54 protein-coding genes and 1 pseudogene (2 of these 55 only partly in view) are annotated in these 57,531 nt (G+C 51.9%); 23 read left to right on the plus strand and 32 right to left on the minus strand.

The genetic code is table 11. The features are described 5' to 3' along the window. Together MUG06_RS17065 and MUG06_RS17070 are read right to left on the minus strand one after the other, a co-directional pair. Positions 1-101: the beginning of an amidohydrolase gene (locus MUG06_RS17065; RefSeq protein WP_243079359.1), read on the minus strand. The gene continues 1,033 nt to the left of window position 1, outside the view; 101 of the gene's 1,134 nt are visible here — the first part of the coding sequence; the start codon lies at positions 99-101; its stop codon lies beyond the left edge, outside the window. After that, the gene (locus tag MUG06_RS17070) at positions 98-646 is read right to left on the minus strand and encodes a GNAT family N-acetyltransferase (RefSeq protein WP_243079360.1); all 549 of its coding nucleotides are present in this window, start codon (positions 644-646) and stop codon (positions 98-100) included. Before MUG06_RS17070 ends, MUG06_RS17065 begins: the two co-directional genes overlap by 4 nt. Before the next feature lie 253 nt (positions 647-899). On the opposite strand from MUG06_RS17070, the gene MUG06_RS17075 reads away from it, so the two are divergent. From MUG06_RS17075 to MUG06_RS17085, 3 genes are all read left to right on the plus strand, one after another. Beyond that, positions 900-1,973, plus strand: a complete 1,074-nt coding sequence (locus MUG06_RS17075) for an iron-containing alcohol dehydrogenase family protein (protein ID WP_243079361.1) — start codon at positions 900-902, stop codon at positions 1,971-1,973. A gap of 53 nt (positions 1,974-2,026) precedes the next feature. After that, positions 2,027-3,328 carry an LLM class flavin-dependent oxidoreductase gene (locus tag MUG06_RS17080; protein WP_243079362.1) on the plus strand — a complete coding sequence of 434 codons (1,302 nt, stop codon included), beginning with the start codon at positions 2,027-2,029 and terminating at the stop codon, positions 3,326-3,328. Between the two features lie 109 nt (positions 3,329-3,437). Continuing rightward, a complete protein-coding gene (locus MUG06_RS17085) occupies positions 3,438-4,343 on the plus strand; it encodes a LysR family transcriptional regulator (protein ID WP_243079363.1) in 906 nt (301 codons plus the stop codon). Positions 4,344-4,380: 37 nt separating this feature from the next. Here the strand turns inward: MUG06_RS17085 and MUG06_RS17090 are convergent. After that, positions 4,381-4,782: pseudogene (locus MUG06_RS17090) on the minus strand (H-NS family nucleoid-associated regulatory protein). Positions 4,783-4,995: 213 nt separating this feature from the next. Next, positions 4,996-6,291 (minus strand): citrate:proton symporter, encoded by a 1,296-nt coding sequence (locus tag MUG06_RS17095; protein ID WP_215848449.1) that lies wholly within the window; start codon positions 6,289-6,291, stop codon positions 4,996-4,998. Positions 6,292-6,659: 368 nt separating this feature from the next. On the opposite strand from MUG06_RS17095, the gene MUG06_RS17100 reads away from it, so the two are divergent. Together MUG06_RS17100 and fhuE are read left to right on the plus strand one after the other, a co-directional pair. Beyond that, the gene (locus MUG06_RS17100; RefSeq protein ID WP_243079364.1) at positions 6,660-7,547 is read left to right on the plus strand and encodes a LysR substrate-binding domain-containing protein; all 888 of its coding nucleotides are present in this window, start codon (positions 6,660-6,662) and stop codon (positions 7,545-7,547) included. A 480-nt stretch (positions 7,548-8,027) separates the two neighbouring features. Next, positions 8,028-10,211, plus strand: a complete 2,184-nt coding sequence (fhuE, locus tag MUG06_RS17105) for a ferric-rhodotorulic acid/ferric-coprogen receptor FhuE (protein WP_243079438.1) — start codon at positions 8,028-8,030, stop codon at positions 10,209-10,211. Positions 10,212-10,312: 101 nt separating this feature from the next. Here fhuE and MUG06_RS17110 read toward each other — a convergent pair whose 3' ends face one another. Then, entirely contained in the window at positions 10,313-11,404 is a 1,092-nt protein-coding gene (locus tag MUG06_RS17110) for an LLM class flavin-dependent oxidoreductase (protein WP_243079365.1), read from the minus strand. Further along, complete coding sequence (locus tag MUG06_RS17115) at positions 11,401-12,564, minus strand: acyl-CoA dehydrogenase family protein (protein ID WP_243079366.1); 1,164 nt, start codon at positions 12,562-12,564, stop codon at positions 11,401-11,403. The genes MUG06_RS17110 and MUG06_RS17115 overlap by 4 nt, the downstream gene beginning before the upstream one ends. A 202-nt stretch (positions 12,565-12,766) precedes the next feature. Between MUG06_RS17115 and MUG06_RS17120 the strand changes: the two genes are divergently transcribed. Further along, complete coding sequence (locus MUG06_RS17120; protein ID WP_243079367.1) at positions 12,767-13,816, plus strand: ABC transporter substrate-binding protein; 1,050 nt, start codon at positions 12,767-12,769, stop codon at positions 13,814-13,816. 40 nt (positions 13,817-13,856) lie between these two features. On the opposite strand, the gene MUG06_RS17125 is transcribed toward MUG06_RS17120, so the two are convergent. Both MUG06_RS17125 and MUG06_RS17130 read right to left on the minus strand, forming a co-directional pair. Further along, positions 13,857-14,909 (minus strand): cysteine synthase family protein, encoded by a 1,053-nt coding sequence (locus tag MUG06_RS17125; protein WP_243079368.1) that lies wholly within the window; start codon positions 14,907-14,909, stop codon positions 13,857-13,859. Positions 14,910-14,938: 29 nt separating this feature from the next. Continuing rightward, positions 14,939-15,946, minus strand: coding sequence for an ABC transporter permease subunit (locus tag MUG06_RS17130; protein ID WP_243079369.1), 1,008 nt, complete (start codon positions 15,944-15,946; stop codon positions 14,939-14,941). Positions 15,947-16,234: 288 nt separating this feature from the next. Here MUG06_RS17130 and MUG06_RS17135 point away from each other — a divergent pair, with 288 nt between their 5' ends. Beyond that, the gene (locus tag MUG06_RS17135) at positions 16,235-17,041 is read left to right on the plus strand and encodes an ABC transporter ATP-binding protein (RefSeq protein ID WP_243079370.1); all 807 of its coding nucleotides are present in this window, start codon (positions 16,235-16,237) and stop codon (positions 17,039-17,041) included. A gap of 30 nt (positions 17,042-17,071) precedes the next feature. Here MUG06_RS17135 and MUG06_RS17140 read toward each other — a convergent pair whose 3' ends face one another. The 8 genes from MUG06_RS17140 to MUG06_RS17175 are packed head-to-tail and all read right to left on the minus strand — an operon-like array spanning position 17,072 to position 26,277. Then, on the minus strand, positions 17,072-17,920 hold the full coding sequence (locus MUG06_RS17140) for a VOC family protein (protein ID WP_215848442.1): 849 nt from the start codon (positions 17,918-17,920) through the stop codon (positions 17,072-17,074). A gap of 20 nt (positions 17,921-17,940) precedes the next feature. Next, a complete protein-coding gene (locus tag MUG06_RS17145) occupies positions 17,941-19,119 on the minus strand; it encodes an amidohydrolase (protein ID WP_243079371.1) in 1,179 nt (392 codons plus the stop codon). Between the two features lie 2 nt (positions 19,120-19,121). After that, positions 19,122-20,225: an alkylhydroperoxidase domain protein gene (locus MUG06_RS17150; RefSeq protein ID WP_243079372.1), complete on the minus strand. Its 1,104-nt coding sequence runs from the start codon at positions 20,223-20,225 to the stop codon at positions 19,122-19,124. 21 nt (positions 20,226-20,246) lie between these two features. Beyond that, positions 20,247-21,236: a putative FMN-dependent luciferase-like monooxygenase gene (locus MUG06_RS17155; RefSeq protein ID WP_243079373.1), complete on the minus strand. Its 990-nt coding sequence runs from the start codon at positions 21,234-21,236 to the stop codon at positions 20,247-20,249. After that, entirely contained in the window at positions 21,233-22,840 is a 1,608-nt protein-coding gene (locus MUG06_RS17160) for an ABC transporter ATP-binding protein (RefSeq protein WP_243079374.1), read from the minus strand. Before MUG06_RS17160 ends, MUG06_RS17155 begins: the two co-directional genes overlap by 4 nt. After that, positions 22,837-23,691, minus strand: a complete 855-nt coding sequence (locus tag MUG06_RS17165) for an ABC transporter permease (protein WP_243079375.1) — start codon at positions 23,689-23,691, stop codon at positions 22,837-22,839. Before MUG06_RS17165 ends, MUG06_RS17160 begins: the two co-directional genes overlap by 4 nt. Continuing rightward, a complete protein-coding gene (locus MUG06_RS17170) occupies positions 23,688-24,629 on the minus strand; it encodes an ABC transporter permease (RefSeq protein WP_243079439.1) in 942 nt (313 codons plus the stop codon). Before MUG06_RS17170 ends, MUG06_RS17165 begins: the two co-directional genes overlap by 4 nt. A 13-nt stretch (positions 24,630-24,642) precedes the next feature. Beyond that, positions 24,643-26,277: a TIGR04028 family ABC transporter substrate-binding protein gene (locus MUG06_RS17175; RefSeq protein ID WP_243079376.1), complete on the minus strand. Its 1,635-nt coding sequence runs from the start codon at positions 26,275-26,277 to the stop codon at positions 24,643-24,645. Positions 26,278-26,695: 418 nt separating this feature from the next. Between MUG06_RS17175 and MUG06_RS17180 the strand changes: the two genes are divergently transcribed. The 11 genes from MUG06_RS17180 (at position 26,696) to MUG06_RS17230 (ending at position 36,410) form a co-directional block, all read left to right on the plus strand. After that, complete coding sequence (locus MUG06_RS17180; RefSeq protein WP_243079377.1) at positions 26,696-27,700, plus strand: MsnO8 family LLM class oxidoreductase; 1,005 nt, start codon at positions 26,696-26,698, stop codon at positions 27,698-27,700. Positions 27,701-27,726: 26 nt separating this feature from the next. Continuing rightward, entirely contained in the window at positions 27,727-28,881 is a 1,155-nt protein-coding gene (locus MUG06_RS17185; protein ID WP_215848435.1) for an amidohydrolase, read from the plus strand. Positions 28,882-28,961: 80 nt separating this feature from the next. Continuing rightward, entirely contained in the window at positions 28,962-30,275 is a 1,314-nt protein-coding gene (locus tag MUG06_RS17190; protein WP_243079378.1) for an LLM class flavin-dependent oxidoreductase, read from the plus strand. A gap of 11 nt (positions 30,276-30,286) precedes the next feature. Then, positions 30,287-31,228, plus strand: a complete 942-nt coding sequence (locus MUG06_RS17195; protein WP_215848433.1) for an ABC transporter substrate-binding protein — start codon at positions 30,287-30,289, stop codon at positions 31,226-31,228. A 9-nt stretch (positions 31,229-31,237) separates the two neighbouring features. Beyond that, a complete protein-coding gene (locus MUG06_RS17200) occupies positions 31,238-31,750 on the plus strand; it encodes a GNAT family N-acetyltransferase (protein WP_243079379.1) in 513 nt (170 codons plus the stop codon). A gap of 9 nt (positions 31,751-31,759) precedes the next feature. After that, entirely contained in the window at positions 31,760-32,686 is a 927-nt protein-coding gene (locus MUG06_RS17205; protein ID WP_243079380.1) for an amino acid ABC transporter permease, read from the plus strand. After that, positions 32,670-33,464 carry an amino acid ABC transporter ATP-binding protein gene (locus tag MUG06_RS17210; RefSeq protein WP_243079381.1) on the plus strand — a complete coding sequence of 265 codons (795 nt, stop codon included), beginning with the start codon at positions 32,670-32,672 and terminating at the stop codon, positions 33,462-33,464. The genes MUG06_RS17205 and MUG06_RS17210 overlap by 17 nt, the downstream gene beginning before the upstream one ends. 18 nt (positions 33,465-33,482) lie before the next feature. Beyond that, the gene (locus MUG06_RS17215; protein WP_215848432.1) at positions 33,483-34,388 is read left to right on the plus strand and encodes an ABC transporter substrate-binding protein; all 906 of its coding nucleotides are present in this window, start codon (positions 33,483-33,485) and stop codon (positions 34,386-34,388) included. A gap of 125 nt (positions 34,389-34,513) precedes the next feature. Continuing rightward, a complete protein-coding gene (locus MUG06_RS17220) occupies positions 34,514-35,074 on the plus strand; it encodes a non-canonical purine NTP pyrophosphatase (RefSeq protein ID WP_215848431.1) in 561 nt (186 codons plus the stop codon). Beyond that, complete coding sequence (locus MUG06_RS17225) at positions 35,071-35,865, plus strand: SIR2 family protein (protein ID WP_215848430.1); 795 nt, start codon at positions 35,071-35,073, stop codon at positions 35,863-35,865. The genes MUG06_RS17220 and MUG06_RS17225 overlap by 4 nt, the downstream gene beginning before the upstream one ends. 203 nt (positions 35,866-36,068) lie before the next feature. Then, complete coding sequence (locus MUG06_RS17230) at positions 36,069-36,410, plus strand: YebG family protein (protein WP_243079382.1); 342 nt, start codon at positions 36,069-36,071, stop codon at positions 36,408-36,410. A 51-nt stretch (positions 36,411-36,461) separates the two neighbouring features. Here the strand turns inward: MUG06_RS17230 and MUG06_RS17235 are convergent, their stop codons facing one another. Both MUG06_RS17235 and MUG06_RS17240 read right to left on the minus strand, forming a co-directional pair. Beyond that, entirely contained in the window at positions 36,462-37,580 is a 1,119-nt protein-coding gene (locus MUG06_RS17235) for a Fic family protein (protein ID WP_243079383.1), read from the minus strand. 567 nt (positions 37,581-38,147) lie between these two features. Then, entirely contained in the window at positions 38,148-38,624 is a 477-nt protein-coding gene (locus MUG06_RS17240; RefSeq protein ID WP_215848428.1) for a heme-degrading domain-containing protein, read from the minus strand. Between the two features lie 172 nt (positions 38,625-38,796). Here MUG06_RS17240 and MUG06_RS17245 point away from each other — a divergent pair, with 172 nt between their 5' ends. Both MUG06_RS17245 and MUG06_RS17250 read left to right on the plus strand, forming a co-directional pair. After that, the gene (locus MUG06_RS17245; protein ID WP_243079384.1) at positions 38,797-39,270 is read left to right on the plus strand and encodes an OsmC family protein; all 474 of its coding nucleotides are present in this window, start codon (positions 38,797-38,799) and stop codon (positions 39,268-39,270) included. Between the two features lie 160 nt (positions 39,271-39,430). Next, positions 39,431-41,380: a methyl-accepting chemotaxis protein gene (locus tag MUG06_RS17250; protein ID WP_243079385.1), complete on the plus strand. Its 1,950-nt coding sequence runs from the start codon at positions 39,431-39,433 to the stop codon at positions 41,378-41,380. A 61-nt stretch (positions 41,381-41,441) separates the two neighbouring features. On the opposite strand, the gene ugpC is transcribed toward MUG06_RS17250, so the two are convergent. Genes ugpC through MUG06_RS17275 form a run of 5 tightly spaced genes read right to left on the minus strand, consistent with a single transcriptional unit; the run spans position 41,442 to position 46,459 of the window. After that, positions 41,442-42,533 (minus strand): sn-glycerol-3-phosphate ABC transporter ATP-binding protein UgpC, encoded by a 1,092-nt coding sequence (gene ugpC, locus MUG06_RS17255; protein ID WP_243079386.1) that lies wholly within the window; start codon positions 42,531-42,533, stop codon positions 41,442-41,444. 2 nt (positions 42,534-42,535) lie between these two features. Continuing rightward, complete coding sequence (locus tag MUG06_RS17260) at positions 42,536-43,468, minus strand: carbohydrate kinase family protein (protein WP_243079387.1); 933 nt, start codon at positions 43,466-43,468, stop codon at positions 42,536-42,538. Then, positions 43,465-44,304, minus strand: coding sequence for a carbohydrate ABC transporter permease (locus MUG06_RS17265; protein ID WP_215848424.1), 840 nt, complete (start codon positions 44,302-44,304; stop codon positions 43,465-43,467). The genes MUG06_RS17260 and MUG06_RS17265 overlap by 4 nt, the downstream gene beginning before the upstream one ends. Beyond that, the gene (locus tag MUG06_RS17270) at positions 44,294-45,202 is read right to left on the minus strand and encodes a sugar ABC transporter permease (protein ID WP_243079388.1); all 909 of its coding nucleotides are present in this window, start codon (positions 45,200-45,202) and stop codon (positions 44,294-44,296) included. The genes MUG06_RS17265 and MUG06_RS17270 overlap by 11 nt, the downstream gene beginning before the upstream one ends. 9 nt (positions 45,203-45,211) lie before the next feature. Beyond that, a complete protein-coding gene (locus MUG06_RS17275) occupies positions 45,212-46,459 on the minus strand; it encodes an extracellular solute-binding protein (RefSeq protein WP_243079389.1) in 1,248 nt (415 codons plus the stop codon). A 282-nt stretch (positions 46,460-46,741) separates the two neighbouring features. Between MUG06_RS17275 and MUG06_RS17280 the strand changes: the two genes are divergently transcribed. Beyond that, a complete protein-coding gene (locus MUG06_RS17280) occupies positions 46,742-47,911 on the plus strand; it encodes an ROK family transcriptional regulator (RefSeq protein WP_215848421.1) in 1,170 nt (389 codons plus the stop codon). Between the two features lie 35 nt (positions 47,912-47,946). On the opposite strand, the gene MUG06_RS17285 is transcribed toward MUG06_RS17280, so the two are convergent. The 3 genes from MUG06_RS17285 to MUG06_RS17295 all read right to left on the minus strand — a co-directional run bounded on the left by MUG06_RS17285 (position 47,947) and on the right by MUG06_RS17295 (position 51,025). Then, the gene (locus MUG06_RS17285) at positions 47,947-49,221 is read right to left on the minus strand and encodes a Glu/Leu/Phe/Val dehydrogenase (protein WP_215848420.1); all 1,275 of its coding nucleotides are present in this window, start codon (positions 49,219-49,221) and stop codon (positions 47,947-47,949) included. Between the two features lie 516 nt (positions 49,222-49,737). Then, positions 49,738-50,121, minus strand: a complete 384-nt coding sequence (locus MUG06_RS17290) for a DUF1090 domain-containing protein (RefSeq protein WP_243079390.1) — start codon at positions 50,119-50,121, stop codon at positions 49,738-49,740. Between the two features lie 115 nt (positions 50,122-50,236). Continuing rightward, on the minus strand, positions 50,237-51,025 hold the full coding sequence (locus MUG06_RS17295; protein WP_215848418.1) for a transcriptional regulator: 789 nt from the start codon (positions 51,023-51,025) through the stop codon (positions 50,237-50,239). A gap of 434 nt (positions 51,026-51,459) precedes the next feature. On the opposite strand from MUG06_RS17295, the gene MUG06_RS17300 reads away from it, so the two are divergent. Beyond that, positions 51,460-51,855 (plus strand): hypothetical protein, encoded by a 396-nt coding sequence (locus MUG06_RS17300; RefSeq protein ID WP_215848417.1) that lies wholly within the window; start codon positions 51,460-51,462, stop codon positions 51,853-51,855. A 19-nt stretch (positions 51,856-51,874) separates the two neighbouring features. Here MUG06_RS17300 and MUG06_RS17305 read toward each other — a convergent pair whose 3' ends face one another. Next, a complete protein-coding gene (locus tag MUG06_RS17305) occupies positions 51,875-52,771 on the minus strand; it encodes a LysR family transcriptional regulator (protein WP_243079391.1) in 897 nt (298 codons plus the stop codon). Positions 52,772-52,877: 106 nt separating this feature from the next. Here MUG06_RS17305 and MUG06_RS17310 point away from each other — a divergent pair, with 106 nt between their 5' ends. Beyond that, positions 52,878-53,972 carry an NADH:flavin oxidoreductase gene (locus MUG06_RS17310; protein ID WP_243079392.1) on the plus strand — a complete coding sequence of 365 codons (1,095 nt, stop codon included), beginning with the start codon at positions 52,878-52,880 and terminating at the stop codon, positions 53,970-53,972. A gap of 22 nt (positions 53,973-53,994) precedes the next feature. Here the strand turns inward: MUG06_RS17310 and MUG06_RS17315 are convergent, their stop codons facing one another. The 5 genes in view from MUG06_RS17315 to MUG06_RS17335 are tightly spaced (at most 38 nt apart) and all read right to left on the minus strand, a layout consistent with a single transcriptional unit that may run on beyond the window. After that, positions 53,995-54,468 carry a nuclear transport factor 2 family protein gene (locus MUG06_RS17315; RefSeq protein ID WP_243079393.1) on the minus strand — a complete coding sequence of 158 codons (474 nt, stop codon included), beginning with the start codon at positions 54,466-54,468 and terminating at the stop codon, positions 53,995-53,997. Between the two features lie 38 nt (positions 54,469-54,506). Beyond that, positions 54,507-55,466, minus strand: a complete 960-nt coding sequence (locus tag MUG06_RS17320; protein ID WP_243079394.1) for a sugar-binding transcriptional regulator — start codon at positions 55,464-55,466, stop codon at positions 54,507-54,509. Between the two features lie 7 nt (positions 55,467-55,473). Then, entirely contained in the window at positions 55,474-55,908 is a 435-nt protein-coding gene (locus MUG06_RS17325) for a 6,7-dimethyl-8-ribityllumazine synthase (protein WP_215848413.1), read from the minus strand. Between the two features lie 30 nt (positions 55,909-55,938). Beyond that, positions 55,939-56,877 carry a TIM barrel protein gene (locus MUG06_RS17330; RefSeq protein WP_243079395.1) on the minus strand — a complete coding sequence of 313 codons (939 nt, stop codon included), beginning with the start codon at positions 56,875-56,877 and terminating at the stop codon, positions 55,939-55,941. A 10-nt stretch (positions 56,878-56,887) separates the two neighbouring features. Further along, positions 56,888-57,531: the final stretch of a glycerol-3-phosphate dehydrogenase gene (locus MUG06_RS17335; protein WP_243079396.1), read on the minus strand. Its footprint extends 892 nt past the window's final position; only the last 644 of its 1,536 coding nucleotides appear in the window; its start codon lies beyond the right edge, outside the window — the gene reads right to left on this strand; the stop codon is at positions 56,888-56,890.

Genomic DNA, 57,531 nt, shown 5'->3' on the forward strand with positions numbered 1-57,531 from the left:
CGCAAGCGCGCAGTGGTTTCAAATTCCTCGTTGGAGAGCTCTGGGTAACGGTGCAATTCATGGCGAAATGCAATTAACGCCTGTTCATCGAGTGTGCTCATTTAGCGACGTCCTGTAATTGATGACTTTGACGCGAAAGCCATGTCTCGTGTAATGCGCTATTAAGCACTTTTTTCATATAAAGCGTGATGTGGCCTTTACCGAGATCGGTGGTGTGCATCGGCATAAAACCGCGCTTTAGGTACATCTCTTTTAACCAGGGATGGCGGGTGGCCGTGCCCAGAGAAACGGCAGGCGCGCGAAGTTGACCAATAAGGATATCCTGCTCGAGGTGCTGCAGAATTTGCTGACCAAATCCCTGCCCGGCGTAATCGGGATCTGCACCAAACCAGCCGATATGCGGTAAACCAAAAGGCCCCGGCAGCGGGCCCCACGGATAACGCACCGTCACGGATGAAACCATTACCTTGTCTTTATAAAGCGCGTAAACGCCATGACTTTGCAGATGGCGTAACGCTTTATCGCGATCGGCAGTGGCTGCATCGAAATGAATGCCTAACGCTTTGACTGCAGCATAAGCCGCGAGCATGAGAGATAAATATTCATCGACTTCATCTTCTTTAACCTGGCGAAAAGTAAGTGGCATAATCAATCCCGATTTAAATTTTAAACAGTTGTACTTTTTATTTGTTGGTCAGATTAACAGTAAACGTTTCGCGGGCTATATGTGAAAAGTGAATATAGTAATGCTTAAATGTGAAAAGCGATTTGTCGGTTTAAGATTGCGTAACTGCATATTTTACGTAATATGAAGCCATCGATGAAATTTAGCTAAGTGTCATTTATCCTATTGTTTATGTTAGTTATTTAAAAAATAAAAATTCACTCAGGACGTTTACGTGTTAGCGATCAAATCCCCGCAAGCTTATATCCAACAGTCCGGCATTCGAAAAAAAGTAGGGGAATATCTTGCTCCTTACGGAAAAAACATTCGTATCTTGACGTCTGAAACAGCCTGGCATGTGGTTAATTCAGAATTAACGCAGGCGTTAAACAATGCTGATATTAAATGGCAGCTGGAATATTTAAACGGTGAATGTACCGATGCGGCGATTAATCGCTTAAAGAATAATGTTATTGAGCAGGACGCCACGGTTATTTTTGCTGTGGGTGGCGGTCGTGTATTGGATTGTGCAAAGGCAGCCGGAGATGCGTTAGACAATGTGGTGGTCATCAACTTTGCGACTGTCGCGGCAACGTGTGCAGCCTGGTCACCGATCGCCATCATTTATAATGAGCAAGGCGGTCATTTACGCAGCCAGCCGTTACGCAAAATGCCAGTGCTGGTCTTGGTTGACAGCGAAGTCATCGCCCAAAGCGATGTGCGTTATTTAAAAGCGGGCATCGTTGATGCGCTGGCGAAGTGGTATGAATTCCGTCCTTATCAACGTCACAATCCAGAAAGCCTGGCGCTGGATCTCAAAGTCATGGCTGCCCAACGGGCGGTTGAGGCTTATCGCCAATGGGGCCAACAAGCGATTGAAGCCAATCAGCAAAAACAGGTTACGCCCGCGCTGGAAAAAGTCATTGACGCCAATATTGTGTTGGCAGGCCTGGCTAACAGCATGCGCGATGATTTACCGACGCCGGGATTCGCTCACGCCATACATAATCAATTAACCCATCTACCCGAACTGCATCACTGGTTGCACGGAGAAAAGGTGGGTTTTAGTTTGCTGGTGCAGTCGATTATGGAACACGCAGAAGGTCAGCCAGACGCTGATTTAGTGGCGTTATTAACATGTTTTGACACGCCGTTAAGGCTGCCGGCGTTCCATCAGAATCGTCAGCAAGTCATACGTCAACTTGCACAGGCGATTCGCTTTCCTGCTGCCAGCGCTGCGCGTTTACCCTTTACCGTGTCGCCGGAAGCGTTAGAACAAGCACTGCTCGCCACCGACACCCTTTCTTAATTGCACATTTTTTTATCGCGGCTACGCGGTCTTACATCATTCAAGGGAAAAGTATGAGTAACCAAAACAGTAATACGCGTTTGCGCCTCGGGCTTTTTGTCCAGCCGGTGGGCCATCACGTTAGTGGCTGGCGCTTGACCGAACAGTTAGGAGCGCCTACGGATATCGACTGGCTGATTACGCTGGCAAAGAAAGCGGAAGCGGGTCGGTTTGATCTGTTTTTTGTCGGTGATGCCCTTGCAACAAGCATGTATCGCTTACCCTCAACCATGGCGCGGCTTGAGCCGCTCACGCTGCTTTCGGCATTGGCGACGCACACTAAGCGTATTGGCCTGGCAGCCACCGCATCAACGACGTTCAGCGATCCGTTCACGTTGGCTCGCGCATTTTCGTCACTTGACCATATCAGCCGTGGACGTGCTGCATGGAACGTTGTGACCTCGTTTTCAGCCGACGTAGCACGTAATTTCAGTCGTGAAGATATGCCAGATCACGCCGAACGTTATGGACGCGCACGCGAATTTTTAGACGTCGCGAATAAACTTTGGCAAGGCTGGGAAGAGGGCGCGGTGCAACCTGATAAAGCCAGCGGCCGCTACTTTGTGGATGAGAAGATTAAGTCAGTGAACCATCAAGGTGAGCATTTCCAGATTCAAGGCCCCCTGAATATTACCCGATCACCACAAGGACGCCCGGTGATTATCGAAGCAGGTTCTTCAACGGATGGTCAAAAACTGGCGGCTGAAACGGCCGAAGTGGTGTTCACCGCCGCGGCAAGCCTGGAAGAGGCTCAGCAGTTTTATCAGTCACAGAAAGCGCAGGTTGAAGCGGCCGGTCGTGATCCTGCACATGTGGTGATTATGCCTGGCGTAATGCCGATTGTCGGGCGCACGCGTGAAGACGCCAAAGCGCTGTGGAAAGAGCTCAACACGCTGGTCGATATCGATAACGGTTTGAAGCAACTTTCGCTGCGTTTCGGGCTGGATTTGTCAACCTATCCGCTGGATGGGCCTGTGCCTGAAGTTCCGCTGGGTGAAGGTAATCAAAGCCGGGTGAAATTACTGACCGAGATGGCAAAGCGTGAGAACCTTACTCTTCGTGAACTGGCAGCCATCGCCGCGGGATCACGCGGTCATCGTGTGATTGTGGGTACGGCAGAAGATATTGCAGACGATTTTCAGCTATGGCTGGAGCAGGGCGGCGCGGATGGATTCAACATTATGCCTGCCATTATGCCGGAACAGCTCGACTTGTTTGTTGAGCTGGTAATACCTGAATTGCGCCGCCGGGGCTTATTCCCAGAAGATTACGCTTATCCTACTTTGCGTGAAAACCTCGGTTTACCGGTGGCGTAACGCCTTGGCCCGCGTTGTGAATGTGCAGCGCGGGTATTGATTCAAGGTTGTCAGTAACCGGTGCCGCGTGCTGAAATCAGCGTTTCTGTTCATAAGCGCGAATTTCATCATGACGACTGATATCAGAACGCTGGACTTGAATTTACTCAAGGCGCTGGACGCCTTGCTAGATGAACGCAGCGTGACGCGTGCAGCCGATCGTCTGGCGCTGACCCAACCTGCGGTGAGCGGCATGTTAACGCGGCTGCGTGACTGCTTTGACGATCCTTTATTTACGCGCACTCAGCGCGGTATCGTACCCACCGTTCGTGCGTTAGAACTGGCCGCGCCCATCAAGCAGATATTGTCTGAAGTTAACGTGCTGCTTCAACCAAAAGCCTTTGATCCATCCCGTGCTGAAATGACATTTACCCTTGCTGCGACCGATTATGCGTTACGCGCTGTGGTTGTTCCGTTTATGGCTGCGCTTCGACAGCAGGCACCAGGTATACGTGTATCTGTCGTGCCGGTGGTTTACGATCAAGTGAAGTTACAGATGGAGCGCGGTGAAGTGGATGTCGCCTTGCTGACCCCTGATTCCACGCCTGCTGAATTACATAGCCGGGCGCTATTTGATGAAGAGTACGTTTGCCTGATACGTGAAGATCATCCCGCAGCGACAGAAGAGCGTCTTTCGCTAGAAACCTTTTGTTCACTCGATCACGCCTTGGTCTCTTATCAGGGGGGGCATTTTCACGGTGTCACAGATGATGCGTTGGCAACGTTAGACTATAAACGACGCGTGACATTATCGGTGAGTAGTTTTTTGGTATTACCGGAAATATTGCGTGTCAGCGATCTTATCGCGGTGGTGCCGCGTCGGTTGGCGGTGAATACGCAGGGGTTAAAGATCATGAATCCGCCGCTGACGCTTGCGGGTTTTACCAAAAGCGTGGCATGGCATGAGCGTACGCATCGTGATGCCGGTTATCGTTGGCTACGCAACGTATTGTTTACGACCAGCGCGATACAGTAAAGCAGCGCGGCGCCTGGAATAAGCGCCGCGATGATGATTAAAGCAGGAAGTCGTTCAATGAACCGCCTGCTTCCAATGCTTTTTTGATTGGAGAAGGCGTGCGGCCCTGACCGGTCCAGAACTTAGTCTCACCGTTTTCATCGGTGTATTGGTATTTAGCCGGGCGTGGTGCACGCTTGGCTTTACTTTTAGTTTAAACAGATGCCAACTTGGTTAAATCAGAAATATCGATGCCATCGTTTAACAGCATTTCTTTATATTTCGCCAACTTGTCTGCTTTTTCACGCTCAGAGGCTAACGCAGCTTCTTCTTCTTCACGACGCTCAGCGACCACGACAGAAAGCTTTTCAAGCATTTCATTTAACGTGTCAATGTCAACTTCACGGGCTTGAACACGTAATGTACGTAGGTTATTCAACGCCTTTAGCGCATCACTCATTGATTAATCCTTAAAGATGAAACGAATATTTATAAAGCAATGCAGTTTACGAAAAATAGATTCAGAAGGAAATATCTTAGCGAGAGGAAAGTGCGCTATTTACGTTGTTTTGAGAATGGGGCGTTTTAAACATTCCGCATAAAAAGACAAGACTTAAAAAAAGTGCCCGCAGCGATATCGTTTAAAATATCGCCTTACGGGCAGGGGTTCATTTTAGGCGTTTTGATAGAAGGGAAAGCAGCCCGCCAAGATACTCACAGAAAATAACACCATGCAGGTAATGAATGACCAACGCAGGGTATATCGCTGTGTTTGTGCATAATCGAGTTTAAGCATGCCGACTAATAAATAAGTCGAGGCGACCAGCGGGCTCAAAATATGTACCGGCTGTCCAACCAGCGCCGCTCGGGCCATTTCTAAAGGCGTGATGCCATAATGCCCGGCGGCCTTAACCAGTACCGGTAACATGCCGAAATAAAAGACATCATTAGAAACCATCCAGGTTACTGGAATACTCAACAGCGCGGTAATCACCGCCAAATAAGGGCCTAATGCATCGGGGATTACCCGCACAATGGCTTCTGCTAGCGTATTTGCCATACCGGTTCCAGAGAAAATTCCCGTAAATACCGCCGCTGCAAAAATCAGGCTCGCGACCGAAAGAATAGCGGAAGCATGTCGGGTTAATTGCGCTTGTTGCTGGCCGATCGATGGATAGTTGATCATGAACATAATGGCTGTCGCTAACATAAACAGATAAGCCATGGGCACCACGCCCAACACCAACACCACCAGCAAGGCAATCGTGAGCAACCAGTTGGCCCAAAATCGCCAGGCTGGACAAGGTGTGATTTCAAACTCTAGCTTGTGTTCGACGGCGGCTGTAGTGGCTTGCCAGCCGATACGTTTGCGTTCGTGACGTCCCAAAATCCAGGCAAGAACAAAGGTCCAAATCACACAGGCAATTAAGGGAATCAACATCGGGACAAAAAGCGTTCCTATCTCAGCATGTATCGCTGTTGCTGCGCGCGCGGTCGGCCCACCCCAAGGAAACATATTGCCCAATCCGGTACATTGTAATAACAGACAAGCCGCTTTAAGGGTTGAAATACCCATACGTTTATAAATGGGTAGGAAAGCGGAAAGCACAATCATATACACCGTGGCCCCATCACCATCCAGCGCAACTATAAAGCCTAATAAAACCGTTCCACAAAATATCTTTACTGGGTCGCCATCCACAGCAGAAACAATACGTTTAATTACCGGATCAAACATGCCGGCATCGGTGACGCTCATAAAATAGATCATGGCAAAGATTAACATTACGCCGGTTGGTGCGACGGTGCGTAAACCTTTAATCACCATATCCCCCACGTCGGTATTGTGTCCGAGAAACAGGGCAAACAGCGTAGGAATAAATATTAACGCCGTTAGAGCAGAGAGTTTTTTGCTCATTAATAAGCCAATAAACGTGACTATCATAAGCAGACTGATTATCAGCAGCATGGTGATATCCTGTAGAGTAAGACATTGCCGATTTGCGTTAAACAAATCACATATGTATCGAAATTAATCAGCGCGATCAGGGGCGCCGAAATAGTTAATAACGTTTTGTAATTAATATTAAATGGCTAAGGCTGAGATTCCCCGGTCTTTTCAGTTAAAAAAAGCAGGCCGTCGTTATGCCAATAAACACCCTTATTTTCCTTAAAAATGAGGCGCGCCCTTTTCATTTCTGTGAGATGACTCGCGAATCTTCATTAAATATCCGCTAAATACTCTGTTATTCCCTTGTTAACGTGGGGTAAGCCTGGCATGAGAGAAAAATAAATAATATTCTCCAATCATTATCAATCGATTCCTTTGGGGAATGAATGGAGCTTAAAGATCTCACCTATTTGCTGGCGATTCGCGAAACGGCGCATTTAGGTAAAGCGGCGCAATCCCTTGGTATCACCCAACCGGCGTTAACTAAATGTATTCAGCGGTTGGAAAAATCGTCATCAACCAAACTGATTTTGAAAGTAGGGCGCGGGATCCAGCTCACGGAAGCCGGATTGTTACTTTGTGAACGCGCTCAAAAAGTGGTTCTGCTAATGCAGATGACAAAAAAAGATTTGCATGCTTTAGGCACCGGAACGGCGGGGGTAATCCGCCTGGGCGTAGCAGCGACAGCTGCTGAGTTCATGTTGCCTGAGTTGACGCACGAACTGCTGCAGCAAGCGCCCAGCGTTGTGGTGGAAATTCAGGTAGGGCTGAATGACTTTTTACAAAACCGGCTGCGTGAAAACAAGCTGGACCTGATTCTCGGTTTCCTGCCTGAAAGTAACAGTGAATTCATCACCCGTCCGCTGGTGGAAGATCCGGTGGTGGTCGCCGCCAGTCAATCACACCCGCTCGCTAATATTCATCCAACGCCCGAGCAACTTGGTCACTATCGCTGGCTGTTGCCCGCGCCACAGGTGGCGACCCGACAATGGCTTGAACAGCGCTTACGCAGCGGCGGCTATGCGGCGCCTCGCGTGCAGGTAGAAAGCAACACGCTTTCTCCGCTTCGACGCATGTTGGCACAAACTGAACTGCTCAGTTTTATCTCGCGACGTTTGTTGCAAGGCGAAAGCGCCGGAGAGGCGTTAATCGAAATCCCTTTACCGTTAGTCATGATGCCACGCACGTTTGGCTGGCAATTTCGCTCCCTCAGCGAATTATCGCCAGCGGCACGTTTGTTAGTGGAGTTAGCGGAAAAGCGCTGGAAATGGTAAAGGTGCTGCGCTGTTAAGCGCTGAGTGACCTTTCCTTGCCTTCACCTTACAGCCTGGATCTTCTTGATTCAGGCCAAAAATCAGTAAAATCCTGCTGCTATCTTGAAATAACATTAACCGAATCAAGACATTTCTCGCGCCTTCTGTCTTAAAAGCCCTCCCATACTTCACAAAATATCTTTGATATCAACGCTTTTAGAGAACGTTAAAACTTCGAGAAATTTCGCATCATTTGCTAACAATTTCTTGCAATGATAATAGCAATGCGTATATTTCTCATTTGCTTTAAAGGCAACATCACGCCAGCGCGAAGACGTACGCAGAGAGGGTTTTCTGGGATGACCCCCAGAAAAAAGGCGAAACGCAGCGGTTTCGTCCGCCAGGCTGCAAGGCTGTGAACAGTGGCAAAAAATCAAAAATATAAATGAGGAATTACCGATGTCTTTTGATGTTAAGCGCGTCAGGGAATCTGCAACGAACATGCCTTCGCTTGCGCACAACAAACCTCTGCGTCTCTCCTTGCTGGCGGCTGTTGTCGCTACCGCCTTCACCAACAATGTGCAAGCAGCAGAAACGACTGTGCCCGCCGCCACTGATGATCAGACCATGGTGGTGAGTGCATCCTCTGCGGGTGATGTTGCCGATACGCCTAATACCGATTACAGCGTGCCCGTGACACGTGCAGGAACAAAATTAACCTCTACCGTGCGTGATATTCCGCAGTCGGTCAGTATTATTACCCAGCAGCGTATGCAGGATCAGCAGCTGCAATCGCTGGGACAAGTGTTGAATAACACCACTGGCATTCAGGAAAGCACCGCTGACATGGATCGTAAAACCTACTATTCACGCGGCTTCCTGATTGATAACTACATGATTGACGGCATTCCCAGCGTATTTGAAGAGCGCTGGAACCTGGGCGATTCACAAACCGACTCGGCGCTGTATGAGCGTATTGAAGTCGTCCGTGGTGCGAATGGCCTGTTAGTCGGCGCGGGTAATCCTTCGGCAGCTGTGAATATGATCCGTAAACATGCGAACAGCAAAGTGGCAACGGGCGACCTTTCCGCCAGCTACGGCAGCTGGAATAAACAGCGCTATGTCGCCGATGTTCAGACTCCGCTGACTGAATCAGGTAACGTGCGCGGACGCGTCGTTGCCGGTTATGAAGATAAAAACAGCTTCGTTGAGCGTTACGGTGCTGAAAAGAAATTTATATCTGCCATCGTTGATGCAGACCTGACTGACTCAACCACCTTGTCGTTGGGTTATGAATATCAGGAAAATAAAGCCGACAGCCCAACCTGGGGTGGCTTGCCGCGTTACTACACCGATGGCAGCAAAACCGATTATCGCCGTGGCTTTAATACCGCGCCGGACTGGGCTTACAACAACAAAGAGACCAAAAAGGTCTTTGTCAATTTGCAGCAGGCGTTTGATAACGGCTGGCAGCTCACCTTAAACGGTACGCATAACGAAACCAATTTCGCCAGTAAGCAGCTCTATATTGATGGATACTTCGACAAAGTCACCGGTATTGGACAGTCGGAATATGCCGGTTATCCGGTAGTGGGTGGGACAGGTTATAACACCGGCAAGCGTAAAGTGGATGCAGTGGATACCTTTGCCAGCGGCCCGTATGAGCTGTTTGGGCGCACCCACGAATTGATGGCAGGCGTGAGCTACAGTAAGCAGCAAAATACGTATTACAGTGCGTTTGCCAATATTTCGCCGGAAGAGTTGGGTGACTTCAACAACTACAACGGTCAATTCCCTGAAACAGATTGGGGTCCGCGCTCGCTGGCGCAAGATGACACCACGCGCCAGAAGTCAGCTTACATGGCAACGCGCATTTCACTGGCCGATCCGCTGCATCTGATTTTAGGTGCCCGCTACACGCGTTGGATCAACAACACGCTGACCGGTGATTTAGAGAAAAACAACATCACGCCTTATGGTGGGTTGGTGTATGACATCAATGATAACTGGTCGACTTACGCGAGTTACACCTCGGTATTCAAACCCCAAACCAACCGTGACAGCAGTGGCGCGACGCTTTCACCGGTTGTAGGTAACAACTATGAAGCGGGTGTGAAATCAGATTGGTTTAATAGTCGCCTGACGACGTCATTCACCGTGTTCCGTACCGAGCTGGATAATGTCGGCGTCAGCACCGGTCGCATCATTGAAGGATCAACCGACACGGCATATGAAGCCAAAAAAGGCACAGTCAGCCGCGGCGTGGAGTTTGAAGTCAACGGCGCACTAACCGATAACTGGCAGATGACGTTTGGTGGCACGCGTTACATTGCGGAAGATCGCGATGGTGAAGCGGTTAATCCAAACCTGCCGCGCACCCAGCTGAAACTGTTCACCCGTTATCGCCTGCCGATGTTGCAGGATCTGACCATTGGCGGTGGTGTGAACTGGCAAACTCACGTCTGGAAAGAGAGCGCGGGCCCAAGCGGCAATGGCACCTTCTACTCTGAGCAGGGCAGCTACGCGCTGGTTGATCTCTTTAGCCGCTATCAGCTGACCAAACAGCTGGCGCTGCAAGCTAACGTTAACAACCTGTTCGACAAAAAATACGACACCAATATCAATGGTGATGTGGTTTACGGCGAACCGCGTAACGTCTCGGTAACGGCGAGCTACAGCTTCTGATTTTTTTGCCTTGGCTTATCCCGTAGTAAAAACGCCTCTTAGGAGGCGTTTTTACTGCAAACTTTACAATCCTCTTAAAAAACGTTCTCAAGCCTTATTACCTAAGCCGCTGATGAACGCTTCTGCTCGGCTTCATACTCCGCCACTTTTTGACGAATCACGGGTAGCAAATACTGGCCATACTCAGTGGCATCGCGCAATTGATCGAAACCACGAAACAGAAACGTCGTCACGCCGAGTTTGTAGTATTCCAATGCGGCATTGGCGACGGTTTCCGGCGAACCCACCAGCGAGGTTGAGTTGCCCGCAGCGCCTGAAAGCGCCGCAATCCCTGTCCACAGGCAGCTGTCATAAACCTTGCGCGCCGTCGCGAGTTGATACAACCGTTGTGAACCGACATTGCTGTCCGGCTGGATCGCTTTACCGCCTATGTTGGCCTGCGCGGCGGCCAGCAGCGATTCTGCCCGTGCCCACGCCTGTTCATCGCTGGCAGCGACAATCGGACGCAGTGACAAACTAAAGCGAATCTCATTTTCACGACCATATTTTTTCGCCGCTTCACGCACCTGTTCAATGCGGGCTGCAACCTGTTCCAGCGGTTCGCCCCACATCATGTAAACATCTGCATGTTGCGCTGCAATTTCCACCGCAGCATGTGAAGCACCGGAAAAGTAGATGGGCACCCGAGGTTTTTGCAGCGGTTTCACCTCAGTCAAATTATCCCGTACCTGATAAAACGCGCCTTCAAAGTCAAAAGGCTGGTCGGATTGCCACACCTGTTTCATGATCTGCACATATTCACCGGTGCGGGCGTAACGCTCATCCTTGGTCAAGAAATCGCCGTCGCGCTGCAAATCGCCGCTGTCTCCGCCGGTAATCACATTGATCGATGCGCGTCCCTGACTCAGCTGATCGAGCGTGGCAAACTGGCGTGCAGCAAAGGTGGGCGCTTGAAATCCGGGACGATGCGCAACCAGCAAACCCAACTTCTCCGTAAAGGCGGCGACGTAACTGGCGATAATCATCGAGTCTGGCGCGCGGGTATTGACCGCCAGCAACACTTTATCGAAACCTGCATATTCCTGAGCATGGGAAAAGGCTTTGATAAAAGGGATATCGACAATTTTACCGTTGCCTGCATCCGATTCACTCTGTTCATGCGCGCCGACCAGACCAATAAATTCGAGCGTCATTTGTGACTCCTGTTAAATGAGAGCGCCGTTTTACCGGCAGCTGTAAAAATGACATCATCCTGCGGGGTATGAATGCGGCCACACAGCACGTTACGTAAATGCCGTTCAAGTGGATTACTGCGCGTCAGGGCATGATTACCAATGCTTTCCACCATCAGCTGAACGCTGCGAATGGCATTTTCAATCACAACCTGTTTGATCTTCGGCGCCTGAGCGCTTGCAACCAGCCCGGACGTGGCAAAATCGAGCAGCGTCTGGCTGGTAAACAGCAAGGTTTCTACCCGGCCAACAATCTCCTGAAAGCGTGGCAAACTCGCCAGCGGCGCACCTAAATTTGCCGGGATGCGCTGCTGAAGAAAGGTGATAAACCAGTCGCGCGCGGCGTGGGCGATGGCGTCATAGAGCGATCCAAGCAAAACCGCCATCCACACCGTCTCCTCATCATTTAAACCTGCACGTGGTTCGCTCCAGCGGCTGACGTTGACGGCATTTTCAGCCGGGATCCATACCTCATCAAATACCACGCGATGGCTACACGTGGCGCGCATACCCAGATGATCCCACTCAGGTTCAATGCGAATGCCCGTTGCCGATGCCGGGACCAAATAACTGCCCACCAGCGGATCGGCGTCGTCGCTGCTTGCCCAAACCAAAAACCAGCTCAAGCCCACGCTGCCGGTGGCGTAAATCTTCTCACCGCTCAGGCGCCAACCATCGGGTTCACGGCGCGCGATGGTTTTGGGTAAACCGCCGCGTGCTGGCGTGCCGAGTTCCGGTTCAACACGCAGCGCATTAATCAACGCGCCCTGATCGCGCACGCTTTGCGCTACCCGTAGACGAACGGATTCTGGCCAGTCTGAATCCTCACCTAAACGGCGTGAATTCAAATACTGCATAATCACAATCAAGGCGGTGGAGGGTTCGCCTTGTGCTATGGCGGCAATAATGGCGCGGGATTCCGTTAAATCAGCCCCGAATCCACCCGCCGAAATCGGTAGCGCCCGGCTCAGTAATCCGTGTTGCTGCAACAGCGCAAAATTTTCGTGGGGAAATTCGCCCTGCCAATCAATCTGATCGGCTGATTCCTGGAGGGTACGCGTAATGGCGGGCAGACGTTCTCGCAAAAAGATGGATGTATTATCGCTGTCGTTAACGGACATAACGCAAGCCTCAATGAATAACCTGATTGTGACGCAATCTTTTATTTTTATGCCGACAATGTAAAAGCAAAATACCAGATAACCTCATGCAAAATTGGCATAATTTCAATGCTGGTTGCTGAGCAAATTAATCATTACTCTGCAGAAGATTAATAAAAACGTTATTTATGTTAAGGGTCTCCAATTATTTGGGAGTAACATCGTGCCAGCTCAATATTCACTATCTCGTCGGCATTTTCTTAATTATTCGGCGGCGACATTAGCCGCCAGCGCATTACCCGCCTGGGCAAACCCTCATGACGCGATGAATATGTCGCCGGATATTTTACAGGGAGGTGCAGGGAAATGGGCATTGGCAAAACCCGCGAAAATACGTCTGGCGGTGAACCTCAACGCTATTTGTCTGGCGCCGGTGATCGTCGCCGATCAGCATAATTTCTTCAAAGCACATAATTTGGAGGTCGAGTTCGTCAACTTTGGCAATTCAACCGAACTTTTACTGGAGTCGATTGCCACTGGCAAAGCCGAAGCCGCGGTGGGCATGGCGCTGCGCTGGTTAAAAGCACTGGAGCAGGGCTTTGACGTTAAGCTAACGGCAGGCACGCATGGCGGTTGTATGCGGCTGTTAACGCGCGACGACGGTCCACGCTCGCTTGAAGCGCTGAAAGGCACCACTATTGGCGTTACCGATATGGCCGGTGCCGATAAAAACTTTTTCTCCTTAATGCTGAAGCGGCACGGGCTTGATCCTAATACGGATGTAAACTGGCGCGTTTATCCGCAAGACCTATTGCCGCTGGTGTTACAGAAGGGTGAAATTCAGGCCGCAACCGGATCCGATCCGGTGATGTGGCGACTCTCTCAACAGCCCGGTTATCGCGAGGTTGCGACCAACTTAATTGATGAATATGCCAATCTGAGCTGCTGCGTCATTGGTACGCGCGGCAGTTTGATTCGCGATCAGCCTGAAGTGGCAGCGGCGATTACCCATGCGATTTTACAGGCGCATGCTTATGCGGCGCAGCATCCTGATACCATTGGCACCGAATTTAATGGTAAAGCGCTGAATACCACGCCACAGGAGATTGCCAGCGTATTGAAAACCCATACGCACGGCCACTATTCCGTGGGGAATGACTTTGTGAAGGAAATAGACGTCTATGCCCGCGATTTAAAAGCGATCAACGTATTACGTCCAGAAACCGATCCGATGCTCTTCGCCAAAGGTATTACTTCAGACGTATTGATATAACAAAAAAGGCAGCCTCGGCTGCCTTTTTTGTTTGTAACAATCAGCTTAAAAGCGGTTGCGATGTCTGTACCGCATTGGCGTTTTTTAAACTTTCTGCGGGAAGATGGTGATCGAACAATTGCGTAGAAAGATAATTTCCACCGCCATCCGCCAGCAAAATGACGATACGTTTTCCCTGATTCTCTGGCCTGGCTGCCAACTGCCTTGCCGCATACAGCACCGCTCCCGACGAATCCCCAACTAATATCCCTTCGACTAATGCCAGCTCGCGCGCCGCCTGATACGCCTGCCAGGTTTCCACTGCAATCACCTCATCAATCACCTGATGATCGACATTGGCGGGGATCCGCTCTGGTGGTTGGCTGCTAAAGGCGTGAACGCCAGTGATCTCAAGCGGGTCAGGATTATCAGGTTGTGGCTGCGAGCCAATACCCGGTTCTACAGCAACCACATGAAGTTCTGGATACTGCGATTTGAGATAGCGCCCAATACCAGAAAGCGTACCGCCGGTGCCCACCGAGGCCACTAAAATATCAAGCTCACCTTGCGTATCGCGCCAGATCTCTGGCCCGGTTGTCAGCGCGTGCACACGCGGATTCGCCGGGTTCTCCAGCTGCTGCAAAAAGTGTACATGCGGTTCTGCTTCCCGCACCCGCGCCACCAGCCAGCGGGTTGCCGCGACAAAATCGCCGTCGGTAGAGGCATAGAAGTCGGCAAAGCCCGGCACCAGGCTAAAAGGGATCAGTTCTGCGCCTAAAGCCTGAATCACCTTGCTGCGTTCGATACTAACAAAGTCATTGATGTAAACACGAAAGTGATAACCTTTTGCCGCCGCAAACGCCGCCAGACCAATACCGGTATTGCCGCTGGTGGTTTCAGCAATCACATCGCCAGGCTTTATCAGGCCGCGGCGTTCAGCATCTTCAATCATCGCCAGCGCAATGCGGTCTTTCACGCTGTGATTAGGATTAAACAACTCCAGCTTCGCCAGCAGGTCAACATGCAACTGGTAGCGCTCACTAAAGCGCGTCAGGCGCAGCAGCGGCGTATTGCCAGTGAGCTCGGTTATTGAATTATAAATAGATGCAGCCATTTCTTGTCCTCACTGAGATAAAAGTGCGATCACCATTTCACCGCATTGCGCTGCCACGCCAACGTGCGATCGCGCACGATGAACAGCAGCGTAATCAGCGAAGAGCACAGCAGCGCCATGACGATCAATGCCGCATACATGTTGGCGTACGCCGCCCAGCCTTGCGCCCACTGCAAATACCAGCCAAGACCTGATTTAACACCCATCATTTCTGCAGCAACCAATACCGAGAATGAGGCGCCCAAGCCCATAAACAGCCCGACAAACAGATGCGGCAGAGCAGCGGGCACGGCGACACGCAGCACTAAAAACAATGCGTTCGCCCCCAGCGTGCGCGCCACATCGTAATAACGGTTATCAACGCTGGCGACGCCTGACCACGTCAACACCGTCACCGGGAACCAGGTCGCCAGCGCAATGAGAAAGACCGCTGCGGAAAAGCTTGAGGGAAAGAAATAGAGCGAGAGCGGTAACAACGCAGTGGACGGCACCGGCCCAAGAAAACGTAAAACAGGATGCACCCAATATCCCAGCCCGCGCGACCAGCCAATTGCCACGCCAGTAATGAATCCCACCACGCTACCAAAGGCGAACCCAATGGCCAGCAGACGCAGCGAATTCAGTACGCTGTCGAGCAGGCGGGGCCAATCTGTGGCGTAAGCTTCAAGTAACGCACGCGGTGGGGCGAAAAAGGGGGCGGGCAACAGCGCCTGCTTCGCGGTGACGTATTCCCAAATCCCCAACAGCAGGGCTAACACCACTAACCAGCGCGCACTGGTTTTCAGCGGTTGCCAGAGTTTCAAATGGGGTGCTGCGCTGGCTGCCAGCACTAACACCGTAAGAAGTGACGCAAGGGCGATAAAAAACGCATGGGTTTCATTGACAAAGCGTGGGGCCGCAAAGCCGATTTGTTTATCGGGCAGGCCGGTCATCAGCGCGACCAATCCCCACCAACAGAGTAATGCTGCCCATAAGAGGGGATCAATGCGACGTACCGCATTTGACGATCGCCCCAGTGCTAACGTTTCACTCACCATGTTTCTCTCCCGCTGATAACTGCAATATTTACTGTATTCGCCAGGCATTCATTAATTGATTGCGAATGCGCAAGCCCTGTTAGTCATCAATATTGATAAACCCGCATTTAAAGCAATATCGCAAAGCTGGAACCGCACACCAAATAACAATCCTGTATGAGGTAATGCGGTTTTTATTTATGAGTGATTAGCAAACGCTATGCTGCTATTAGCATAATTACCGGCGGGTTATTTGTGTTATTAATTTTTAAAATGCATTTTTAAAGTCATCCGCTTGAGGAATATGATATGGCATCACAGAATGTAGACGCTATTAATAGAGGCGCGAACAGTGCTGGCGTTAATATTGATATCGAAAATGTCAGCCACCATTTTACGCTGGAAAGAAACGATTTGGCGGTATTGGAAAATATTCACTTGCAGGTAAAAGCGGGTGAGTTTGTGGCGCTATTAGGCCCGTCCGGCTGCGGTAAATCGACCTTGCTGCGCTTGCTGGCTGGACTCGAACAACCCGCCAGTGGCTTACTGACAGAAGAAGGTCGCGCCATTACTGCGCCACACCCTTCTCGCGTCGTGGTGTTTCAAGATCCTACGCTTTATCCCTGGCGCACGGTTTACGACAATGTAGGATTAGGACTGCAAATTCGGGGCGAGAAAAAGCAGGCGGCTGAAGAACGTATCAATGCCATGCTGGATCGCGTAGGTCTGCGTCAGTTTGCACGCGCCTGGCCACATCAACTTTCTGGCGGCATGGCGCAGCGTGCGGCATTGGCGCGCGCTTTAATCAATCATCCTCGCTTACTGATTCTGGACGAACCGCTTGGCAAGCTGGATTCATTGACGCGCTTACGCATGCAGCAGGAGATTGTCGATTTGTGGCAAGAGCAGCAATTCACGACCTTGATGGTGACGCATGATGTGGAAGAGGCGCTGTTTATGGCTAACCGCGTGGTGGTGTTTAGCCCGCGTCCGGCGAAGATAGTGGAGATTATTGAGGTTAAGCAGCCGTGGCCGCGTCGCCGTGATGATCCAGAATTAGTGGCACTGCGTAGCAAGGTTCTTTCGCTGCTGGGTAGTGAGCACGTCGCCGCCTAAAAGCAGGGAAGGCTGAGCCTTCCCTGCACGTTATAGATGAAAGCGCAGCGCCAGGTGAAAACCTGACGAGGCTTCCACCACAATCGCCTCCTCTTCCTCAATGAAATTCACATCGCCCAGCAGCAACGCCGCTTTGACCTTCGCCAAATCCTCTGTTTTAAATCCCAGCGCCGCCATGCGTGCACTGCCGTCATAATCTTCGGGTAAAGAATGAAAGCGACGTTTTGCATAGTCTGCCGAGGCGAAGCGAACTGTTGCTGCGCCAGCACGCAAAACAAAAGCCCCTTCAGGGCAGGCAAGAATGCGTGCGGCACCAAACAGATGGCTGTAAACCTGCGCCGCCAGCGCCGGATCCTGCGCTACGATCACAAACTCGCTGATGTTCTGCACGCCGTTGGGATGTTGCTGCCATTCCTTTTGCCAGACGTTTTCTGGCGTCAAATGCTGACAAAAGAAACTACGGCCGTTGGGAATTAACGACGGGCGCAGGCGAACGGTGCGAAATTGTGCCTCACCAACCGTGCCATCGGGTAAGTCGACAGGGCGATGAAAAGAGGCGGGCGCGTCACCGTCTAAATCCTGACGCTGTAAATGCAGGAATTCGCTGTCTGCATCGTCTGTTTTCCACACCAGTCCACTGAGACCTGGCGGTGCTTGCCAAAGATCGGCACGTTTCTGGGCGTTACCTTGCTCATAACCCAGCAGCTCAAGGTAGTTTTCACCGAATATCGCCAGGTGATTACTTGAACCCAGCGAGTGATGACCGCGTTCAGTCAGCTGAAAACCGAGGCGACGATAAAGTGCACTCACCGCATCTAACTGATCGGCAACGTTGATCACCACATGATCCAGAACGGGTTGTGGAACAGGTACAGACATTAAGCGTCTCCTTCTTTTCGTCATTGCTGCGCCACAATCCGCAAAGCACGCGGCGCCAGCTCACTAAAATAGTTAACGGCTGCATCGATCAGTGATTCATCAGGATCGAAAGCGGGATGGTGCAAACCAAAATCACTGGCGCTGCCGATACTGACAAAAACGCCAGGTAGCTGTTGCAGGTAAAAAGCAAAGTCCTCGCCACCCATTTGCGGCGATTCAGCGCGTTCAGCGTGATAACCGGTTTCCTGCGCCAGCGCCAAAGCGAAGTCTGCCCAAGCAGGTGTGTTGATTAATGCGGGTGGACCTTCAATCCACTCCAGCTCAGCCTGTGCGCCAAAGCCGCCGGCGATTCCCTGAATCAGAGAGGTGATCTTATGCGGGATCTGGGCACGGATGTCAGCGTTGTGGGTGCGCACGGTACCTTCCAGCTCAACGCTTTGTGGCAGCACGTTCCAGGTATTACCGGCGGTAAAGCGCGTTACGCTCAGCACCACCGATTCCAACGAACTGAATACACGACTCGGCAGCGTTTGCAGTGCGGTGACAATGTGGCTGGCAATCACAATAGAATCGATGCCTTCCTGTGGTCGGGCGGCATGTGCGCCTTTACCATGAATGCGGATCACAAAGCGATCGACATTGGCATAGAACGCGCCGGGACGCGTGCGCAATACACCCAATGGCAAATCTGGTGCGTTGTGCATGCCAAAGATCGCCTGAACGCCATCGAGTGCGCCTGCGTCAATCAGCTGCTTCGCGCCATCAAACGCCTCTTCAGCCGGTTGAAACAGAATGCGCACCCGACCCGGCAATTCGGCCTCGCGCTGTTTGAGCTGATGGGCAACACCCAGCATCACTGAAGTATGCAGATCGTGGCCACAGGCATGCATAACGCCAGGTTGCTGTGATGTCCACGGTTGTCCGGTGACTTCTTCAATCGGCAGCGCATCAATATCAGCGCGCAGGGCAATTAACGGTTCGCCTTGGCCGATCTCAGCCACCACGCCGGTTTTCAACTCAAACGGCAGTAAACGAATATCACCTTGCTTCAACCAGCGCGTAATACGTTCTGTGGTGGCAAACTCCTGATTGGACAACTCAGGATGCTGATGTAATTCACGCCGCCATTGCACCCGCTGTTGTGAAAGCTGTTGTGCTGATAATGAGGTAGAACGTTGTTCAGTTAAAAGCGTAGTCATGATCATCCTTGAGACGTTGGCAGGAAAGGTTCACCCAGTGTGAGCATCAGGCGGTTGGCCCAGGCGAAGAAGGCGCTGGATTGGATCAGATCGAGCAGAGCCAGCGTGTCCAGGCCTTGCTCGCGTAGCACGGTGATCTGATTCAATGATGCCTGCTGTGGCGTAACGGAGAGAGAAGCTGAAAAGCCGATCACCGCTGCCCAGCGTGGAGATTGACCATGCGACAACACCGCACCCGGTGAAACATTCAGCAGCTTTTGTACCGCTGCATCCTCTTTCGAGAGTTGACTGGCTTTGCGTGCATGTACGGAAGCACAGAATATGCAGCCGTTCACTTTACTCACCACTGCAGCGGCTAATTCACGTTCGGCACGTGGCAATCCACCGGCGGTATAGAAAATGCCTTTATCGGTTAAGGTTCGCTGCTCAAGCAGCGGCAGATTGCGCGCCAGCAGGCGGAAATAGTCGGAATCCGTGTGCCCAAAACGCGCCAGCGTGGCGTGTTCTTCTGGCGTAAACTCGGCCAGCGGTTTTGCCGCCAGCCAGGGTTCCCATCCCAGCGCGTGCTGTGTAAAGGCGGTCAACGCGGTTTTCCCGCTCGCGGTCTGCGGCGCATCATGCCAGCGGCCCGCCACTACAGCCGGACCCTCACTCGTTGGCTGCTGGCCCTGGAGCAGTAATAACCCTGCTAATAAACGGCTTTGAAAGCTGATAAAAGCGATTGACTGTGACAACGTCACAATGCCGCGTGCACTCCAGCCAGCTTGTTGAAGTTCAGTAAGATGTTCTGGCTTGGCCTCAACCGGCGCAAAGGTCAAGCGCTTTGCAAAGGCCAGGGCAACCTGATGGCGTGTGCTATCGCTCAGCGGTTCTGCCTGCTGCCGGTAATGCGCCTGCAAACCCGCTTGTGCGTGCCATTCTGCCACGTGCGCCGCGATTGCGAACCGTTCCGCCAAGGTAAAGTCTTCATCGGCCTGGCTAAACAGCACGTCGTAACTGCCTTGCGCATGTCGTGTAGCGGCGTCACGCGTTTGACGTGCCTGCGCCAGTTCAGAATCGGGAGCGATGTCTGCCAGCGCAGCCAGTAAATCGTTGGGTTGAGTCATCTTCTTCTCCAGTTAGCGTGCTTAACCCGCCGCTTTGAGCGCGGGTGCAATGGTTTCAGCGATCAGTTCGATTGAGCGCAGCGTGTCGCTGTGTGAAGGCTCAACGGAATGCACCTGAAACGAAATATCAGTAACGCGCGACAAAACGCTGTCTTGCGCCAGTGAAGCCAGAACGTCACTGGCGTCGCCAACGTGCGCATCAAACTGCGTCAGTAAATCGCTGAAACTTTCGCCACGCAGCGTATGGCCGCTGGCGAGATAGTGCGCCGCTTGCTGACGAATGCCCGGCTCGGCGATGCGCCGCGCATAATCAGTGGAATCGGCGACGAAGGCAGTTCGCGAAGCCAGAATGCGTGGTGCTACAAGGGTTGGAAGCGCCGCCAGATAAGCGTCAATAATCGGATTTTGAATGGCGTCCAGCGGCAATTCAGGTTGTCCAGCGGGACGCGGCTGAGTGCGGGATAACATCAAGCCGTGTCCCGCCTGGGCGGCACGAATCGCACCTTCAACCGAGAAGGTGGCAATCCATACCCGTTCGGCCAGTTGTGGGGCCGCCGGATAAAGGTGGTTATCCGGATGGCTTAGCGAATCACCGCGCCAGGCGCTGATCAGGGTGTGCAAATTGTCGTTGAATGCGCCGCTGCGATCGGCAAACGTCAGGCCAAACGGTAAAAACGAATTTGGCGTACCGCCTGAACCCAGTCCGATTTCCAGTCGTCCATCGGCCAGCAAATCCAATACGGCGGCATCTTCCGCTACGCGTAACGCGTTTTCCATTGGCAGCGTAATGATCGCGGTGCCCAGGCGGATGGAGCGCGTATGGGCAGCAACATGCGCCAAAAACAGCAGCGGTGCCGGCAAGCCGCCTTCCTGTTCATGAAAATGGTGCTGTGCAATCCACGCTCCGTCGAAACCCAGTCGCTCAGCGTGTTGAATCTGCTCTGTCGCCAGCCGATAGCGCTCTTTCGCCGGGACGTTATCCAGTAGGCGAGTAAAAAAGCCGATATTCATGCAGGTTCCTCTTGATGAGTCGGGTAAAGCGGGGGAATAGCCGCGATCAATTCTTGGGTATAGGCGTGTTGCGGTGATTCAAATATCGTGACAACGTCACCACGCTCAACCACTTCTCCCGCTTTTAATACCGTGACGCTGTCGGCGATTTGCCGCACTGTCATTAAATCGTGGGTGATAAACAGATAGGTCAAACCTTGCTCAGCCTGAAGCTGCTGCAACAGCGTCAGAATTTGCGCCTGCACGGTGACATCCAGTGCGGAGGTGGCTTCATCAAGCACCAGAATCGACGGCTGTAATATCAATGCTCGCGCCAGTGCGACACGCTGTCGCTGACCGCCGGAAAGCTCGCGGGCGCGACGAGATAAAAACGCCAGCGGCAAAGCCACACGTGCAGTTACCGCTTCAACCCGCAGGCGACGTTCTGCACGACTCAGCTTTTCAAAGTTGAGCAGCGGTTCTTCAATGATCTCAAACAGCGTCTGGCGCGGATCGAGTGAGGCAAACGGGTTTTGATAAACAAACTGAATTTTTCGCCGCACCTGGCGTAGCGCTTCGCCCTTCATGCCGTTGACGATAATGCCATCCAGCTTCACGCTGCCGCTGTCGGGCTGCTCAAAGCCAAGCAGAATGCGCGCCAGCGTGGTTTTGCCGGAGCCAGATTCACCCACCAATGCATGTGTGGTGCCGCGCTGCACCTGAAAAGTCACATCATTCAACGCCTGCAAGCGCTGTTGTTTGCTCAGCCTAAAGCTTTTATTAATGGCTGTTGCCTGAATAGCCGGGGCAGAAAAGCGGGCCGCAGAGTAAGGCTGGCGCGGGCGCGGTGCGGCATCGGTCAGCAATTGCCGCGTGTACGGATGCTTCGGTGTAGTGATCACGTCTGCGGTTACGCCCGCTTCCTGAATCTCGCCGTGACGAAACACAATAATGCGATCGGCACGTTCGGCGGCCAGTGCTAAATCATGGGTGACAAATAACACCGCCGTGCCCGATTCACGACGTAGCGTATCAAGCAGATCGAGAATGCGTTTCTGCACCGTGACATCCAGAGCGCTGGTGGGTTCGTCGGCAATGATGATGTCCGGCTGCAATGCCAGGGCGATAGCGATCAGCACGCGCTGCTTCATACCACCAGAAAGCTGGTGCGGATAGTGATTAACACGCTGTTCAGGATGACTTAATCCCACCCGTGTGAGCAGGTCAATCACCCGCTGTTGCCGCTGAGAACGGCTAAGGTTGAGATGCAGACGCAAGATTTCTGCCACTTGTTCGCCAATGGTTTTTACCGGATTCAGGGAATTGCCCGGATCCTGCGGCACCAGGCTAATGCGCGCGCCGCGCAGCGAATCAAAACGCTTTTGCGACCATTGGCTGATCTCCTCATCATTGAGCAAGATCCTGCCGTTATCGCGGCGGCCATTTTCCGCCATCAAACCAATAATCGCCTGCGCGGTGGTGGTTTTGCCCGACCCTGATTCACCCACCAGCGCCACTATTTCACCTGCTTTCAGTTCAAAGCTGACGTTGTGCACCACCTGTTGCCAGGCGTTGGCGCTGCGATAACTCAGGCTGAGATTGTCGACCTTTAATAACGTGCTCATCGGCGGACTCCTGACAGTTGCTGGCTGATGCGATTCGCTGACAGCACCACGGCTATCACCACCACGCCGGGAAAGGTGGTTAGCCACCATGCGGTTGCCAGATAGTTTCGACCTTCGGCAATCAATAATCCCCACTCAGGCGCGGGCGGTGGCGTGCCGTAACCGAGAAAGCTCAGCGTCGAGAGCGCCAGAATGGCCTGACCAAACTGCAACGCGGCGTAGGCGATAACCGGCGTCAGCGCGTTAGGTAAAATGTGACGCCACAGCACCGTAGAGAAGCGTCCGCCGCTACCAAAGGCGGCTTCAACGTATTCGCTGTGACGAATGCGTACGACTTCACCGCGTGCCAGACGGGAAAAACTGGCGATAGACGCAACGCCGACTGCCAGTGCGGCATGCAAGGTGCCGAAACCCATGAGAATCAACACGCTTAACGACAATAAAAGTGACGGAATTGAGAGCAGCACATCCACAGCGCGCATTAGCCAGGATTCCGTTCTGCCGCCGATTGAACCTGCCAGCACGCCTAACGCGGTTCCCACGATCAATCCCATCGCTACCGCAATCAGTGCCGCAGAGAGTGAATGTGATGCGCCGTAGATAATGCGTGCATAAAGGTCGCGTCCGAGTTGATCGGTGCCGAGCCAGTGTCCGAGTTGTGGGGCTAAACGTTGCGCACCGGCAACACCGTCGGTTGCGCTGTAGTCAGTGAACACTCCTGGCGCCACTGCGGCCAGCAGCGCAGCAATCATTACTAACCAGGCCAGCCATAAACCGGGTTGCACAGAGAAACTGCTGCGAGGTGTGGCCGCCGTTTTTTGACGTGCGCTGGCGTAATCGACCAGACTCATGCTGCACCTCCCACTGTTTGTAACCGGGGATCCAGCAGCGGCATCAGCAGATCGACCAGCAGGTTAATCACGACAAATCCCAGCGCTGAAATCATCACCACGGCTTGCAATACTGCCACATCCTGATTATTCACAGCCTGCTGCGTCAGTTGGCCCAAGCCACCCAGACCAAACACGGTTTCAGTAATCAGCGCTCCTGCGATCAGCTCGCCTAACAGCAAACCGGCCACGTTGAGCACCGGTAGCATGGCGTTACGTAACACATGGCGCCACAGCACATAACTTTCACTGGCCCCTTTAGCGCGAGCCACCGCGACAAACGGACGCGTCGCCACATCGTCAATGCTGCGTAATAGAATTTGTGCCAAAGGAGCCGAAATCGGAATGGCCACAGTGATAATCGGCAGGATCAAGCCCTGCCACGGCGACGGATTGATCACCGGAATCCAACGCAGCTGGAAAGAGAACAGCTGAATCAGGGCAATGCCGAGCCAAAAGGTTGGCACTGAAATGAACAGCGCAGGCAGCGATTGCAACAGATTGCGCAGGCTGCGTAACGCCGGAAAACGTGACAACGCCGCGAGCACGAACGCCAGAGCCATCGCCAGCAAAAAGCCACACAGCGCCAGGCGTAATGTGCCGGGCAGATTGCTGGTTAGCTGATCGCTGACCGGCACGCCCGCCTGCACGGAATAGCCAAAATCACCGTGCAGCATGGCGACCAGCGTATGCAGATATTGCTGCCACAACGGGTTGTCAGCACCATACGCCTCGCGCATCTCCGCGATCTGTTGTGGGCTGAGGCCAAGATCGGGATTTTGAAATTTAATCAAAATCGCGTCGCCCGGCAGCACTTGCAACAGCACGAAAGAGAGGGTGAAGGCGGCCCATAACACCAGCAGCCCAAGCCCAACCCGATGCAGCAGATAACGTCGCATCATTCACCTCAACTTAATGTTTTTCCAGCCATGCGCCATACAGCGCTGGACGGCCAACGGCTTCGAAATTGACGCCTTTTAACCAGGGCGCGCCCGCAAAGACTTGCGGCTCTTCAAACACCGGGATCACGTAGGCCTGGTCCAGCAAATAGCGCTGCACGTCGCCGGTTAATTGCAGGCGTTTAGCCGGATCAACTTCAGCGGAAATATCCACCAGTAGTTGATTCAGCTTGTCGTCACGGAAGTTTTTCACCTTGTCGCTGGAGCCGCCTTTTTGCAGCAGCGCATCGCGGTTAGCAAAATAGAAACTGCTTTTAATCACATCAGGATCGGCGCGGCCGACTTCGGTGACATTCAGCGGTGTTTTCTGCGGGTCGAGGCTGTCGATGGTTTTACTGCCTGCATCACCGGCTTTTACCGTTAACGCCACGCCAACCTGACGCCACTGCTGTGCAATGAGCTGAAGCACCTCTTTGTTCTGCGGCTGCGGCAGCGATTCATACACGGTCAGCGCCAGACGTTGTCCCTGTTTTTCACGAATGCCATCGGCACCCGCTTTCCAACCCGCTTCATCCAGCAGACTTTTGGCTTTTGCCTGATCGAAGGTGAGCTTGTCAGCCAAATTAACGTAACCAGCGGCAGTGGTAGCAATCACCGATGTTGCTTGCGGATAGTTTGGTGAAAACAGCGTTTCAACCACCTGTTTCGAGTGAGTGGCATGCAGCAGCGCCTGACGTACGCGAATATCGCTGACCAATGGGTTATCTGGACGGAAACTGATGCTGTCATTTACCCCACGCGTGGGTGCGGCATAAATAGGAAAGTTTTGGTCTTTGGCCTGCTTCTCATCGTAAGCCTGTACCTGACGAATAAAATCTGCCTGACCCGCCAGCAATGCACCAATGCGCACACTGTCTTCCGGGGTGACGATCACTTTAATGCCGTCGAGATTCGCCGGGCCTTGCTGTTGACCATTTTTCGGGCCCCAGTCATACGCTTTACGGGCGGTTAAATCGACTTCGCGTCCTAACTTTTCAGCGCTGACCACAAAAGGGCCAGAACCAATGATATTGCGCGCATCACCCAGTTGATCAAAATTACGCGCCAGCGTGCTTAGCGATACCAGCCCGGAACCAATGGTTGCGGTGCCTTGTAAAAAGCCCGGTGACGGTTTTTTGAAATAAAACTTCACCGTGAGTGGATCAATGACTTCACTGCGATCGTAATTATTAATCACCTCTGAAACCGGCAGGCGTTGAGCTTTATTTCCTAATCCGTAAGTATCGAAGTTTTTAGCCACGGCATTGGCATCTAATGGCGTGCCATCAGAAAAGGTGACACCCGATTTTAATTTAAAGGTGTATTCGGTTTTATTTTCATTGGTGGTCCAGCTTTCTGCAATCCAGGGTTCAACCTGCAACGTCTTTGGATTCTGCCAGGTCAGTTTATCGGTAATTTGATTCAGTATGCCGCCATTGGGATAAAACCCACCTGCGGGTGGATAAAGATTGGTATGCGCCTGCTGTTCAAGATAGATCAGCGTGCCGCCTTTAACCGGCGTCTCAGCGGCATGGCTGGCAAAACTCCCGGCGAGTAAGGCAAAGGCCAAAGCGCGCGACAATGGCGAAATCGGTAATAACGTCTTCATGTTGAATTCCTTTGTTATTAATTGCCTTAGCAGGCTGGAATCATCATCGAATGACGGCGCTATCAGGTGAAGCAACGAATTGGTCAAAGCTTATCTGGAATTGACAAATACCCTCAATCCTTCACGTCGCAGAGGCGTTGGCTGCGCTTGTGCATGCCAGTTACCCTGAATTTTCTGTGGTGGGGATGAACAGGCTTGCCGCCTTTCCGCAACGCGAATAATTAACGGCGGAGTGATTACACTTTAATAAATAGATTTCGCATTAAGCCTGTTTTTTTATTCGGAATTCATTTCAAGACGCAATGCGCATTACGTTGCATTGCCATTTTTTAACTTCGTATTTTCATATTTGTTGTTTTACGAAATATAACCTCCGCTCCACACTAGCCCACAAATCGTATTTAAGAGGAAAGGGTGAATGTCATATCGACTGAGTCTGTTAGATAAATCACCGGTTGTAACGGAAGAAGCGCCCAGCGCCGCGCTACAGCGCACATTACAGCTGGCTCAGCAGGCAGAAAGCTGGGGCTTTCACCGTTTCTGGTTGGCCGAGCATCACAATACCGATCGCCTGGCGAGTCCTTCACCTGAAGTATTGATCGCCTGGATCATCGCGCAGACGCAACATATTCGAGTGGGCTCAGGCGGCGTGATGTTGCAACATTACAGCCCGTATAAAGTCGCCGAAAATTTTAACCTGTTGGCTTCACTGGCGCCGGGACGCATCGATCTTGGCGTGGGTAAAGCACCGGGCGGTTTACCGCTTTCAACCCATGCGCTGCAACTGGGCGTTCACGCTGACGAGAAGGGCAGTTTCGCCGAACAGTTGCGCCTGCTTGATAACTGGTTGCAGACCCGCGCGCAGGATGAAAATGACGACGAAGAGGTTTTACGCGCCACGCCACAACCGGCGCGACCGGCGAATCGCTTTCTGCTGGGTGCCAGCGAAGAGAGTGCCAAACTCGCGGCGGAGCTGGGCTGGCAATTTGTTTTTGCTGCCCACATCAATGGCGATCGCCCGTTGCTTGAGCATTCGCTGAATACCTATTTCACGCTCAGTAAGGGGCAACGTGCCTTGGTTGCAGTGCAGGTTGTGGTGGCGGATTCTCCTGCTGAGGCGGATCTACTGGTGTCCGATCTCAAGCACTATCACGTGCAGGTCAAAAACGGCCCGAGCGTGAATGTCGGCAGCCTGGAACAGGCAGAGCGTTATGTGCGGCAGGGGGGATTTTCCGATTACCTGATCGAGCCGCGCACGCCGTCGCTGCTTAAAGGCACCGCGGCTCAAGTCCATGCTCAGCTAGAAGCGCTGCATCAGAACTTCAACATCGACGAATTCATTATTGATACACCGATTGCCGAACCCGTTGCGCGTCATGCGTCGCTGGCGTTGTTGGCGACGCACCATCTGGTCGAAGCCTGAGTGCAGACATTCAGCGGAGGTAAACCATGAAGCCGAATGAATCACAGTTGATTGCGTGGCGACGCGAACTGCACACCTGGCCGGAACTCTCCGGAAAGGAATTTGCGACCACTGCGCGTCTGCGTGAATGGTTGCAGAGTGCGGGTATTCGCTTACTGGACTTTCCGCTTGAGAGCGGTGTGGTAGCCGAAATTGGCAGCGGTGAAACGCGGGTGGCGCTGCGTGCCGATATCGATGCATTGCCGATTCACGAAGCCAGCGGTGTCAGCTTTCATTCTCGCCATCCTGGCGTGATGCATGCCTGCGGGCACGATCTGCACAGCGCGGTAATGCTGGGCGCAGCACTGGAATTAAAAGCGCAGGAAGCGCAACTGAAAGGGTGCGTGCGCATCTTATTTCAGCCTGCTGAGGAGATTGGCCGTGGTGCAAAACAGTTCATCAAGGCGGGCGTGTTAGAGGATGTACAGGCTATTTTTGGCATGCACAACGAACCGGGGTTGCCCACCGGCACCTTCGCCACGCGCGGCGGCGCTTTTTATGCCAATGCGGACAAATTCATTATCCACGTCAACGGCAAAGGCGCGCATGCTGCGCACCCTGAGCAAGGCGTTGATGCGATTGTGGTTGCCAGTCAGATCATTCAGGCACTACAAACCTTAACCAGCCGCAGCTTCAATGCGCTCGATAGCGTGGTGCTGAGCATTACGCGCATTGACGGCGGTAAAACCTGGAATGTATTGCCGAGCGGGGTGGAATTTGGCGGCACCGCGCGTACTCACGATCTTCAGGTACGCGCCGAACTGGAACAGCGACTGCGTCAGTTGGTTGAGAGCATCGCCTTAGCCCATGGTGCCGACGCGACACTTCGTTGGCATCCTGGCCCGCCCGTGTTGATCAACGATCCCGATTGGGCGCGCTTCAGTAGCGAGATTGCGGCGCAGGTCGGCTATCACGTGCAAACGGCTGATTTGCACCTGCTTGGTGAGGATTTTGCCTACTATCTGCAAAAAATTCCCGGTGTATTTGTCAGTATCGGCAGCGCCAGCGATTTTGGTTTACATCATGCCGCCTTCACGCCAGATGAAGCCTCAATTGCCCCTGCCGCACACTATTTTGCCCAACTGGCGCAGCAGGCGCTGCAACATCTCAACGCACGATGTTGTGAACCCCTTCTGAATTAATCCCCCTTTTTAAATGGCGTCTGGACGCGAGGCAAATGCACTCTCGCCAGGCTCGCTACGACTAAAACAGAGAGAAGATCATGACAACGAGACAGCTTCGACTGGGTACGATTTTGCACGGTGCGTCAGGCAATATGTCAGCGTGGCGCCATCCGGCAGCGCAGGCTGATGCCAGCATCAACCTTGCGTTTGCCAAGAAGATTGCGCGTAAAGCTGAGCAGGGCAAACTCGATTTTTTGTTTGTTGCTGACGGGTTATTCATCAATGAAAAGTCGATCCCTCACTTTTTAAACCGTTTTGAGCCGTTAACCTTGCTGTCCGCGTTGGCCGGCGTGACGGAACATTTGGGGCTGGTCGGCACGGTTTCGACCTCCTACAGCGAACCCTTTACCGTGGCGCGCCAGTTTGCCAGCCTCGATCATTTGAGCGGCGGACGCGCTGGCTGGAATGTGGTGACATCGCCACTGGAAGGGTCTGCTAAGAACTTCTCACGCGCCCAGCACCCGGAACATGCGCTGCGCTATCGCATTGCCGATGAGTATTTGCAGGTGGTGAAAGGGTTGTGGGATTCCTGGGAAAAGGATGCGTTTGTTCGTAACAAAGAGAGCGGCCAGTTCTTTGATCCCAGCAAGCTGCATACGCTGGATCACCATGGCGATTTCTTTCAGGTGCAAGGCCCGCTGAACATTGGCCGCACGCCGCAGGGCCGACCGATTATCTTCCAGGCCGGTGCGTCTGAAGATGGCAAAAAGCTGGCCTCCAGCCACGCCGATGCAATTTTTACTCATCAACCGACGCGAGAAGAAGCGCAGGCGTTTTATCGCGACGTTAAGCAGCAGCTGGTGGAGAAAGGCCGTAAACCGGAAGACTTGCACATCTTCCAGGGTGTTAGCGTGATTGTTGGCGACGATGCCGACGACGTGGAACAGCAATATCAAACCACCGCTGCGCTGGTCTCGATTAAAGATGCGCTCAACTATTTGGGTCGTTTCTTTGATCATCACGACTTCTCGCAATATCCCCTTGATGAACCTTTCCCTGAATTAGGCGATATCGGACAAAACAGCTTCCGCAGCACCACCGATGAAATCAAAAGCAAGGCGCGTCAGTTTAATCACACGCTGCGTCAGGCTGCGCTGGAAGCGGCTACCCCGCGCCCGCTGTTCCACGGTACGCCTGAACAAGTCGCTGATGGTTTGCAACTCTGGTTTGAAACCGACGCCACCGACGGTTTCATTATCAACGGCGGTACGCCAGATACCTTTGAACGCTTTGTTGATCGCGTGGTGCCGATTTTGCAGGCGCGTGGTTTATCGCGTCGCGAGTATCCCGGAACCACATTGCGCGACAGTTTTGCCCTGAAACAACCCGTTAATCAGTTCACACAACAATAAGAGTCTTCGCTATGCAAAAAACGAAAACAGTGATCGCCCTGATGCTATTGGCTGCCAGCAGTAGTGCATGGGCTGAAGATACCAATGTGGATTACAACGGACAGCGCGTGAGCCTTGAGGCGAATAAAACACCGATCAACACCGGTAAAAACGCGCAGGCAGTGGCACAAATTCCGGCGGGTCACCGCTTTGCGGTTCCGGGATCCTTTACCGTAGCGGTCGCGGCACTCAATTCGCCGCCCTTAACGGTCTTTTCTGATGACAATAAAACCTTGCTGGGCAGCGAAGTGGATATCGCCCGTCTCGTTGCTGACAGCCTCGGTCTGAAGCTCAACGTGGTGCCCACTTCCTGGGAAGACTGGCCGTTAGGCGTGGCGTCGGGCAAATATGATGCAGCGATCACTAACATCACTGTCACCAAAGATCGCAAAGAGAAATTTGATTTCGCCACCTACCGTAAAGATTCGCTGGGCTTTTATGTAAAAACCAGCAGCCCGATTAAATCACTCAGCAAAGCAGAAGATATAGCCGGGCTGCGCATCATTGTTGGTTCCGGCACCAACCAGGAAGCGATTCTCCTGGCCTGGGATAAAGAGAACCAGGCCAAAGGTTTGAAACCCTTTACCCCGGTTTACTCCAAAGATGACGCCGCCCAAACGCTGGCGCTGCAATCCGGTCGCGCTGATGCCTATTTTGGACCCAACGTAATTGGTGCATGGAAAGCGGCGTTGAATGGCAAAACCCGCTTGGTAGGCAGCGTTGATGGCGGCTGGCCGAAAGCGGCGCATATCGCCGTAACGATGAAAAAAGGCAGCGGTTTAGCGGAACCTGTTAGCACCGCGCTCAACGGTGTGATGCAAAACGGCGACTACGTAAAAGTATTGAACCGCTGGGGTGAAGGCGTAGAACGCATTGATCGTTCTGAGATCAACCCGCCGGGATTAGGCGATTAAGGAGGCGATATGAGCCAGCAACATTTTCGCGAAGTCTCACCAGAAGCACCAGAATTGCAGCCGATCCTCGCAGGTCTGTTTGGTGAATATGCTGCGCGCTATGGTGATTACTTCACCTCGCAGAAAGAGGTAGAACTGACGGAGTGGTATCTGCCGCCACACGGCCTTTTCATCGTGCTGGAGCGTGATGGCGAGATCATCGCAATGGGCGCCTATAAACCCTATGACGAGCAAACCGCTGAGCTAAAACGCATCTGGACACGCCGCGATCTGCGCCGTCAGGGCTTGGCCTTGGTGATGGTGAAAGAGCTGGAGCGGCGCGCCTTGCGTGCCGGTTATCAACGGCTTTTTCTCACCACCGGTTTTCGCCAGCCGGAAGCCGTGCGGCTTTATACCGGGCACGGTTATCAACCTCAATGCGATATCAGCGGCGATCTTGAGCGTTATGGGCAGCCGCCGCATGACGGCCGTTTGCGTTTTTTTAAAGTGATTGACGTTCAAAGCGTCGCCCAAGCCAGTTAAGGAGGCACGATGAGTAAGGAACCGCAATTGCAAGTGGTGCCGGCGCGCTATCCAGCACGTACCGTGGGGGCGATTATCGCCCTGTTTATTCTGGCTGGCGTGGTGCAATCGGTGGCGTTTAATCCGCGCTGGGAATGGGGCGTCTTTGCTCGCTGGTTTTTCGATCCGGTAATCCTGCATGGTTTAGGGCAAACGCTGTTGTTAACACTACTCGGCACGATCTTCAGCTTGATGCTGGGCGGTTTGCTGGCGCTGGCGCGACTCTCCTCATCCTGGTTATTGAGTAGCTTAGCATGGGGTTATATTTGGCTGTTTCGCTCGCTGCCGCTGATTGTTGTGCTGATCATCTTGTACAACTTCTCCTATCTCTACGACACCTTATCGATTGGCGTGCCTTTTACCGCGCTGTCGTGGGGCAACTTCCAGACCATCAACGTGTTGGGGCAGTTTCCGGCTGCGGTAATTGGTCTGACGCTAGTGCAAGCGGCATACAGCGCTGAGATCATTCGCGGCGGTTTTTTGGGGGTTGATCATGGTCAAGTTGAAGCGGCTTCAGCGCTGGGTTTATCCGCCACGCGTCGTACTTTCCGCATCATTCTGCCGCAGGCGCTACGCGCAATTATTCCTACCGCGTTTAACGAAATCATCAGCCTGGCGAAAGGCACAGCGATGGTTTACGTGCTGGCAATGCCTGAGCTGTTTTACACCATTCAGATGATCTACAACCGCAATCAGGAAGTGATTCCGTTGCTGATGGTCGGTGCGGCCTGGTATTTGATTATCACCACCGTGCTGTCCGTGATTCAGCACAGCGTTGAACGCTGGCTGGCCCGTAGCGTAACCCGCGAACCAAAACCTTCACGCTGGCGTCAATGGCGCAATCGCGTCGCGCCGGTGATCGCAACTGAGGAAATTAGCCATGTCCGAAGCCATTGATTACCGCTCAGTCCATACCACAGGCGCTATTAGTATCACCAGCGTCAGTAAAAGTTTTGGTAAGCACAAAGCGCTGGATGACGTTTCGCTGGAACTGGCACCGGGCTCGGTGACGGTGATTCTGGGGCCATCTGGTTCGGGCAAGTCAACGTTGCTGCGTTCGATCAACCATCTTGAACGCGTTGATGCGGGTTTTATCCAGATTGATGGAGATTATATCGGTTATCAGCGGCGTGGCGACAAGCTGTATGAACTGAAAGAGCACGCGATTTTACGTCAGCGTATTAACGTCGGTTATGTGTTCCAAAACTTCAATTTGTTCCCCCATCTCACCGTGCTTGAGAACCTGATTGAAGCGCCGATTGCGCATCGGCAACTGACAAAACGTGACGCGGTCACGCGTGCCGGTGAATTGCTGGATATCGTTGGGTTGCGCCACAAAGCGGATGCGTGGCCGCGCCATCTTTCTGGGGGGCAGCAGCAGCGTATTGCTATCGCGCGCGCCTTGATGTTGAACCCACGCGTAATGTTGTTTGATGAGCCAACCTCGGCGCTCGATCCTGAACTCGTCGGTGAAGTGCTCGACGTGATCAAAAAACTGGCGCGCTCCGGCACCACATTGGTGATTGTGACGCACGAAGTGGGTTTCGCCCGTGAAGTTGCCGACAACGTGGTGTTCATGGTTGATGGCAAAATCGTAGAACAGGGCAATAGCACGCAAGTACTGAATAATCCACGACATGAAAGAACTAAACGGTTCCTCGCACGTGTTTTGTAATCACAGGAAGAGTCAGTCATGCGAAATTTCTGCGCAATAACGTTGTTAGCCGTTTTGCTGGTGAGTCAGGCGGCGGGAGCCGCCGAGAAGTTAGACGCGTCAAAAAATGAAACGCCCATTAACGCGCCTGCGAATCCAGATGCGATTAAAAAGATCCCTGCAAATTTTCACTTTATCGAGCCGGGCACGTTAACGGTGGCGACCTCCGCTACCCATTCACCGCCGCTGGCGCTGTTGGCGTCAGACAATCAGACCCGCATCGGCAGTGATCCTGATATTGCGCGGTTACTGGCGGACAGCCTTGGCTTAAAACTCAAGCTGGTTCCCGCTTCCTGGGAGGATTGGCCGCTTGGCATTACCGCTGGGCGCTACGATGTGGCGATGTTTAATATTGCCGTAACGGAAGAGCGGAAGAAGAAGTTCGATTTCGCCACCTACCGTGCGGACAACCACGCTTTTGTGGTGAAAGCTAACAGTTCAGTGACCTCAATCAACTCGCCGGAAGAGATTGCAGGCAAGCGGATTATTGTGGCATCCGGTACGAATCAAGAGCGGATTCTCCTGAGCTGGGATGAGAAAAATCGTGCAAAAGGTTTGCCGCCGGTGCAGCCAATTTATTTAACGGATGATGCCTCCGCGACGCTTTTGCTGCTTTCTGGACGCGCCGATGCGATGTTTGGCCCACATTCCATGGCCGCCTGGAAAGCGGCCTCACGCGGGCAAACCAAAATCGTTGGCACCGGGCCGTTTCGCGCGTGGGTCGCTGTGACCACCAAAAAAGGCAATGGCCTGGCCGATGCCCTACAAACGGCGCTGGATGGCACCATTGCGGGTGGTCAATACCAGCAGGTATTACAGCGTTGGGGCGAGCAGGATGAAGCGATCAGCCATTCGACAGTGAACCCGCCGGGAATCGTTTATTAATAAAAAGAAGCAAGGATGCTTCTGTTCGGTCCACTCTTTGCCTGCCGATTTGCGCTACACTTTCCAGCTTAACTGACCTGGCAATATCATAAAAAATGTCATCAGGACCTTAACCTGGACGTAGCATGAAAATCAGATTCCTTTCTGCCAATGAGCAAAAGCTGGCGGAGGTACGCAAAATTCTTGAGCCTGTCGGTGTTGAAGTTTTGCCTATTGCCCGCCGCATCGAAGAAATTCAAACTGAAAATGAGTTAGAACTCATCCGCGACAAACTCACCAAAGCTTTTTCCTTGATTGGGCGTCCGCTGTTTGTGGAGCATACCGGTCTCTATCTTGATGGCCTGAATGGCTTGCCTGCCGGTCTGACACGCATTTTCTGGAACCGCTTAGACGCTGAACGCTTCACTGCGCTGGTTCAGGGGCTGGATAGTCAGTGCGTCACGGCGAAAACCGTGCTGGGCTATTGTGACGGTCGAAAAATGTATCAATTTTCCGGCGAACTGCGCGGCACCATCGCGGCCAAACCTGCGGGTACGCGCGGCTTTCAGTGGGATTGTGTCTTTATTCCCGAGGGGCATGATCAGACCTTTGCCGAGATGGGTGACAAGAAAAATGAGATTTCCATGCGCCGCATCGCACTGGATCGCTTCGCCAACTTTTTAAAAACTGCGCGGGGAGTAGCATGAAACCTGAATTAAAACGCGCCTACGATTCTGGGAAACTGATTCTTTTTGCTGGTGCCGGTATCTCACGTAACCTTGGCTTGCCGGAATGGCATGAGTTAATTTCCCATCTCGCCAACGAGTTGGGCTACGATCCTAAAATATTCAACACCTACGGCACGCACCTTTCCCTGGCGGAATATTACAAGCAGAAAAAAGGCTCGCTGGGCCCGTTACGCAGTTGGATGGATCGTGAATGGCATCGGCCTGATATTGATGTTCGTTCTTCCGAAATTCATACCATGATCACGCAAGGCAATTTCTCTCGTATCTATACCACTAATTACGATCGCTGGCTCGAAGCGGCACACGAAGCGCACGGCGTCCCTTATTTTAAGGTCGCGAATGCAGCTGATTTAGTCTCATTGACGGAAGATAAGCGCCACATCATTAAGCTGCATGGTGATTTCGACGATGATACGTCGATTGTGCTGGACGAAAGCAGCTACTTTGAACGGCTCTATTTTGATTCCCCGCTGGATATCAAATTGACGCACGACGTGATGGGCAACTCGGTATTGTTCGTTGGCTATAGCATCAGCGACTTTAACATTCGTCTGCTGTTTTATCGTCTGACCAAAATGTGGGGCCGCACCGGCCTGGCGACCGCGCGGCCTAAATCCTACTTGTTCACCAATCGCAACAATCCGGTAGCAAAAGAGGTGTTGGGACAATGGGGCATTGAGATGATCGTGTCGGAAGAGGATGATCCGCGCAAAGCGTTGGCGGATTTTCTTGAAGCGTTATTGGCCTAAAAATTCCATTAGCGCAGCCATTATAGTGATATGCAGGGCGTTTTATCGTATAAACCCTGCGTCTGATCATCATTGCGCAATCGGCGAGCACCCTGGGTTTTAGAAGATGCATGGGTGTGCCGTTTTAAGATGTTATTCTCTAGTGGAAAACAAAAAACGGCGTGTTATACTGTATATATTCACAGTATCAGAGAGGCAAGAAAATGGCTGTCGAAACAAAATTTGTAGTCGTCAGAAAGGGTGAAGAGAAGATGACGTTTGCCAACAAGAAAGAGGCCGATGCCTACGACAAAATGCTCGATATGGCCGAAGCCTTCACTGACTGGCTGTTGCAGCATCAACCTGGACTGGATGAAACCCAGGCTGAAACGCTGGGCCTGCTGATTGCTGAGCAAAAAGATGCGGTGCAGCATATCCTCCGTACCAGCAAACTGCCTGAAGCGGCGCCTTCTGTAGACATTACTGTCGCAGAGAAAGATGATCATGAAGAGGTTGCTGAAGAAGCAACCAGCACCAAAAAAGTTCGCGCAGTTAAAGCGGCTTGATGACCGAAACGCCGTGAGTAATAAGCTGACGGCGTTTTTGTTTCTGCCTTTCTAAACCCGGCGAACCTGATAACGCGTACTTCTACCTCCGCCTTCCAGCTTGTAAAGACACTCTTTTTCCAGCAGATCGGCTAAATGGCGTGTTGCCGTCGATTTGCTCACTTTGGCGACTTTTTGATACTGACTGGCGCTAATGCCTAACTCAAAACCCTGTTCGCCGCCGTCCAGTAATCGATTGAGCACTTTCACCTGTTCTTTACTCAAACCCAACCCTTGATGGCGCAGCCAGAATCGGGCTTTTAGTTGTGTACGCTCAACGCTGAGCATCGCCTGATTCAGGCTTTCTTCCAGAATATCCAAAAACCACACCAGCCAGCCGGTGATATCCAGATCGCCTTTCTGCGTTTTTTCCAGCACCCGATAATAGTCGGCGCGTTTTGCCAATATGGCTGAAGACATGGCATAAAGCCGAATGCTTTGGCTATCCGCTTGCGCTAGCGCCAAATCTGTTAATGCACGTGTAATGCGCCCATTACCATCATCGAACGGATGAAGCGTAACAAACCACAGATGGCAAATGGCAGCGCGTAACAACGGATCGAGTAATACATTCTCCCGGCTTTGGTTGAACCATGTCATAAACGCGTCGAGCTGAAGTTCCAGTCCCGCACGCGGCGGCGCTTCAAAGTGAACCGTTGGTCGGTCAAGGCGTCCCGACACCACCTGCATTGGCTCGCTGCCGCGAAGCGCACCGACGCTTAGCGAATGGATTGACCATTCATCCTGTGGAAAGAGCCAATGGTGCCATTGGTACAAGCGCTTGAGTGTTAAAGGTCGATCGCGATTATTGATGGCATCAAGCATCATCGCCGCCAATCCTTCAGACCGGTCGGATATGGGATAAGGTTGTTCTTCGGAAACACCTAAACGCCGCGCCAGCGATGAACGCACCGATTGCGCGTTAACGCGTTCTTCTTCGATGGCAGAAGAGGAGAGAATATTAGCCAGCAAGGTATCGAGCGTTTGCGATTCATCGTCCGATTGCAGGCTTGCGCGGCCCAATAACGTGCCACGCAGTTGCTGAGCATGGCGAAGCCGCGGCAGGAGTTGTGCATCTTGCCAGGTAAACTGTGGCCAATCGGGGTGTTGCCAAATCCATAACGTTGTCATCAAGCGGCTCATCTTATCGGTATGAGCCGAATAGAGAGTGTCATTCGGCTCAAAATATGAGTCGATTATAGGGGCTTATTGGCTCATGTGCGAGCGAGAAAAATTCAAAGAGGAAAGAGAAACAGGACGCGAAGGCCCTGTTTTGAGATTAATGTGTGAATTGCGTGAAGGTGCTCGAGTAGAACTGAACCATCCAGATCACATAAACCAGCCATACCACCAGCGCGCCTGCTAACCCGACTTTGCCCGTCATCATTATCTTCTCCTGCTGTCGTTTCGTGGTTTGAAAACCGTTTACATAAACTGACAGTAGTGCGGATAACGTTTGTTGTTGTAGATCAAAAAAAAGCGTTGTCGGCGGATTTAAGTTTTCCGGTTTGTGGTCAAGTTAACCCTAATTCAGTTACTGGCCGGAAAAATTTCTCCATTTCTTTGCAGAGCTGAACAGGCAGCATCAAAATCAGGCCGCACGAAGCGGCTTTATGCGTTGATAAATTGGCTATCAGGCGCGTTTAAGTCTTCGCTGACCGCCGTTATCGGGGTCTTGTGCCTCTTCGCGCTTTTGGTTTACGTGTTCAGAGTATGTTGAATTTGTTGGATGCCCCATAACGCCAACGTATGATCTTCTTCAGACGGTAAGCCACTGACGCTCACCGCACCAAACACCACGCCTGCCTCGTTCAACAGCGGGAATGAGCCACCGTGATCGGTAAATTCATCTTGTGCAATCCAGTTCATCTCTTCCATGCGTTTGCCGCTCTGCTCATTGTTAAGGCCGAGGTACATTGAGGCATGTCCGAAGCGCAGCACTGAATTGCGTTTACGCTTCATCCATTCCAGATTGTCAGGGCTTGAACCGGGCAGCGCGGCAAAGAAAAGAGGCTGACCAAAGGCATAAACTTCAATAGCGACCGGTAATTTTTGCTCACTGGCGCGCTGTTGCAGGCTTTGGCCTAAAAGCCAGGCCAGTTGGAAATCAAACGTAGATAAACGACTTTCAGCTTCTTGTTGCAGGATAGTGTGTGAAGTAAGGGTCGATGACATGGTTATCACTCTGGTTTAATGGAATTAATATTCTATTAAACATACCAACAAAATAAAATTACCGCATCCATTTATCCTGACTGCGCAAAATTTAAGTTTTTCGCCATGTAAACTTCACTGCATTCAAGCGATCCTTTTAATATCAGTGACAAATAACCCATAAGGATGACAAATGGCAGCACGTGAACATCATTATCAGCTTAGCGTCGAATGGACCGGCAACAGCGGCAAAGGCACGGAATCTTATCGTTCCTATCAACGTGATTTTGTGGTGACGACAGCGAACAAACCTGCAATTCAAGGCTCATCCGATCCGGCCTTTCTGGGCGATGCGACCCGCTGGAATCCAGAAGATATGTTGCTGGCCTCTACGTCTGCCTGTCACAAGTTGTGGTATCTGCATCTGTGTGCTGAAGCCGGAATCGTGGTAACTGCATACCGTGATAATGCAGAAGGCACGATGATAGAAGGTGAAAAAGGGCACTTTACTCAAATTATCTTAAAACCGCAGGTCACGGTGCGGCAGGGCAGCGATAAAGCGTTGGCGCTGGCGTTACATCACAACGCGCATGAGATGTGCTTTATCGCCAATTCGCTTAATTTTCCGGTGCTCTGCGAAGCATCGATTACCGACGCGGCTGAATAATCTCACTTTTATAGTGGCGACTCCCCACGCCACTGCGATCTCTTCTAAAAAAGCGTCCTCGGCAGTGATTAAAGTTCAAAAAAAAAGCGCCGATAGAGGATCCTGTAACGGATGAAATTTACAGGGAGGTCATGAGAAGGTTTATTTCAGGGGAGCCGCAATGGCCAATCAAACCAAAGAGAAGAAAAGAATGAGCACCCGCACGCAGATGCTGTGGACGGGAGGCTTGACTATCATGCTGGGTTTCGCCGTTACCATTGGCGTGCTGAGTTGGCAATCGAGTAAAGAACAGAAGACGCTGGCTGAAAACTATTTGCAGCAAATTGCGCAAAGCAAAGGTTTGCAGATTCAACAGGAATTAAGCTATGCGCGTGATGTTGCGCATAACCTTGGCCAAAGTCTGATTGCGTTGCCTGCTGCGAATATCACCGACCGCAAAGTCGTTGACAAAATAATGGAATATTCGCTGCGCGCGAATCCCGACTATTTATCGATGTCAGTGATTTTCGAAGAAAACGCCTTTGACGGACGTGATGCGGAATTCGCAACGCAACCTAATCAGGCACCAAAAGGGCGCTATGCCTGGTTTGTCGATCGCGATCAATCCGGCAATTACTCCATGCACCCGTTAACCTCTTATCTCACACCAGGACAAGGTGATTATTATCTTGTGCCACAAAAAACCCAGAAAGACACCCTGACAGAACCTTATAGCTATGCCTATAACGGTGTACCTACCTTATTAACCTCCGTGGCTGCGACTGTTTTTGAAAATGCGAAACTTCGCGCCGTCGTCACCTCTGATATTTCGTTAGCGTCTCTTCAGCAGAAAGTGAATCAAATTAAGCCTTGGGAAGGCACCGGTTATGCGCTGCTGCTCTCCAATGGCGGCAAAGTGATTTCGTCCCCGAATAAAGATGAAGCAGGAAAGGTGTGGAAAGGTCAAAGCGATGGGTTTACCTCGGCGGTGGTTCAGCACTTTGATGCAGTGCTGGGTGAAGAGGCATTGATTACCTGGCAACCGGTGATTATCGGGAACAGCGATAAGCCTTGGTATATTGGTGTGGTCGCGCCGGTGAGTCAGGTGATGGCGGCGGCAAACCGTCAATTAATCTATGCCATTGTCTTGATGATTGTGAGCATTTTGCTGGTGGGTACGCTGCTTGGCGTGCTGTTCAACCGTAAAGTCCTGCGACCGATTGGTGGCGAGCCGCTGGAAGCCGCAAAAATTGCATTAGCGGTGGCGGATGGTCATTTGGATAATGTCATCACCGTTCAGGCTAACGATCGCAGCAGCCTGTTTTTTGCGCTGCATACCATGCAAAGCCAACTGCGAGCCATTGTTGGGCAGATCAAAGATGCCAGCGAATCAGTACGCCAGGGTGCAGGTGAAATTGCCAGCGGCAATCTCAACCTGGCTTCGCGCACTGAACAACAAGCTGCGGCGCTGGAGCAAACGGCTGCCAGCATGGAACAGATCAGCGCCACCGTTCGCTTAAATGCGGATAACGCACAGCAGGCAACCAGCCTGACAGAAAATGCCACGCTTATTGCGAGTCGCGGTGAAACTCTGGTCGGGCAAGTGGTTCAAACCATGGCGCAGATTGATGACAGCTCGAAGAAGATCGGCGACATCACCACCATGATCAACAGCATTGCTTTTCAAACAAACATCCTTGCACTGAATGCCGCCGTTGAGGCCGCGCGTGCAGGCGAACAGGGGCGTGGATTTGCCGTGGTAGCGTCAGAAGTGCGTAATCTTGCTCAGCGTAGCGCAAATGCGGTGAAAGAGATTGCCGCATTGATTGAGGAGTCGAGCGTGCGGGTTGAAAGTGGTGTGAGGCTGGTGAATGACGCGGGAAAAACCATGCAGGAGATGACGCAGGCGGTAACTTCGGTTCAAGGCATCATTGCTGAGATTGTATCAGCTTCTGATGAGCAGGCGCGGGGGATCAGTCAGGTTACGATTGCGGTTAATGAAATGGATGGCACCACCCAACAGAACGCCGCGCTGGTGCAGGAAATGTCTGCGGCAGCCAGTTCTCTGGAAGATCAAGCGCAGCAGCTGGCACAAACAGTTGAGCAATTCCATCTACAGCAGAGTGCATAATCACTGACTGTCGCTGTTGTTTGATGAATAAACGAAACCCGCCATTTGGCGGGTTTTTTTACTAATGCTCAAAAACTTCAGTGAGCCGTTCACCCTTTTCTGCATCAAACAGATGTATTTTCTGCGTATTAATACCGATTGCCAGCGATCCGCCCGGTGTTGCTTCGCTGCGGCCTGCTAACTGCATGTGCAGTGGCGAACCTTGCCATTCCAGATGTAATAACGTGGATTCACCGGTAATTTCGACAATTTTTACCAAGGCTGGCTGGCCCGATGCGTCGCAGATCAAATCATGAGGGCGTACACCCAAGGTTACTGCTTGCCCTTCGCGTTGTTGTGCGGCCGTATGCCAGCGTAGCGGCAGTGCAAACCATTGGGCACCGCACAGCAAGCCGGGAAGGCCATTTTGCTGCTGAAAAACGGCATTGAGAAGATTCATGGGAGGCGAGCCAATAAATCGCGCCACAAATGTATTTACCGGGCGATCATAAATAGCCAGCGGCGCGCCTTGTTGCACAATCACACCATCCTTCATCACCACAATCTGATCGGCTAGCGTCATCGCTTCAACCTGATCGTGGGTCACATAAACCATGGTGGTTTTAAAGCGCTGATGCAATGATTTGATTTCGGCGCGAAGTTCCATTCGCAACTGAGCGTCAAGGTTGGAGAGCGGCTCATCAAACAAGAAAACCTGCGGATTGCGCACCATGGCGCGTCCCATTGCGACACGCTGACGTTGACCACCAGAAAGCGCACGGGGATAGCGTTGCAGCAGCTGATCAATGCCTAAGATAGCGGCAATGCGAGCGATTTTACTCTTTTGCTCGTCACGCTTGACCTTCTTCACCTGCATATGGAAGGCAAGATTTTCCGCAACGGTAAGATGCGGATAGAGCGCATAACTTTGAAATACCATCGCGATATCACGATCTGCCGGGTCGAGATCGTTGATCTGCTTTTTATCCATCAAAATCGCGCCATCAGACAGGGTTTCAAGTCCCGCTAACAGGCGCAGCAAGGTTGATTTTCCGCAGCCGGAAGGGCCAACTAATACGGTGAAGCTGCCATCGGGAATGGTTAAATCCAGCGGATGTAACACGCTCTGTTTGCCGTAGCGCTTAGCCACTTTTACGAGTTCAACACTGGCCATAATTAGCGCACCTCTTTGTGTTGTTGAAGTTGTTGCCAGTCGGGATAACGGCGCGGAGAACTGCTGATCGCCAACGAAGCAACATCAATGCCCCATTGCAATGCGGTGTGCGCAGATTCTTGATAGAGCAATGCCGTCAGAAAGCCGGCGTTAAAGCTGTCACCGGCACCAATGGTATCGACCACTTTCACCGGCTGAGACGCGACATGCATTTCCTGCAAGGAATGCCAGAGTCGTGCGCCGTCAGCGCCGCATTTCACTACGCAGCCACCTTTGCCACTGAGCTTGGTGGCCAGTTGTTGCGCGCAGGATTGCAGAGAAGGCAAATCTGCCAAACCCAAGGTTTCGACTTCATTCAGCAGTAGCCAGTCGCAATGCTTCAGCCAGACGTCAATCTGCTGACGCAGCGCAGTCGACCAGCCTTCAGGCGGCCAGCCGGTATCGACCGCCACGATAAAACCGCGCTGTTTAATCTCTGCCAATAAGGTGGGATAAGCCGCATAAAGCTTGAGGCAAAGGAAGGTGCCGCACAGCAGTACGATGTCACCCGCTGTGGCTTGCGCGGGCAGTTGCGCCAGAACATCTTCAGCGGTGAGTTCGGTGATGTGACCGCGATTACTGATAAAAGAACGTTCATTATCCGGGTGCGTTAAGCCCACCGTCAGCGAGGTTTCACATGAGGAAAGCGGCCAATGTGCTGCACTGTGTGGAAAGTGGCTTGCCAACCAGGCGCTAAAGCCATCATTGCCCTGATTCGCGATGGCGCGATGGGGAACCTGCATCGCTTCCAGCGCCAACGCGCAGTTACCCGCCGAACCGCCGGGACGCAATTCACTGTGCTGCAACATCACTTCTGTACCGCGCTGAGGCCAGTCGTTAAGTGTACTCATGATGAGATCAACGTTGATGTTGCCCACCACATATAAAGTATTCATCCTTTACTCCCGCCACTGGCCAGGCCGCTTACCAGCGTTTTCTGGAGCCAGATAGCAATAAACAGCGGTGGGACCGACGCCAAAATCCCGATTGCTGCTATCAAACCATCATCGGTAGCGCGGCCAGCGGTAAACCCGGCAATCGCAACCGGCAAGGTTTGCGCCGAGATATTGCTGGTAAACAGCAGCGCATAGAAAAATTCATCCCAGGCGAGCAGCCAACCAAACAGCGCCGCTGCACCCAAGACCGGTTTTGCCAGCGGCAAGGTAATACGCAGCAAAACTTGCCAGAAGCGTAATCCATCCAAACGCGCGGCTTGCTCAATATCACGCGGCAGTGAGTCGAACTGATTTTTCAACATCCAGGTCAGGAACGGCAAAATCAATGAGCAATAGACAATGACCAGGCCGGGGCGGGTATTAAGCAGATCCAGCTGTTGCAGCAAAAAGTAGAGTGGCAACACGAAGGCCACAGGCGGCACCATGTAGATGGCCAGCGCACCGAAAAGCCAACCATCACGGCCTGGGTAGCGTGAAAAGCTGAATGCTGCCGGTATCGCCAGAAACAGCGAAATCAGGGTGGCGATACTGGCGACTAATAAACTATTGCCCAACGCATGCAGGAACAGATTGCCGGGTTGATTGGGGGCCAACGATACCAGTCGCGTGTAGCGGCTGAAATCCCATTCACGCGGCAACCACTCCAGCGGCACGCGTGACAGATCACCGGTTGAACTCACGCTCATCAGGAACAGCCAGCCCATCGGCGCCAAAATTGAGAGTGCCACCAGCAAAGCCGCACCGTAGCGCAGCAGAATGCGCAGGTTAGTTTTCATAAGCGGAACTCCGGCGACGCTGACGCCATAACATCAGCAAATAGATCGTGATCAGCAGGGCGCACATCAACGTCATCAACATGGCATAGGCGGCACCGCTGCCCGCGCGCAAATAGCTGAACGACTCTTGGTAAACAAAAAAGCTCAGCGTTTTAGTGCTGTCGACGGGACCCCCGCGTGTCATCACATAGATGATGTCGAAGATTTTAAAGGCATCAATGGTGCGTAACACCAATGCCACGCCGAGCGGTGCAACAATGGCCGGAAAGGTGATGGCGCGAAAACGACGCCAGGCAGAAGCACCGTCTAAGCGAGCCGCTTCAAAAAGATCGTCGGGAATGGATTGCAGCGCCGCCAACACTAACAGCGTGACCAACGGATAGTTTTTCCAGATGTCAGCGAACATCACCGCGTTCAGCGCGGAGTCAGGCGATCCCAGCCAACTGCGATAACCGTCGATGATCCCGAGTTGCGTCAGCAGCGCATTAATGCTGCCGTAATCAGGATTGAAGTTAAGCCGCCACATCATGGCATTAACGATGGTCGGCAGCGCCCACGGCAGAATCACCAATACCCGCAATACATTGCGACCCGCGAATTTCTGATTTAGCAGCAGCGCCACCAGCACGCCGATAACGCCTTCAAAAGCCACCGATACCACAGTGAAATAGAGCGTACGCAGGATTGAGGTTTGAAAATCGGGATCGGTCAGCGCATAAACATAGTTCTCAAGACCGATCCACCCGGGCGTTTCGCCGCTGCCAATCAGCGCCGCATCGGTAAAACTTAACCAAATGGTGCGCAGCAGCGGCCAGGCAGTAAGCAGCAGCATCACAATGATCATGGGTGCAAGCAGCACCCATGCCTGACGCTGTTCGCGTTGACGCAAACTCAGCATCGTTGCTCCTTAACGCAAGCGCGCAGCGCTTTTATCGACGGTTGCCATGGCATCTTGCGCTGGCGTTTTACCTAACAACACTTGCTGAAGTTCTTGCTGCAGCGTATTGGAGAGGCGCGAATAATCCGCAGTTTCAGGACGTGACAACATCACGTTTAGTGACTTGTCCGCTGCGGCAATCAAACTCTCCTGATCTTTTTTAACCGCCTCATCCTGATAAGAGGATTTCCAAATCGGCAGACTAAGTTTTGCGTATTGGTTTTGTACCGGCTGAGAGGTCATATAGGTAATGAACTGCCACGCTTGCTCAGGATGTTCGCTGCCTTTCGCAATGCCCAATCCCATCGAGCCGTTAACCGCGCCCACTTTGCCCGGTGCGTCTCCAGGCGCGGGCAGGATACCGACATCACCCGCGACCTTGCTCTGTTTGGGATCGTTGGCCATGTTGTACATGTAAGTCCAGTTAAGCGCGAAAGCGGCATCGCCATTAGAGAAAGATTTGCGGACATCCTCTTCAAGATATTCACGCGATGCGGGATTACTCAGACCTTCATCCAATGAACTTTTCATGAGATTTAGCACTTTCAACGAGGCGGGACTCGTAAAGTTCAGCTTACCGTTTTGATAAAATTCACCACCAAAACCAGAAACCAGCGTGGTGTAATCGCACACCAGCGCTTCAGCCTGCGACCAGCTCCAGACCAACGGATATTTAACGATATTTTTCTGCTTGATAATCTTGGCGTCGTCCATCACCTGTTGCCAGGTTTGCGGCACGTCGGTAATGCCTGCTTTTGCCAACATCGCCTTGTTGTAATAAAGATATTTGGTATCCAGAATCCACGGCATGCCAAGGGTTTTGCCCTTATAAACCACGGTGCTCAACGCGCCGGGGAACACCTTTTCTTTCTCTTCTGGCGTAATACGTGAACTCACATCCTGCAGCAAATCAAAACGGGTGAATTCGGCAGGCCAAATCGCATCAAACAGCACCACATCGTAGCCGTTACCACCTGCGCCTTTTGCCGCCACGATTTTGTCATGCAGCGCTTCGTAAGGCACAAACTCAAGGTTCACTTTTACATCAGGGTGTTGTTTCTCAAAATCTTGCGTCATGGCGCGAATGTCATTTTCGCTGTAAGCCGCTTGCGTCATGAACAGGGCGTTGATTTGGCTGGCCGCTGATGCGCTACCAGCACTCAACATCAGTAACGCGGCGAGGCCGCCTTTGAGTTTCGGAGTGAAACGTTGGGTCATGATGATCTCCACACAGCAGAAACAGAGCGGGATTAATTAAATCAATTTGATTGATTTAATCAGAGGCGTAACTTAGGCCAGCTTGAAACCGCTAACCTGATAAAACTAAGCAAACGCCATGCCATAACAGGATCAAGGCGCAACAACGCTTAGGAAAGACTGCGCTTTTGAGGCCAATCTGCCTATCATCACGCGCTGAAATTGTGTGCAGGATCAAAGATATTATTTGATCAGCCCTTTTTCGCAGCCGATACTGAGCCACTTGCTGTTATGGACATCATCATGAAAACCTCGGGCACTAATTTAGAACATGCACGTGCGCACAATCGCCGCGTCATCATTGAAGCGATTCGCCTAAACGGTGAACTTACGCGGGCTGAGCTGGCGCGGTTAACTGCGCTGACGCCGCAAACTGTCTCTAATATTGTCGCGGAACTGGAGCAGGCCGAGCTGCTCACCAGCCGCCAGCCGCGACGGAGCGGACGTGGGCAACCCTCCATTCCAGTCGCGATTAATCCCGCCAGCGCATGGTCGATCGGCATTCATCTTGATCATCAAACATTGTTGCTGGTGCTGGTGGATCTGAGCGGTGAAATTCACTTTCGTCGCCTTGTTATGGTGCAGAAGCCGCAACCCGCTGCCACGTTAGCGCGCATCGCGGCACTGCTTGATGAGATGCGCGCCTTTCTCGGGGCGCAGTGGCAAAAAGTGTTGGGTATTGGCGTCGTCATGCCAGGCCCGTTTGGCGTAGAGGGAATCTCATCTGTTGGGCCAACCACACTCAACGGCTGGGAAAATATCGATATTGAAGCGGAGCTTGCTGCATTAAGCAATCTACCCGTTACGCTGGAAAATGATGCTACCGTCGCCGCTATTGGTGAACGATTCCACGGAATTGCGCGTCAGCTTAACTCGTTTATCTATCTCTATATCGGCACCGGTTTGGGCGCCGGCATCTTTACTGATGGGCATATTTATACCGGCCATGCGCACAACGCCGGTGAAATAGGGCACATCGTCGTGGAGCCGGGCGGGCGGGCCTGCTATTGCGGCAATCAGGGATGCCTGGAACGTTATGTCTCGTTGCAGGCAGCGTATGAATTTTGTGGGCTGGATCCCATGAGCGCGCTACCGGAAGATTTATTAAATATTGAACACGCGCAATTTGATGCGTGGATTGAGACGGCACTCACGCCGCTGCGTCAGGCGATCAACATTCTCGAATCGGTATTTGATGCGGAAGCCGTGATTATTGGCGGCATGATGCCAGCGGAATTACTTGAAAGAATCGTCAAGCGCTTGCCGCCATTGTATCAATCTGTACGTGGGCGTTATCTTGATGGCATGCGGCTGAAAACCGGCATGAGCGGCAGTGATACCGCTGCGCTGGGTGCCGCAGCCTTACCCATATTTGACGAATTTAATCCGCAGTTTCAGGTCTTGATGAAATAGCGAGGCGCTGCAGATAATCAGCAGCGCCCGGTTTATTAGCCTGGATAGATACCACGATCTTTACGTGCCATCAGGATACGTTCACACGCCACAATGTAGGCTGCGGTGCGCAATGAACAATCCTTCTCTTTGGCTTTTTCCCACACGTGGACCATCGCTTCAGTCATGATTTTATCTGAGCGCTGGTTGATCTCGTCCTCGCTCCAGAAGAAGCTGGCCATGTCCTGCACCCATTCAAAATAACTCACGGTGACGCCGCCTGCGTTGCAGACCACATCGGGGACCACGATGATGCCACGCGTTGCCAGCATGTCGTCCGCGTCAGGATAGGTTGGACCGTTTGCGCCTTCCAGCACCAGTTTGCAGCTCAGCGTTTCAGCGCGTTGACGGGTAATTTGACCTTCAAGCGCGGCAGGGATCAGGATATCCATCTCCGTGCTCCAGAAAGCCTCTTTATCAATATGTTGCGCACCGCTGAAACCGGCAATCTGCTTGTGCTCAATCTGCCATTGTGTCAGGGCGGCCATGTCGATGCCGTCTGCGTTGAACAGCGTTGCCGTGTGATCCTGAATCACCACCACGCGCGCACCTGCTTGATCGAACAGTCGTGCTGCTTCGCTGCCGACGTTACCGAAACCTTGCACCGCTACGCGCGCACCTTCTATTTCGATGCCAGCACGGTGAGCAACTTCGCGGCCGGTGATAAATACACCGCGCCCAGTGGCTTTTTCACGTCCCAGCGATCCACCAAGGTGAATGGGTTTGCCGGTGACCACGCCGGTAATGGTGGTGCCATGATTCATGGAGTAAGTGTCCATCATCCATGCCATTACTTTGCTGTTGGTTCCCACGTCCGGCGCAGGAATGTCTTTTTGTGGCCCAATAATGATGCCGATTTCGCTGGTGTAACGGCGCGTCAGACGCTCCAGCTCACCTTCTGAAAGCTTAAAGGGATCAACACGAATGCCACCTTTTGCGCCGCCGTACGGTAAGTTAACTGCCGCACACTTGATGGTCATCCAGGCAGAAAGCGCCATCACTTCATTAAGATCAACGTCTGGATGGTAACGAATGCCGCCTTTTCCTGGCCCGCGTGAGAGGTTGTGCTGAACGCGATAGCCTTCGAAATGGCGAATGGTGCCGTCATCCATTTGCAGGGGGATATCAACGATCAAAGCACGTTTAGGATGACGCAGCGTATCTATCCAGCGTGAAAGGTCGCCGAGGTAAGGCGCTACGCGGTCAATTTGCTGTAAATAGGTTGACCAGGCAGATGTGCTAGTTTCTGACGCGTAAGATAACTTAACCATATAAAAACCTTTCTTAATGAAGTTATTTATTGTGTAGGGCCGTGGATGTGGAGCGCATTTAACCGCGCAGACATAATTTATCACTGCTGGAAAAAATATGATGTCGTTGCTAGGGCTAACCCAGCGCCAACATGCTCTTTAAAGCGGAAATTAAGTGAATAATTATCCAAAATATGGCCGCGTTATAGCTGCATAAAAATGCGTAAATGAGGCGTAAGCTGTGCATATAAAACAATTTTTAATGAGTTTGTAGATCTTTGAAGGGCTTCATAAAGTGAACTTATTGTTTATAGGACGTATTGACTTTGTTGCACCATCAAGGTGCATGAGAGAAAGTAATCAGAGGGTGAGATAAAGTAATGAGTGAGGCAGGGATTAAGCTTGGTGATCAACAGATTAGCGTATAACGGCTGGCGAAACCGGTTATAGCCAACGTTCAGCATCACAAGGGAATGGAATGAGAGACCAAAGAAGGCCAGCGTTGCTGAAGTGAACATCGACGCTGGCATAAACACGTTATTGCACGAGTGCGTGTTCTGCTTCTTGTAATTCTTCCTGCGCTTCCGCTAGCTTTTGCTGACGCTTTTCAATTTTGCTGGTGCGGCCTTCGGCCTGTGCTTGCGCCAATTCTTGCTCGCGTTTTTGAACATCCTCTTTTTTAGCCGCTACTTTTGCCTGGCGCTGTTTTAACAGTGAACTGTCGTTACAGTGAAATTCAACTTCGCGTAACGCTTTTTCCAGTCCGGCAACGCGGGATATATTGTTATGCTGTTTTGCATATTTCAGTTGTTGCTCAATATCTGCTTTTTTCGCAGCGCATCCGGTCAGTTCACTGGCCGCTTGTGCAGATGAAGCAGTCAACGATAATAAGAGTGAAAGAGCGAGCAAGGTGGTTTTCATAGAGGTTCTCGTTAGGCTTAAATAAGATGCTGCCTATTATATTCAGGAACCTTAAGAGAATCTTACCCAAAAAAAATATCTGAAGGACAGAGAAAAGAGCCGGAATTAACCGGCCTTAAGCTGCGCCTGATTGCCAGGTGTTAGCAGGAAGGGAATTAAATGAGTAGCGCAAATTTTTATCGGGACCGCTCAGCATGACCGCTTTGCCCGCTGCACGTTCACTATCAAAGTAGTGATTCATCGATTTACTGATGCCCGCGCCACACCACATAACATGATGTTGATACTGAGCCGGTTTCGCTGCGGGCTGTCCAGACATTAATGTCGAGACTTCAACGTGAAAACCCATTGCGGTTAAACGAATCGCTTCCAGCCAAATTTCGCTAACGTTCTGTACACTGACCGCTTCGAGAAACAACGGAACAGTTTCCCCACGTCGAGATGAAGCGCGCATGACAATCCCCGCTTGCTGTCGAACGCTCTGTTCGAAACGCGCCAATCGCCGTGATGAACCCTGGCGATGATCGGCATGTAGCCACTGGTTTAGGGGACAAAGCAGCTTAAAAACCAAGTCATCGCCACTGTAGTCATTCGACATATCGCGCATTTTGCGCGAAAGCGAAAGCGGTGTGCCATATTCAAGTTCCCATAACATGTCGCCTTTACGCGCATGCCAGCCGGAAGTCGAAACTGGACGATGTAACGCTTTACCACGTTTGATTTCTTTTAGCGTCGCACCTGTCGCTGTTAAGGCAACAAGGTCGTAAATTTCGTTTAGCTGATCGTCACTCCAGCCCTCGTTTTGTAATGTGTACGCAAGCAGGCCCTGATGCATCCAGCGTTTTAAATTTGCCGGGTGCGTGCCAGTCAGTGCACAAATAGTATCAGTCGTATGGAATTGCATAAGATGCCCTCAGATGAGGGAATGGCCGCCGGGTTAACCGAGGATGAGAGGGCACTATGAACCTCATAAAAATAAATAGATAGGTTCTCACTGCCTAAAATGCGGACAAACTCATTGCTGAATAATACATGTTCACTTCTACGTCTTGATTTTAAGCGATTATTAACCCAAACGGCAGCATCAGAATTTATCTATAAATGTTAAGCATAAGCACAGCATTTTTAGTCATAACCTTTTGGTGCAAAACAACATTAGCGCATTATTTCACCGCAATAAGGCTGAGAAGTCAGCGACGGAATCTGGCATGAGCGACTTTTACACAAACCTGACGTTAAAACCCATTTTTAAGAGCATGCCGAGGGAGGCTGCGCTTTCATCCTTTGCCAGAATCGCTAAAATAGACAGTTCATTTGTTTGGGAGAAAGACCGCCATAATGCGTTATCGTTTTACACTCGCCGCTATAACGGCCGCCACGTTGCTGGCGGGATGCGCTAAGCATTCATCAAAAGATGCACCGAATGAATTCGCTGCTGGTCCAACGCAAATCAATGTTTCGCACATTGTGACGCGTGCGGATGATGGCTCAAATGTGTACCTGACAGTAGACGGCAAAGATGCTGGCGAATTACTCAATGGTGACAGCATGTTGATACATGTGCCTGCAGGCAAACACAAAATTGGTGGCTACGTTCCGACGCTGTTTGGCTTAGGCCGCGTAACGATTGCACCGGTTGAAGTCACCACGTCGCCCGAGAATGTAAAAAAAGTGGCTTATTCCGTCACGCGTAATCAGGCTTCTTTTGCTGAACACGACGACGCGCAAGGTTAATGATATTTCGCCCGGCGCGTTACGGCGCGCCGGACATACTGATAGATTGCATTGCTTGTTTGAGCACATCCAGAAAGGTGATAACCCGCACGGGCAAATGCCGTGAAGTAGGGAACAGCGCCCAAACCGCTAACATTTGATCCTGCACGTCATCCAGCGAGATGGCGATAAGTTCGCCGTTAATTAACTCCTCACGTACGTCCCATGCTGTCAGCTGTGCTAATCCCATTCCAGCAATACAAAGCGCACGCACGCCTTCAACATTGCTACTGCTAAAGCGGCCTTCTACGCTGATGCTGGTGGGTTGTCCATCAGTAATAAAAGTCCACTGTAAGACGCTGCTTAGCCGCAGGCAGTTGTGTTCGCTTAATGCCGTTAGCTGCGTGGGTTTACCATGCTGCTTAATATAATCAGGCGAAGCACACAGAACGCGGGGATTATCCGCCAGCTTGCGCGCTACGAGCCGAGAGTCCCGAAGCGGTGCGATGCGGATCGCGATATCAAAACCCTGTCCAACAATATCGATAATGTCGTCGCTGAATTGAAGATCTACGTTGAGCTCAGGATTGTTAGCCAGCAGCGCCGGAAGAAGCGGCATGATAGTACGACGCGCAAAGCCGGAAGGCGCAGTCACACGTAAATTGCCGGCAGCGCCTGATTTCTGCGGCGACAGCAAGTTTAATGCGCCGCGTTCGGCTTCCAACATCGCGCGTGCATAAGGCAGAAATTCTTCTCCTTCAGCGGTTAATGCCACCGCCCGCGTTGTGCGATGCAGTAAACGCTGACCCAGTTCATCTTCAAGTAATGCCAGCCTGCGCGACACGGTCATGGGCGTGGTATTGAGTCGTTTTGCTGCCTGCGTAAGGCTTTGCGTTTGCGTCACCATCAAGAAGACATTCACATCTTTGAGATTCATTTATAACGAATTCCGTTATGCAGACGTATCATTTACGTCTATTACTGCCTGAACAGGCTCTTATTATAATGATAAGTAATACTTCTCGCTTATCAGGATAATAGAAATGACGTCTTTACCCCTTTTTCAAACCGGTCAGATCAATAAGCTGCAACTTAAAAATCGCTTGTTAGTTGCACCGATGACACGCATCTCAGCGTCTGAATGCGGTGTGCCGGGAGAGCGGATGCAAAAATATTATCAACGCTTCGCCCGCGGGGGCTTTGGCACCATTATTACTGAAGGTATTTATATTGATGATGCCTGGTCGCAAACCTATGCCTTTCAATCTGGCTTGATTAATGCGGAGCAAATTGCAGGTTGGCGAGCCATAACAGAAAGTCTTCATGTTGCGGGTAGCAAGGTGATTGCACAGATTCAGCATGCGGGCGCTTTATCACAAGGCAACATTTACCGCACAGATACAGTCGCGCCTTCGGCAATTCAACCCAAAGGAAAACAGCTTGAGTTTTATCATGGGAAAGGCCCGTATAAGCTGCCGCATTCCCTGGAAGAGGATGAGATTCAAAGCATTATCACCGCGTTTGCCAACACCGCATCGCATGCGGTTAACGAAGCTGGATTTGATGGTGTCGAAATTCATGGTGCCAACGGCTATCTCCTTGATCAATTCTTCACCAGTTATACCAACCAACGCCGCGATTGCTGGGGCGGTGACATTGCTAAACGTTTGTCACTGAGCCTGGAAGTCATCCGTGCTGTACGCCAGAAAGTTGGGCCAGATGTGGTCGTAGGTATTCGTATTTCGCAGGCAAAGGTCAATGACTTTGAGCATCAATGGTCCGAAGGAGAGACGGGTGCAGCTCAGGTGTTTTCTCTGCTTGCAGCGTCAGGAGTGGATTACGTGCATATCACCGAACACCAAGCCTGGCAGCCAGCATTCAAAAACGGCACATTATCGTTGGTTGAACTGGCGCGTAAAGCTGCGCCTGATTTAGTGTTGATTGCTAACGGCGCAGTAGATGATGCAGATAAAGCCAGCCGGGTGATGAACCTGGGCGCTGACTTTATTGCTATTGGCAAAAGCGCGTTGGCGAATCCAGACTGGCCGCTACGTGTGCAGCGTGGCGAATCAATAGATAAATTTGATCGCGATCTTTTGGCACCGTTTGCCGATGTTAAAGAAAGCGAACTTAGCTAAACGGCGCAAAGCAGGCGGTTCGCTAAAGGCCCAACTCACTGAGAGAAGGGTGATCATCAGGGCGACGGCCTTGCGGCCAGTGAAATAGCCGCTGGCTTTCGCTTATAGCCAAATCATTAATGCTGGCAAAACGGCGCGTCATTAATCCGTTTTCGTCAAACTCCCAGTTCTCATTACCGTACGAGCGGAACCAGTTATCGCCTTCGTCATGCCATTCATAGGCAAAGCGAACAGCAATGCGATTGAGGTGAAAACTCCATAACTCTTTGATCAGACGATATTCATGCTCGCGCTGCCATTTTTCAGCCAGAAAGGTGACAATGTCACTGCGCCCATTAATAAACCGGTCGCGATTACGCCACTGGCTCTCTTCGGAATAGGCTAAGGAAACACGTTCGGGTTCACGGCTATTCCACGCATCTTCAGCCAGACGAACTTTTTGAATAGCCTGGTCGGCATGCGTGAAAGGGGGTAAAGGTGGGCGCGTGTTGCTCATGAAATCTCCTGAATACACTAAAAAGTCATGATGAAACGTCAGATGGCTGCCAACAAAGCTTTAGCCGTCAGCTCATCGGTAATCAATCCTGTTAGTAAACCACTTGCCAACACGGCGCGGATAGCCGCAATTTTGGATGCACCACCGGCTAACGCAACGATTTCATCGCGGCGTCGTATATCCAGCGAAACAGCCAGCGTGCGTGCGGTGAGAGTGTTATGGATCATTTGACCGCGTGCATCAAAGAAATGACCAAGCAGTTCGCCGATGCCACCCGAAGCTGAAATATCACGAATTTCTGTTTCTTCGATCATTCCCGCTTCTACTAACTGTGCGGCAGGTTCCACGGTACCGATTCCCACTAATTTCACTTCGCTTTGCGCGGCCATGGCAAAAACTTCGCTTACGCCACGTTGCGCCAGCAATACATCACGATCTTCTTCGGTATTGGCAAAAAAGGGCACCGGCATCATGTAGGCCTGTGCGCCGGTTTTTTCTGCAATGCGGTGCATAACATCATGGGGATTAAGCGCGTAATGACGCGTCAGGCATCCCAACAAGGAGACAAAGCGGATATGGTGTGCATCAAGGCGAGGTAATTGATGAATGGCAGCAGAGAGTGTACGCCCGTGTCCTAAACCCAGCGTTGTGGGTTGAGTGGAGCAGAGCAAGTTGCGCAGATAATCAGCACCCGCCATGCCCAATGCGCGCACCGGCAAACCTTCTTCACCCAAATCAGGCGCTACGCGACAAAGACGTAACCCGTGACGCTCACGCAACTGATTCTCCAGTTCAACGCAAGCCACGATATCGCCATCAATTGAGACTTTTACTGCGCCTTCTGCCACCACACGGGCGATCAAACGATGGGTTTTAACCGAAGGCAAACCCAGACGTTTTGCCACTTCAGCCTGCGTATAGCCGCCGACGTAATGCAGCCAGGCGGCACGAAGCGCGAGCGACTCATCATTGTCAGGTGAAGTGGGCGCAGATTTCATAAATGAATCAGATTTCCAGCGCGTGAATCTGGCTAACCGCATTAGCGGCTTCTTTGCCTTTCTTCACGAAATGCGCCGTGTAGAAATCGATGAACTCATCAGCGGGCTGGAAGTTATGCGGTGTCAGAGAAACGGAAAAAACCGGCACATTGGTAGCCAGCTGCGCCTGCATCAATCCTGTGACAACCGCCTGTGCGACAAAGTCGTGACGATAAATGCCACCATCTACTACCAGTGCGGCGCAAACAATCGCGTCAAATTTGCCGGTCTGCGCTAAACGTTGAGCCAGTAACGGCATTTCAAACGCGCCGGGCACATCCCAGGTTTTGATTTCGAACGGTGTTCCGCGGCTTTCAAGTTCTTGCTCAAACCCAACAAGGGCTTGAGAAACGATTTCGCTGTGCCAGTTTGCTTTGATAAAGGCGACTTTCAACGGCTGCATGACTTACTCCAGTAAAAGTGACATGACGGGTTAGCGGATCAGATTGAGATCCTGCACCCCCGAATCAATATGGTTGGCCCAGAAGGCAACGCTCTCGGCGATATCCGCGACCACCTGACTGTCGGTGGGTTCGCGCTCTTTGAAGCTGAGTTCCAGGCAAATTTCATTGTCTTGCGCGCCGCCTTTAGCAAACGCGTCAAGCAGCGGAGCCGGTTGGATTCGACCGCCAGTATTATACTGTAATGTAAACGGCCTGTGCCCGCCTTTATCCAACATACTTTGTTTTATATGGATAATCGGCGAATAACGCGGCACTGCTTCAGCCCAGGCATAGGGATCGTAATCGCGTGGATCGGCAGAGGTAACATCACCGTGATCGATATCTGCCATCATCCACAAAGGTATCGCCAGGTTTTCCCCACTCAATCGTTGCTGTAAAGCCATACAGGCTGGCAGAGTCTCGCCAAACTCACGGCCCACGCTCATTGGCTCCCAGAACAGATAAGATAAACCGGCGGATTTCGCATGTTCAGCCAATTCTGCCCAGCAGTCGATGGCAATATCGATCATCTGCTCGCGACGGGCGATATCGTTAAAGTCTTTATAAGTAAAAATGGCGAATTGCGAACCCACCGCGTCACCGCCAAGCTCAGCGGTAATATCCGCGAACGTTTTAAACCAGTTAACGTAATAGCGTCGAACATCCGCATCGGGATGACCAAAGTGATTCAGCCTGCCGTAAGGGCCGGTCATACCCGATGTGATGCGAACACCCGTTTCGTTCATTGCCTTTTTCATGCGGCGCGTCATCTGCATGATGGTTGACGCCTCCCAGCTGGGATTAATAAATTCATGCGTAAGCTGTAAATCCCGCACGCGAATTTGCTGTGCGACGGTATGAATCAAATCTTCCGGATCGGCAAAGCGATTCACCAGTGGATTAGTATTGAGTGAAAGCGTCAATGGCATGATCGGCTCCTTATCCTACGTTAACACGCAGCGGTTCAGGTGACGTTGTCACAAAAGTGGCGTCAAACCATTGCGTAAAGGCTTGCTGCTGCTCAGGGCTGAGATGCAATTTATGTTTGGTGCGGCGCCACATCACATCTTCAGCCTGCTGCGCCCACTCTTTCTCAACCAGATAGCGCACTTCGGCTTCATAAAGTAATCCGCCAAAATGGCGACCAAGATCGGCTATCTGAATGGAATTACCGACAACCTGAGATAACCGTGCACCATAGAGGCGAGCATAGTGTTTGCGTAACGCTTGAGGTAGCCACGGATATTGCGCTTTGACCTGCTGTAGAAAACCCTCGAAGTCCGCGTTGGCGATTTCACCGCCGGGCAAGGTGGCGCCGCGTGTCCAGTTTGGTCCCATCGTCGGGAAGAAAGGCGCCAGTTTTTGCATCGCATGTTCAGCAAGTTTACGGAAGGTGGTGATTTTGCCGCCAAAGACGTGCAGCAGCGGGGCATTTTGCTGATCGTCCAGATCAAAAACGTAGTCGCGCGTGACCGCAGATGGATTGCCTTTGCCATCATCAAACAACGGCCGCACACCAGAAAAACGGGTAATAACATCGCTGGGCGTGAGCTTCACTTTAAAATAGCGATTAACGACATCAA

It is taken from the genome of Pantoea sp. MQR6 (genome assembly GCF_022761075.1).
Lineage (GTDB): Bacteria > Pseudomonadota > Gammaproteobacteria > Enterobacterales > Enterobacteriaceae > Pantoea > Pantoea phytostimulans.

Bases quoted from the DNA above. Each gene is read 5' to 3' on its own strand.
- MUG06_RS17180 (WP_243079377.1), top strand. From the start codon at position 26,696: ATGTCATATCGACTGAGTCTGTTAGATAAATCACCGGTTGTAACGGAA.
- MUG06_RS17240 (WP_215848428.1), bottom strand. From the start codon at position 38,624: ATGTCATCGACCCTTACTTCACACACTATCCTGCAACAAGAAGCTGAA.
- MUG06_RS17260 (WP_243079387.1), bottom strand. From the start codon at position 43,468: ATGAATACTTTATATGTGGTGGGCAACATCAACGTTGATCTCATCATG.
- MUG06_RS17270 (WP_243079388.1), bottom strand. From the start codon at position 45,202: ATGCTGAGTTTGCGTCAACGCGAACAGCGTCAGGCATGGGTGCTGCTT.
- MUG06_RS17245 (WP_243079384.1), top strand. From the start codon at position 38,797: ATGGCAGCACGTGAACATCATTATCAGCTTAGCGTCGAATGGACCGGC.
- MUG06_RS17305 (WP_243079391.1), bottom strand. From the start codon at position 52,771: ATGAATCTCAAAGATGTGAATGTCTTCTTGATGGTGACGCAAACGCAA.
- MUG06_RS17160 (WP_243079374.1), bottom strand. From the start codon at position 22,840: ATGAGCACGTTATTAAAGGTCGACAATCTCAGCCTGAGTTATCGCAGC.
- MUG06_RS17220 (WP_215848431.1), top strand. From the start codon at position 34,514: ATGAAAATCAGATTCCTTTCTGCCAATGAGCAAAAGCTGGCGGAGGTA.
- MUG06_RS17115 (WP_243079366.1), bottom strand. From the start codon at position 12,564: ATGTCCGTTAACGACAGCGATAATACATCCATCTTTTTGCGAGAACGT.
- MUG06_RS17235 (WP_243079383.1), bottom strand. From the start codon at position 37,580: ATGACAACGTTATGGATTTGGCAACACCCCGATTGGCCACAGTTTACC.
- MUG06_RS17195 (WP_215848433.1), top strand. From the start codon at position 30,287: ATGCAAAAAACGAAAACAGTGATCGCCCTGATGCTATTGGCTGCCAGC.
- MUG06_RS17080 (WP_243079362.1), top strand. From the start codon at position 2,027: ATGAGTAACCAAAACAGTAATACGCGTTTGCGCCTCGGGCTTTTTGTC.
- MUG06_RS17325 (WP_215848413.1), bottom strand. From the start codon at position 55,908: ATGCAGCCGTTGAAAGTCGCCTTTATCAAAGCAAACTGGCACAGCGAA.
- MUG06_RS17225 (WP_215848430.1), top strand. From the start codon at position 35,071: ATGAAACCTGAATTAAAACGCGCCTACGATTCTGGGAAACTGATTCTT.
- MUG06_RS17150 (WP_243079372.1), bottom strand. From the start codon at position 20,225: ATGACTCAACCCAACGATTTACTGGCTGCGCTGGCAGACATCGCTCCC.
- MUG06_RS17200 (WP_243079379.1), top strand. From the start codon at position 31,238: ATGAGCCAGCAACATTTTCGCGAAGTCTCACCAGAAGCACCAGAATTG.
- MUG06_RS17275 (WP_243079389.1), bottom strand. From the start codon at position 46,459: ATGACCCAACGTTTCACTCCGAAACTCAAAGGCGGCCTCGCCGCGTTA.
- MUG06_RS17320 (WP_243079394.1), bottom strand. From the start codon at position 55,466: ATGAAATCTGCGCCCACTTCACCTGACAATGATGAGTCGCTCGCGCTT.
- MUG06_RS17315 (WP_243079393.1), bottom strand. From the start codon at position 54,468: ATGAGCAACACGCGCCCACCTTTACCCCCTTTCACGCATGCCGACCAG.
- MUG06_RS17300 (WP_215848417.1), top strand. From the start codon at position 51,460: ATGCGTTATCGTTTTACACTCGCCGCTATAACGGCCGCCACGTTGCTG.
- MUG06_RS17330 (WP_243079395.1), bottom strand. From the start codon at position 56,877: ATGCCATTGACGCTTTCACTCAATACTAATCCACTGGTGAATCGCTTT.
- MUG06_RS17130 (WP_243079369.1), bottom strand. From the start codon at position 15,946: ATGGTGAGTGAAACGTTAGCACTGGGGCGATCGTCAAATGCGGTACGT.
- MUG06_RS17100 (WP_243079364.1), top strand. From the start codon at position 6,660: ATGGAGCTTAAAGATCTCACCTATTTGCTGGCGATTCGCGAAACGGCG.
- MUG06_RS17215 (WP_215848432.1), top strand. From the start codon at position 33,483: ATGCGAAATTTCTGCGCAATAACGTTGTTAGCCGTTTTGCTGGTGAGT.
- fhuE (WP_243079438.1), top strand. From the start codon at position 8,028: ATGCCTTCGCTTGCGCACAACAAACCTCTGCGTCTCTCCTTGCTGGCG.
- MUG06_RS17145 (WP_243079371.1), bottom strand. From the start codon at position 19,119: ATGACTACGCTTTTAACTGAACAACGTTCTACCTCATTATCAGCACAA.
- MUG06_RS17250 (WP_243079385.1), top strand. From the start codon at position 39,431: ATGGCCAATCAAACCAAAGAGAAGAAAAGAATGAGCACCCGCACGCAG.
- MUG06_RS17165 (WP_243079375.1), bottom strand. From the start codon at position 23,691: ATGAGTCTGGTCGATTACGCCAGCGCACGTCAAAAAACGGCGGCCACA.
- MUG06_RS17125 (WP_243079368.1), bottom strand. From the start codon at position 14,909: ATGGCTGCATCTATTTATAATTCAATAACCGAGCTCACTGGCAATACG.
- MUG06_RS17295 (WP_215848418.1), bottom strand. From the start codon at position 51,025: ATGCAATTCCATACGACTGATACTATTTGTGCACTGACTGGCACGCAC.
- MUG06_RS17205 (WP_243079380.1), top strand. From the start codon at position 31,760: ATGAGTAAGGAACCGCAATTGCAAGTGGTGCCGGCGCGCTATCCAGCA.
- MUG06_RS17140 (WP_215848442.1), bottom strand. From the start codon at position 17,920: ATGTCTGTACCTGTTCCACAACCCGTTCTGGATCATGTGGTGATCAAC.
- MUG06_RS17280 (WP_215848421.1), top strand. From the start codon at position 46,742: ATGAAAACCTCGGGCACTAATTTAGAACATGCACGTGCGCACAATCGC.
- MUG06_RS17190 (WP_243079378.1), top strand. From the start codon at position 28,962: ATGACAACGAGACAGCTTCGACTGGGTACGATTTTGCACGGTGCGTCA.
- MUG06_RS17285 (WP_215848420.1), bottom strand. From the start codon at position 49,221: ATGGTTAAGTTATCTTACGCGTCAGAAACTAGCACATCTGCCTGGTCA.
- ugpC (WP_243079386.1), bottom strand. From the start codon at position 42,533: ATGGCCAGTGTTGAACTCGTAAAAGTGGCTAAGCGCTACGGCAAACAG.
- MUG06_RS17230 (WP_243079382.1), top strand. From the start codon at position 36,069: ATGGCTGTCGAAACAAAATTTGTAGTCGTCAGAAAGGGTGAAGAGAAG.
- MUG06_RS17135 (WP_243079370.1), top strand. From the start codon at position 16,235: ATGGCATCACAGAATGTAGACGCTATTAATAGAGGCGCGAACAGTGCT.
- MUG06_RS17210 (WP_243079381.1), top strand. From the start codon at position 32,670: ATGTCCGAAGCCATTGATTACCGCTCAGTCCATACCACAGGCGCTATT.
- MUG06_RS17085 (WP_243079363.1), top strand. From the start codon at position 3,438: ATGACGACTGATATCAGAACGCTGGACTTGAATTTACTCAAGGCGCTG.
- MUG06_RS17185 (WP_215848435.1), top strand. From the start codon at position 27,727: ATGAAGCCGAATGAATCACAGTTGATTGCGTGGCGACGCGAACTGCAC.
- MUG06_RS17155 (WP_243079373.1), bottom strand. From the start codon at position 21,236: ATGAATATCGGCTTTTTTACTCGCCTACTGGATAACGTCCCGGCGAAA.
- MUG06_RS17070 (WP_243079360.1), bottom strand. From the start codon at position 646: ATGCCACTTACTTTTCGCCAGGTTAAAGAAGATGAAGTCGATGAATAT.
- MUG06_RS17110 (WP_243079365.1), bottom strand. From the start codon at position 11,404: ATGACGCTCGAATTTATTGGTCTGGTCGGCGCGCATGAACAGAGTGAA.
- MUG06_RS17175 (WP_243079376.1), bottom strand. From the start codon at position 26,277: ATGAAGACGTTATTACCGATTTCGCCATTGTCGCGCGCTTTGGCCTTT.
- MUG06_RS17095 (WP_215848449.1), bottom strand. From the start codon at position 6,291: ATGCTGCTGATAATCAGTCTGCTTATGATAGTCACGTTTATTGGCTTA.
- MUG06_RS17170 (WP_243079439.1), bottom strand. From the start codon at position 24,629: ATGCGACGTTATCTGCTGCATCGGGTTGGGCTTGGGCTGCTGGTGTTA.
- MUG06_RS17290 (WP_243079390.1), bottom strand. From the start codon at position 50,121: ATGAAAACCACCTTGCTCGCTCTTTCACTCTTATTATCGTTGACTGCT.
- MUG06_RS17265 (WP_215848424.1), bottom strand. From the start codon at position 44,304: ATGAAAACTAACCTGCGCATTCTGCTGCGCTACGGTGCGGCTTTGCTG.
- MUG06_RS17310 (WP_243079392.1), top strand. From the start codon at position 52,878: ATGACGTCTTTACCCCTTTTTCAAACCGGTCAGATCAATAAGCTGCAA.